The sequence below is a fragment of the Streptomyces sp. MBT53 genome (assembly GCF_016654115.1).
Taxonomy (GTDB): Bacteria; Actinomycetota; Actinomycetes; order Streptomycetales; family Streptomycetaceae; genus Streptomyces.
Genome location: NZ_JAEQAZ010000002.1, coordinates 1 through 55,931, shown reverse-complemented (window position 1 = coordinate 55,931; position 55,931 = coordinate 1). Strand labels below are relative to the sequence as shown.

Here is a 55,931-nt window from a genome sequence, read left to right as displayed (position 1 = left end):
CGATGCCCCGGGTCATGAAGCCGGGGTACGCGGGCGCCCCGCCCACCGGGTCCGGGGTGCCACCGCCGCCGCCCCACGCGCTGCCCTGACCGCGCGTGTCCATGATGAAGTGCGCGCGGCCGGTCGACGCCCACAGCAGGTTCTCGTGCGGGAGCCCCCGCCCGCCGCCGTATCCGACGAACTCCACGACCAGCGGCAGGGGTCGGTCCGCGTCGGCCGGTAGCCGCAGCCAGCCCTTCACGGGGTGACCGCCGAACCCGGCGAACGTCACGTCGTACACCCGAACCGTGGACAGCCCCGTGTCGACCTCCTCGAAGCGGGCGTCGAGATCGTGCTCGCGGGCCTCCTGGAGGGTCTTGGACCAGAAGGCGTCGAAGTCCTCAGGCTCGGCGGACTCGCTGCGGTACTCACGGAGTTCGCCGAGCGGAAGGTCGAACAGGGCCATCGATGACCACCTTTGCGAAGGGTGAGCGCGGAAGATCACACCGTACGTGTGACATCGGAGGACTCGCCAGACTCGTGCCGCGCCACGCGCCTACCATGGCGGCATGTCGTCAGCCGTGGATCTGCTGGTCAAGGACGCCCAACTGCTCGTCGTGGACGGGGATCGGGAGATCCCGGGCGGCTGGGTCGCCGTCACGGGTGGTCGGGTCACCGCCGTCGGTGCGGGAGGGGCCGAGCCCGAAGCCGCTACGACCGTCTCGGCCGCCGGGCGGCTCGTCACCCCGGGCCTGATCAACACCCATCACCACATCTACCAGAACCTCACCCGCTCCTACGCGCCCGCCGTCAACGGCACCCTCTTCGACTGGCTGACCACGCTCTACCCGCTGTGGGCGAGCCTCGACGAGGAGGCCGCGTACGTGTCGGCGTACGTCGGTATGGCGGAACTCCTCATGGGCGGCTGCACCACATCCTCCGACCACCTCTATGTGCATCCGCGCCCCTACCTGGTCGACGCCGAGATCCGCGCCGCCCGCGACATCGGCTTCCGGTTCCACGCGACCCGCGGTTCGATGACGCGGTCGGTGGAGGACGGGGGACTGCCGCCGAGAAGCGTCACCCAGAGCACGGACGAGGTGCTCGCCGACAGCGAGCGGCTCATCAAGGCTCACCACGACCCGGCACCGGGCGCGCTGATCCGGGTCGCGCTCGCGCCCTGCTCGCCGTTCTCGGTCACCAAGGACGTGATGACGGCGACCGCGGAACTCGCCGAACGGTACGACGTACGGCTGCACACCCACCTCGCCGAGGACCGGGACGAGGACACGTACTGCCTGGAGACCTACGGCTGCCGGCCCGTCGAGTACTTCGAGGACACCGGGTGGATGAGCGACCGCACCTGGGTCGCGCACTGCATCTACCCGAACGACGACGAACTGCGCCGCCTCGCCGCCGCCGGTGTCGGTGTGGCGCACTGCCCCAGCTCCAACATGCTCATCGGCGGCGGCACGGCCCGGGTGAAGGAGATGCGCGAACTCGGCCTGCCCGTCGGCATCGGCTGCGACGGCTCGGCTTCGACCGACCACGCCTCACTCTGGATGGAGACCCGGGGTGCGCTGTTGCTGGGCCGCTATCGGGGCGGACCCGGTGCGATGACCGCGCGCGACGCCCTCGACATCGCGACCCGCGGCTCGGCGCGCTGCCTGGGCCGTGCCGACGAACTGGGGCACCTGCGGCCGGGCGCGTGTGCCGACCTGGTCGTCTGGGACCTGCACGAAGTCGCCCTGGCCGGCGCGCTGAGCGACCCCGTCGAGGCGTGGCTGCGCTGCGGACCGGCGCGGGCGTGGACCACGGTCGTGGGTGGGCGGGTCCTGGTCGACCGCGGTGAACCGGCGCTGCCCGCGCTGGGAGATGTGCTGCGGGACCACGGGCGGGTCGCACGGCGGATGCAGCGGGGGGTGTAGCGGCCGTACATGTGCGGGTCCCACAGGGCAGGGGGTGTGGCGGCGGTCCATGTGCGGCGGCCACACGGCACCCCCGTTTCGTGGCTCTCGCGTCACGCCCGCCGTCGGGTCCACTGCGGTTCGGTGAGTGCCCAGTCCCGTTCCCACTCGGCCAGCCGGTGGCGCAGCGCGACCCGTCGGGTCACCGTCGACGCGAGCAGCACCAGTCCGACCACACCGCCCGTGGCCCACATGCCGACCGTCAACGTGTGCTGCCAGACGGCCACTTCACCCGGCGGCGGTGCCACACTGCGGCCCTTGGCGTCGAACCACACGCTCACCACGTCACCGCGCCTCGTCCCCGCGGGAACCGTGGCCGCGGCCGTACGCGTCCCCTTGCCCGGTTCCGTCCAGCGCACCGCCACCAGGAAGCTGTTCGGGCGGCTGCCCTCCACGGCGGGGAGTCCGGCGGGCGGGGCGCCGATCACCTCCGCGCGGACGCGGTGACGGTCGGCTCGCGCGGTCGCGGCGACGGTCCGGGCCTGGTCGTGCGCCCACAGACCCGCGGCGGCCCCGGCCAGGGGCGCGCAGACGAACAGCAGGACGGTGACGGCAACCGCCGTCCACGTCTCCACGACGTCCGACCGGCGCCGCAGCGGATTGTGCCGCCTGCGCCGACTCCGTACCCGGTTCCGCACGTCGACCTCCTCGCCGTCACCGGTGTCGAGGAGCGCGAGGATCCCGCTGTCCCGACACCGCGCACGCATGCGAGCGTCCACACAGCAGTCGTACCCCCTCCGGGGCACTTCCCTCAACCGGAGCCGAGGAGATCGGCAGGCGCGGCGGGCGGGACGGCCTCAGCCGAAGCGTTCGATCCGGATGCGGTCCACCGGCTGGCCCGCCTCGACCAGCAGCCGGGACGCATGCTCGGCGAATCCGTTGGAGCCGCACACATAGGCCTCCCACCCACCAGGAGGCTGTTCGGCCAGGAGCGGCGCCACATGTGCCGCGGCCATACGTCCCACCGGCACACCCGGTGGCGCGCTGCGCGTGAACACGGCCGTGGTCTCGGCGTCGTACTCCCGCGCGTAGATCAACTCCTCGGGACTGCGCGCCGACACCACCAGCCGCAGTGGCACGGACAGCCGCCGCGCCCGGTGCTGCCGGAGCATCGACATCAGCGGTACGACCCCGGAACCCGCGCCCAGCAGCAGCGCGGGCCGGTCGCCCGGCCAGGCGAAGAAGCCGCTCAGCGGGCCGCGCACCTCGACCTGGTCCCCGGGCGCGGCCACCGTGTGGAACCAGCCGGACACCTCGCCGCCCTCGACATGGTCGAGGGTCAGTTCCACATGCCCGGTGTCGTCCGGGTGCGAGGCGATCGAGTAGTGGCGCTGCGCCACATAGCCGTCCTCGGCGCGCAGTCGCAGCATCAGGTGCTGGCCCGCCAGATGGCCGCTCCAGCCGGGCACCGCGAACCGGAACGTGGAGGCGTGCGGGGTCTCCCGACGGATCTCGGTGAGCGTGGCGGTCTGCCACACGGCGGCGGCCCGGTTGCTCACGGCGATCCGTCCCGGCACCGCGAACTTGGTCGTGGGGGCGAAGGTGTCAGTCACCGGAGTACCGCTGTTCCTCCCAGGGGTTGCCCCGGGCGTGATAGCCGTTCTGTTCCCAGAAGCCCGGCTCGTCGTGGTCCAGGAGACGCAGGCCGGCGATCCACTTGGCGCTCTTCCAGAAGTACAGGTGCGGCACCAGCAGCCGGGCGGGGCCGCCGTGCTCGGCGGGCAGCGGCTTCCCGTCGTACTCCCAGGCGATCCAGGCCCGTCCGCCGGTGACATCGGAGAGCGGGAGGTTCGTGGTGTACCCGGTGTGCGAATAGGCGACCACATGTGTGGCGGACATATGGGGCCGCACCACATTGAGGAACGCGTCCAGGGAGACGCCCCCGAACCGCACCCCGAACTTCGACCAGCTCGTCACACAGTGGATGTCACCCTCGTAGGCCGACGCGGGCAGTTCATGGGCCTGCGTCCAGTTCCAGGTGCGCGGCGCCTCGACCAGTCCGTCGACGCGGAACGTCCAGTCGGCGGGCGCCAGGTCGGGGGTGACCTCGGCGGACAGGACGGGCCAGTCGTCGCCGGCGTCGTACTGGCCGGGCGGCAGGCCGGCGTCGGGGACGCGGGGGCGTCCGGTGAAGCCTCGGGTGACGTGCATACGGGTGGAGCCTCCAGGTCGCTGCGGCGCGGGTCCGCCGGGCGAGCGTGATCAGTGGTTTCTCGTTTCAACCGTACGCGTCCACCGGGTATGCCCAGGTCCGAGGGGTACCGCCGATCATTGCGGCCGTATGAACTCTCCGGGCTCCGGGGAATAGCCGCCCGGCGGGCGACCTTGGTCCTGAGTGTCGGCGATGTGGTGACTGCGAAGGAGAGTGAGGGAGCAGATGCCGAAGGCATACGTCTTCACGCGTTACGGGGGACCTGAAACGGAGGCGCTCGCAGAGGTCGACCGGCCGAGTCCCGGTCCCGGTGAAGTCCTTGTCGCGGTGCGCGTGGCCGGGGTGAACCCGGTCGACTGGAAGCTGCGCACCGGCTACCGGCGGCCCGGCGAGAGCGACACCCGCACGTTCCCCGCGGTCTTCGGCAACGAGGTCTCCGGCGTCGTCGAGGAGATCGGCGCGGGCGTGGACGGCATCGCCGTCGGCGACGAGGTCTTCGGCAACACGGTGGCCGGCGGCTACGCCCAGTACGCCCTGCTCCCCGCGACCATCACCGCGCACAAGCCCGCCGAACTGTCCTTCGCGGACGCCGCCACTCTCCCCGTCGCGGCCGCCACCGCCTACGACGGCGTCCGCCAGCTCGACCTGCCCGCCGGCGCGACCGTACTGGTCACCGGCGCGGGCGGCGGCGTCGGCTCCGCGGCCCTGCAGATCGCGCGGGCCCTCGGACTGCGTGCCGTGGGCGTGGCGAGCGAGGGCAAGAAGGACTTCGTGGAGTCGCTGGGCGCGGTCCACGTCGCGTCCGGACCCGACCTGGCCGTACGGGTGCGGGCGGTCGCCCCGGACGGCGTCGACGGCGTCTACGACCTCGTCGGCGGCGAGGTGCTCGCCGAGGCCGCGACCCTCCTCACCGACCGCACGAAGCTGGTCACCGCCGGGGCCCCCGCCCCCGAGGTCGAGAAGCTCGGCGGCGCCCGGGTCCAGCGGGCCCGCGGCACGGCCGTCCTCGACGCGGTCGCGCGGCTCGTGGTGGGCGGCGAGCTGGATCCGCACGTGACGCGGACCTTCCCACTGGATCGGGCGGGCGAGGCCCTGCGTACCGTCGAGGACGGTCACGCGCGCGGCAAGATCGTGATCGAGGTCACCGCATGAGCACGTCCGACGAACGCGTCCTCGACAACCCCGCCCGCGCCGCCCTCACCGGCCCGCACGCACACTTCGCCGAGCGGCGCGGCCGGGTCCTGCGCTACCCGGTCGACGTGACCCCGTGGCTGGCCCTGCCCGACGAGCCCGACGCCGACGACTGGGCGGATGTCGCCGCGCTCGCCGGGCCCGGCGCGGAGATCCCGCTGCTGGGCTTCCGGGGCCGGGTCCCGGACGACTGGGAGATCACCTTCGACATCGACGGCGTGCAGATGGTGGACGACGGGATGACCGCCGCACCGGACCCCGAGGCGATCGTCCTCGGTCCGGCCGACGTCCCCGAGATGCTCGATCTGGTGGAGCGGACAAAGCCCGGCCCCTTCCTGCCCCGAACCGTGGAACTCGGCACCTACCTGGGCATCCGCCGCGAGGGTGCCCTCGTCGCCATGGCGGGTGAGCGTCTTCACCCGCCCGGCTGGACCGAGATCAGCGCCGTCTGCACCGACCCCGCCGTCCGTGGCGAGGGACTCGCGAGCCGTCTGATCCGGGCCGTCGCCCATGGCATCCGCGAACGCGGCGAGACCCCGTTCCTGCACACCGGCGCGGGCAACGCCACCGCGATACGGCTGTACGAGTCCCTCGGCTTCCGGCTGCGCCTTCACACCGCGTTCCTCGCGGCACGGGCGCCGGAGCACCTGACCGAGACCCGGGCCGTCGGGGTGTCGTAGGACCGGCTCCTCAGTTCTCCTCGGCGGGAGCCTCGCCCGACCACGCGTTGTAGCGCTCCAGATAGCCGGCGAACCGCTGCAGATCCTCCTCCGGCCAGTCCGCCAGCCGCTCACGGAAGGCGGCCTGGCGGTTCTCGGTGACCTGGGCGAGGATCCGGCGGCCGGCGTCGGTCAGATGCAGGACCTGGACGCGATGGTCCTCGGGATCGGGACGCCGTTCGATGAGGCCGGCGCGCTCCAGGGCGGCGACCTGGCGGCTGACCGTGGACTTGTCCAGGGCGTAGTGCGCGGCCAGGTCGGTGGCCCGGCGGCCGTCGCGCTCCTCCAGATGACTGAGCAGGGTGTACGACACCAGGGACAGCTCGGGATGCAGCCGTCCCGCCGAGGCCCGGGCGCGCCGCGCGAAGGCCGTCATCTCGCGCTGGATGGTCTCCACGGCCCGGTCCGCTCGCACTGCGTCTCCTTCGCTCTCCTGGTTGCACAGTACAACTCGGTGCGGAGCCCGGCTCCTCGCAGGCCGTGTGCTTCGGGTACTGTTGCCCTCCGTCGCGGACGGCCGTGACCCTGAACTCCTGGGAGGTGAGACCCATTTCCGCTGTGTCATGCCGGGTGCTCTCACCTCAGGACAGCTCGGCTCACCGGTAGCAGGTGACCGCGAGAGCGCCCTTCGGCCACCTTCCGAAAGGCTCTCGGCTTCCATGCCTTCTCCTTCCCCCGTTTCTCCCGCCTCCGTCGTCGCCGCGCTCCGTGCCGCGGGCTGTGTCTTCGCCGAGGACGAGGCGCGGCTGATCCTCTCCGCCGCCCGGACCCCGGACGAGGTCGCCGCCATGGTGGACCGCCGCGTCGCGGGCCTCCCTCTCGAACTCGTCGTCGGCCACGCCGAGTTCAGGGGTCTGCACATCACCGTGGAACCCGGTGTGTTCGTGCCCCGCCGCCGTACCGAGTTCCTCGTCGAGCAGGCCCTCGCCCAGGCGCCGGACGCGTCCGTCGTCGTGGACCTGTGCTGCGGTTCCGGCGCGGTCGGCGCGGCCCTCGCCGCCGCCCTCGGCCGGGTCGAACTGCACGCCGCCGACATCGACCCCGCCGCCACGCGCTGCGCCCGCCGCAATGTCGCCGCCTTCGGCGGGCACGTCCACACGGGCGACCTGTTCGCCGCGCTGCCCGGCGAACTGCGCGGACGCGTCGACATCCTCGCGGCCAACGTGCCCTACGTCCCCAGCGACGAGGTCGGCTTTCTGCCCGCGGAGGCCCGTGAACATGAGCCGCTGGTCGCCCTCGACGGCGGCGCGGACGGCCTCGACATACTCCGCGAGGTCGCCGCGGGCGCACCGGACTGGCTCGCCCCCGGCGGCTGTCTGCTCGTCGAGACCAGCGAGCGTCAACTCCCGTCAGCGGTCGAGGCGTTCAGGGACGCGGGCCTTGAGACGCGGTCGGCCTACTCCGAGGAGTTGTACGCCAACGTCGTGATCGGTGTCGGGCCGGCGGGCGCGGTCAGGTCGTAGCGCCGCTGCCGGACGGGCTGGGTGAAGGCGCACCGCTCGGGCCGCCGCGTCCCCACGGGCCGTGGCCGCCCTTGAACCCGTCCGGTCCGCCCTGGCCCTTGCGGTCGAAGGCGCCCGTGAAGGCCCGGTCGGCGGTCCTGGTGCCGCTGTCGGAGCGGGTGCCGATCAGGGAGGCGGTGTCGCCCTTCTTGAGGGCGGCGGAGTTCTGGGCCGTGGCGTCGGAACTCACGGTCCAGGTCCACGACGTTCCGTCGTCGCTCTTGACGGTGACCTGGTCGCCGTCGACCTTCGTGACCGTTCCGCGCTGCCAGATCCGTACGACCCACTTGCCGGTGGAGTCGTCCTTGACCGTCGCCTCGCCGTGCACGGCCTTGCCGCCGACGCCGAACCCGAACCACATGCCGCCCCCGTGCCGGAAGCCGGGCCCGCCGGGCGACGGCGAGCCGGACGGCGCGGGGGACCCGGTCGCGGCGGGAATCGCGTCGCTGCCCGAACCTCCGGAGGTCGCCGCGTAGGCGACGCTGCCGCCCAGTGCGAGCACGCCCACGGTGACCGCGGCGATGACAGCCCGGGCCCGCTTCGAACGCTGCCGCCACAGCCGGTCCAGACCGTGCTCCCGCTCGGCCCCGCCGGGTCCGCTGAGCACCTCCCACTCGGGTGCGTGGTCCGGCATCGGCGGTATCGCCCCGGCGCTGTGGTCGTCGTGTTCAGGGTCGTGCGTCACGGCTCGCTCCCTCGGCCCGGGCGTCCGGCATCCCGCGGCACGCCTCCCTGTGATTCTCGACTCCCCCCGATAAGGAACGGGTAACGGCTCCCTGTGAATCTCCCTGTGAATCCGGTGACCGGCCCGCCCGAGCCTTTGTGCAACTAGTTGCACAAACCTCGCCCCGTCCTCTACAAAAGAGGCACGACACCGCGCACGGAGGGCCCGATGAGCCGTTACCCCCACCTGCTGAACCCCCTCGACCTGGGCTTCACCACACTGCCCAACCGGGTCCTCATGGGCTCCATGCACATAGGCCTGGAAGAGGCCGAGCGTGGTTTCGAGCGCATGGCGGAGTTCTACGCGGCCCGCGCGCGGGGCGGTGTCGGCCTGATCGTCACCGGCGGCATCGCGCCCAACGAGGCCGGTCGGCCCTACGAGGGCGGCGCCAAGCTGACCACCGACGCCGAGGCCGCGCAGCACGCCGGGATCACCGCCGCCGTGCACCGCGAGGGCGGCCGGATCGCCATGCAGATCCTGCACTTCGGGCGGTACGCCTACCACCAGGACCTCGTTGCGCCGAGTGCTGTGCAGGCGCCGATAAGCCCCTTCGCGCCCCGCGCGCTCACCGACGCCGAGGTCGAGCAGACCATCGAGGACTACGTCCGCACGGCCCGCCTCGCCCGGCAGGCCGGTTACGACGGCGTCGAGATCATGGGCTCCGAGGGCTACCTCATCAACGAGTTCATCGCCGCTCAGACCAACCACCGCGACGACCGCTGGGGCGGCTCCTACGAGAACCGCGTGCGCTTCCCCGTCGAGATCGTGCGCCGGGTGCGCGAGGCGGTCGGCGAGGACTTCATCATCGTCTACCGACTGTCCATGCTGGACCTCGTACCCGGCGGCTCCACACTCGACGAAGTCATCATCCTGGCCAAGGCAGTTGAGGCAGCCGGGGCCACCATCATCAACACCGGCATCGGCTGGCACGAGGCCCGCATCCCCACCATCGCGACCTCGGTGCCGCGCGGCGCGTACACCTGGGTCACCAAGAAGCTGATGGGTGCGGTGTCCGTCCCCCTCGTGACCACCAACCGCATCAACACCCCTGAACTGGCAGAGCAGTTGCTCGCCGACGGGTACGCCGACATGGTCTCCATGGCCCGCCCGATGCTCGCCGACCCGGACTTCGTCGCCAAGGCCGCCGCCGGCCGCTCCGACGCCATCAACACCTGCATCGGCTGCAACCAGGCCTGCCTCGACCACACCTTCAGCGGGAAGATCACCTCCTGCCTGGTCAACCCGCGCGCCTGCCACGAGACCGAACTCGTCCTGGCCCCAACGCGGTTGCGCAAACGTGTCGCGGTCGTCGGCGCGGGCCCGGCCGGACTCGCGTGCGCGGTCTCCGCCGCCGAACGCGGCCACCAGGTCACGCTGTACGACGCCGCGAGCGAGATCGGCGGCCAGCTCAACGTCGCCCGACAGGTCCCGGGCAAGCAGGAGTTCGACGAGACGCTCCGCTACTTCCGCACCCGGCTCGACGAGCACGGCGTGGACGTACGCCTCAACACCCCTGTGGAGGCAGGTGACTTGGCGGACCACGACGAGGTGGTCGTCGCCACCGGCGTCACCCCGCGCACCCCCGACATCCCCGGCGTCGACCACCCCAGCGTCGTCGGCTACCTCGACGTCCTGCGCGACCGCGTCCCCGTCGGCGAGCGCGTCGCGATCCTCGGCGCGGGCGGCATCGGCTTCGACGTCGCCGAGTTCCTCACGGACGGCGGCGACAAGGCGAGCGAGGACCCGGAGACGTACTTCCGCGCCTGGGGCGTCGACATGGACTACGCGGCACCCGGCGGCCTCGCCGCACCCGAGCGGCCCGCCCCGCCGCGCACCGTCCACCTCCTCCAGCGCAAGGAGACCAAGGTCGGCGCCGGACTCGGCAAGACCACCGGCTGGATCCACCGCGCCGAACTCAAGCACCGGGGCGTCACCATGGTCCCGGGCGTCCGCTACGACCTGATCGACGACGCCGGACTGCATGTCACCGTGGGCGAGGAGAGCACGGTCCTCGCCGTCGACACGATCGTGCTGTGCACCGGACAGGACCCGCGCCGCGACCTCTACGACCAACTGGCCGCCGCCGGACGCAGCGTGCACCTGATCGGCGGCGCCGACGTGGCCGCCGAACTGGACGCCAAACGGGCCATCAAACAGGGCACCGAGGTCGCCGCCGCACTCTGAGAGCCGTCCCTAGGATGACCCCATGTCACTCCCGCACGCGATCCTCACCGCCCTTCTGGAGAAGCCGTCCTCAGGGCTTGAGCTGACCCGGCGCTTCGACAAGTCGATCGGCTACTTCTGGTCCGCCACGCATCAGCAGATCTATCGCGAGCTGGGAAAACTGGAGGCCGAGGGCCAGATCAGGGCGCTCACGCCCGAGCAGCCGGCCCGCGGCCAGAAGAAGAGCTACGAGGTGCTGCCCGCGGGCCGTGCCGAACTGGCCCGCTGGACCGCGTCCGCCCAGGACCCCAAGCCGCTGCGCGACACGATGCTGCTGCGACTGCGCGCGGCGGCGGTGGTCGGCACGGACGGCATCGAGGCCGACCTGCGCCGCCATCTCGACCTGCACCGGCGGCAGTTGGCGGAGTACGAGGAGATCGAGAAGCACGACTTCCCGCCGGACCGGGACAGCCCCCAGGACCGGCTGCGGCATCTCGTGCTGCGCGCGGGCATCGACCTGGAGACCTTCTGGACACAGTGGCTCACGCACGCGATCGAGGAGTTCGCCGAGTTGCCGTAGGACATGGACATGGGGGAGGGGCCGCCCGATGGCCGGGCGACCCCTCGACCGTGGACGTGGGGACGGTCAGAGTCGGTAGGGCTTCGCGCGTCTGCGCAGGAACCAGGCCGTCGCGATGACGCCGGTGCCCACCAGGCCCGCGCCGACTCCCAGGGTGAGCGGGCCGTAGTCCTTCGTGGCCCCGCCGAGTCCGCCCATGACACCGCGCGAGGGCGAGGCCGTGGCGGTGACCCTGGGGGTCGCGGCGGCGGAGACGATCACGGTCTGGGTGCCTGCGGGCGTAGTGGCGTTCTGGCACATGACGATGACGGTGTAGGTGCCCGGTGTGACGTTCGTCCAGGCGGTGGACTGGCTGACGGTGGTGCCCGCCAGGGTCGCCTTCCGCCCCTCGGCGAAGCTCGCCTGACTGCTGGTGAGCAGTGAACCGGTGCCCCAGACGCCCGTGGTGCGGTTCTGGGAACACGAGCTGGTCGTGACCGAGACGGTGGTCCCGGTCGTGCTCACGGAGATCCCCGAAGCCGCACCGGCCGGGCCGGCGGTCAGGGCGAGGGGAAGAGCGGCGGCGGCTGTCACGGTCAGGCCGGAGCGGAGTAGTAGCTGAGAAGTGCGCATGGGACTGCCCTCCAACGGCACGGTTGGCGGAACATCCCTTGCGCCGCCGGGATCGGGAAACGGCCGTGCTGCCTCCAAGGAGCCAACGCGCCCCCGGCCCGTCCCGCACCCGGACGGCGACCGGGCAGGTGACGGATTCCTTCGTCCGGCTCAGGGTGTGGCTCCTACGGCGCGGTCTCGCCCGTCGTCACCGTCCGCTCCGCCGAGAACCCTCCCCACGTACCGTCGGGCAGCCGTGCCCTGAGCCGCACCCGGTGGCTGTCCCCGGCCTCCCGGCCCACGTAGAAGCTGTACGTCGCCCGGTCGCGTGGCGCGGTCCCGCCCCAGACCAGCGAGGTGGCCGGCTGTCCGTCGAGGTAGATCTGGTACTCCGTGACCACCCCGTCGGTGCTGGGCGGCACCCAGGACAGGTCGATGTAGTACGCCCCGTCGTCGCCCCGGTGTGTCGTCGCGCCGAAGTCCGTGGGGGCGGTGCCCCGCCCGTCGTCGCTGCCCGGTGCCGTGGTCAGCGGGACGGCCGTACTCGCGGGCGAGAGGTTGTCGGCGGCGTCCCGGGCCCGCACGGTGAAGGAGTAGCGCGTGCTGGGCCGCAACCCCGTGACCACGGTCGCCGTCTGTGCGCCGCCCACACTGTGGATCTTCGTCCCGCCCTGGTAGATGTCGTACGACACCACACTCCGGTCGTCCTTGGAGCCGCCCCAGGACAGCTGGACCGCCCGGCTGCCGATGACCCGGCCCTGCGGTGCGCTCGGGCGGGTGGGCGCCGAGTGGTCCGCCGCGACGGCGACCGGTGTCCGCGCCTTCACCTCGCGGCTGCGCGGTCCCAGGCGGCCGTCGGTGTCCCGGGCCCGCACGGTGAAGGCGTACACGGTCGCGGGCTTGAGCCTGGTGACGTCCACCATGTGCTCGGAACCCGGTACTTCCTTCACCTTCGTGGTGCCCCGATATATCTCGTAGGTGCCGACGGCCGGGCTCGCCGTCACCGCGTCCCACATGACGTGCACGCTGGTCGCACTCCCCGCCGCGGCCGTGACGCCGACCGGGGCACCGGGCGCGTGGCCGTCTCCGTCACCACCCGTGCCGCAGGAGGCGAGCAGCAGGAGCGCGGCACAGGTGAGGGCGGCACGGGGGAGTGTGAGGGTGGCCCGGACGCGTCGCACGATTCTGCCTCCCCGGCATTGCACGGGCATCACACGAGCTGAAAGGTCCGGACCAATATGGCGTGGGTGGGGCGATCGCATCAAGAGGGGCGCCGTTGAAGATCCGTCGCGAACGTTACGTATGCTGAGGTACTCACGGCTGAACTCGCCCCTGTGAGTGGGGAGTTCATGCCGGTGGCGCGGACCGCTGTCGTCGCTGATCCCGCGCCGGCGCGGGTGGTCGGGCGGCCGGGGCCGACATGGGCTCGGGCCCCCGGCCCCCGTCGGGAGCGACCCGGAGTCGCCGGGATTCTCGGGCGTGCACCGTCCGGCCCCCTATCAGTGGCCGCATGATCGGACCGGTACCAGGGTGGGCTGAGTGTCCGCCAGATCCCCCAGGAGAGGGTCCTCATCGTGCGTGTCCAGACGCTGACGCTGGTCGCGGCCGGCGCCGCCCTGCTCGCCCCGACCATGCTGCCCGCCTCACCCGCCGCATTCGCCCGACCCCAAGCGGGGCCGACGGCGCTGCGCGAGGGCGACGTCGCGGCGGCCGACCTGCTGGCCAAGGTGCGTGACTGCGCACCCGTCTCGCGCGGCCGGTACCGCACCGACGACGGGGAACCCGCGTCGATCCCGGTCTGCGGCACCAAGGAGGCCGTCTACTGGAAGGCCGACATGGACATCGACTGCGACGGCCAGGCCGGTACCCGCTGCAACTCTCGCACCGACCCGCTCTTCTCGGCCATGACGGCCTACCAGCAGTCCGACGGCCGCTATCTGGACGCCGAGCGGCTCCCGTACATCGTGGTCCCCACCCCCAGCACCCTCTGGAATCACCGGGACCACGGGATCGGCGGCGGTTCGGTCGCGGCCGTCGTCTACCGGGACCGGGTGCAGTACGCCGTCGTAGGAGACGTCGGCCCGCACGACATCATCGGCGAGGCGTCGTACGCCACGGCCAAGGCCCTCGGCATCCGCGCCGATCCGCGCGGCGGCGGGACGGACACCGGGGTCACCTACATCGTGTTCAAGGACTCCCGGGTGAAGCCCATCGAGGACCACGCCGCCGCCGTGGAGAAGGGGCAGCGGCTGGCCCGGCTGTTCGTAGGGCGAACCGAGGCGACAGGGGGAGGCACGGTCGAGCGCCCGGAGTCGTAGCGCGCCGCCCGTCGAGTCCTCCGGAGGGGGCGTCAGACCGCCGACCAGCCGTCGTCGACCGGCAGGATCACTCCGTTGATGTTGCTCGCCGCGTCCGAGGCGAGGAACACGATCGCGGCGGCCTGCTCCTCGGGCTGGGCCACGCGGCCGACGTTGACGAAGTGCGGGCCGAGCGCCGCCGGGCCGAGGGCGGTCCGGTCGGCGTCCACGGAGATGTTGGTCGCCGTACCGCCCGGGGCGATGGCGTTGGCGCGGATGCCCTGCTTGCGGTACATCACCGCGAGGGACTTGGTGAGGCCGACGACCCCGTGCTTGGAGGCCGTGTAGGCGGCGCCCGCCGCGCTGCCGCGGAAGCCGGCCTCCGAGGCGGTGTTCACGATCGCGCCCCGGCCCGCGGCCAGCATGTGCGGCAGTACGGCCCGGGTGAGCAGGAAGGGCGCGGTCAGATTGACCCGGATGACCCGCTCCCACTCCGCGTCGGCCACGTCCGCCAGCGCCGACATACGGTCCATGATCCCGGCGTTGTTCACCAGCACGTCGACCCCGCCGAACCGCTCCACGGTGGTCGCGGTCACCTCGTCGACGACGGCCTGCTCGCTGAGGTCGCCCGTGACGGCGACAGCCGTACCGCCCGCCTGTTCGATCTCCTTGACGACGGCCTCGGCGCCGTCGGCGTTCAGATCGGCCACCACGACCTTGGCGCCCTCCGCGGCGAAGGCGAGCGCGGCGGCGCGCCCGATGCCCGAACCCGCTCCGGTGACGATGACGCTGCGTCCGTCGAGTCCACTGGTCATGACGTGCTCCTGTTCGTCGTGCGAGGCCTCTGGGCCCGTTGTGCACTCACCATACGACTTAATGTCTGCGAGTGACATAAAGTCCGCGGGCGGGTCATGGTGCAGAATCCCGGAAGGTCACGACCGCAGCTGGAGGGGAACTGATGAGCGCATCCAGCGGACGCACGGGACGACCGCCGCTCACCGAGGCGCGCAAGGCCGAGTTCCGGCTGGAGATCGCCCGGGCGGCAGTGGAACTGTTCGTCGCCCAGGGTGTGGCGGCGACCACCGGCGAGCAGATCGGCCAGGCGGTCGGCATCTCGGCGCGGACCGTGTGGCGCTACTTCCCGAGCAAGGAGAGCTGCGTACGACCGCTGTTCTCGGCCGGTATCGACGTCATCGCCGCCCGGCTGCGGGAGTGGCCGCCCGGCCTCCCCCTCCAGGACCTGTTCGCCCCGGAACTCGCGACCGACCTGCTCGCCGCGACCGGCCCCGACGGCGCCACCGGCAGCGCCCTGGTACGCCTCACCCGCACCGAACCGGGCCTGCGCGCGATCTGGCTCCAGACCTACGACGAGGCGGAACCGGCGTTCGCCCGCGCCCTGGCGGACCGCGCCGGCCTGCCCGCCGGTGACCTGCGCCCCATGATCCAGGCGGCGATGCTCAACGCGGCACTGCGCGCGGCGGTCGAACGGTTCGCGTGGAGCCCGCCCGGAACCGCGACACACGCGGCGACGGGAGATGCCGAGGTGGCGGAGACGCTGCGCGCGGTGCTGGCCATCGCGGCGGAAGGCGTTTCGTGACCCTCGTGACGTAGGAGGGGGTTTCGGGGCGGGCCCCGCGACAGATGGGTGTCTCACACCTTCCGATAGGTGTACGCCTCCGCTGCCGCCGCCTCCACCGCGTCGAGGTCCGCTCCCGTCGACGCCGTGACGACCGCGGCCACCGCGCCCTCGACGAACGGGGCGTCCAACAGGCGCGTGCCGGGCGGGAGTTCGTCGCCCTCGGCGAGCAACGCCTTCACGGTGAGTACGGCGCTGCCCAGGTCGGTGAGGACGGCGACCCCGGCGCCGCGGTCGACGGACGCGGCAGCGGCGGCGATCAGTTCGGAACTGGTGCCGAGCCCACCGCCCTCGGTGCCGCCGGCCGGAGCGAGCGGCACGGCCGCGCCGCCGCCCGCGAGGCCCCGCGCCAACTCGGCCACGGAGGCGGCGACTTGGGCGCTGTGCGACACCAGCACGATCCCGACGAGCTTCTCGTCACTCACCGGCGGCCTCCGCGGCTTCCTGGAGCGCGGCGATCAGCAGCGCGGACGAGGTGGCGCCCGGGTCCTGGTGCCCGATGCTCCGCTCCCCGAGATAGCTCGCCCGGCCCTTGTGGGCCTGAAGGGGAGTGGTCGCCACCGCGCCCGCCTCGGCCGCGGCCCGCGCCGCGGCGAAGCCGTCCGGCAGCGCGTCGACCGCCGGGACCAGCGCGTCGATCATGGTCTTGTCGCCGGGCGCGGCACCGCCGAGGGTCATGACCGCGTCGACTCCGGTGCGCAGCGCGCCGGCGAACTCCTCCTCGGTCACCTCGGGGGCGTCCCCGAGCGCCTTGCCCGTACGGCGCAGCAGCGTGCCGTAGAGCGGCCCCGAGGCGCCGCCGACGGTCGATATGAGCTGTCGCCCGGCCAGCGTGAGGACGGCGCCGGGAGTGTCCGGCGCCTCCTTCTCCAGGGTGGCCGCCACAGCGGTGAACCCGCGCTGCAGGTTCGCGCCGTGGTCGGCGTCGCCGATGGGGGAGTCGAGGTCGGTGAGCCGTGCCGCCTCGCGGGCGACGGAGGCGGCGGTCGCCGTCATCCAACGGCGGAAGAAGTCGGCGTCGAGCACGGGATCTCCTTGCGTGGTGGGTGAGTTGGCCGAACGCGCCGACGTGTCATACGCCCCAGCGCAGTCCCGGCGTCTTCACCGGCGCGTCCCACAGCCGCAGCAGCTCCTCGTCGATCTGGCTCACGGTGACCGAGGCGCCCGCCATGTCGAGGGACGTGACGTAGTTGCCGACCAGTGTGCGGGCGACGGCGACCCCGCGCTCGGCGAGCACCCGCTGCACCTCGGCGTTGAAGCCGTACAGCTCCAGGAGCGGGGTCGCGCCCATGCCGTTGACCAGGACCAGCACCGGATTGCTCGGCGGCATGTCCTCCAGGATCGCCTGCACGGCGAAGTCCGCGATCTCGCCGGAGGTCATCATCGCCCGCCGCTCCCGGCCCGGCTCACCGTGGATGCCGACGCCCAACTCCAGCTCGCCCGGCGGCAGATCGAAGGTGGGGCTGCCCTTGGCGGGGGTGGTGCAGGCGCTGAGCGCGACGCCGAAGCTGCGCGAGTTCTCGTTGACCTGCCGGGCGATCGCCGCCACCTGGTCCAGCGGCTGCCCCTCGGCCGCGGCGGCACCCGCGATCTTCTCCACGAACAGGGTGGCGCCGGTTCCGCGCCGTCCCGCGGTGTAGAGACTGTCGGTGACGGCCACATCATCATTGACCAGCACTTTCGCGGTCCGGATGCCCTCGTCCTCGGCCAGCTCGGCCGCCATGTCGAAGTTGAGGACGTCCCCCGTGTAGTTCTTCACGATGAACAGCACCCCGGCCCCGCTGTCCACGGCCGCCGCGGCCCGCACCATCTGGTCGGGCACGGGGGAGGTGAACACCTCGCCGGGACAGGCCGCGGACAACATCCCCGGCCCCACGAACCCACCGTGCAACGGCTCGTGCCCCGACCCGCCACCGGAAACCAGCGCGACCTGCCCGGCCACGGGAGCGTCCCGCCGTACGATCACCCGGTTCTCGACGTCCACGGTCAACTCGGGATGGGCGGCAGCCATGCCCCGCAGGGCGTCCGTGACCACGGTTTCCGCGACGTTGATCAGCATCTTCATCGGTTCCTCCTGATGGCACTAGCAGATGGGGCTCTGACCTGGGGATTTGCTGGTCAGATTGCGTTGCGTCGGTTCTTGATCCTGGCGGTTCTTGGCGGTTCTTGGCGGTCGGAAACGGGTTCTGGCGGGGCGGATGCTGACTCAATGCTGACTTTGATGACGGGTCGTCAGGTGTACGGGATCGGTCGGACAAGGGACGGTGCGCGTGCCCCTGTGGCAAGTATCGACCTTGCGGCAGTGAAGGTCACGGGCTGGGATGCGCAGGCCGAAGAAGCTGGTCTTGGACGTGACCTCGGCCCGTGGCCGGCGTACACCCGGCACCGACAGAGCAGGGCTACGCGATCCGCGCAGCCGGCACGCGCCGCCGCGTCCCCATGGACTTCGACGGCCTCACCCTGATGCGCATGACCGCGACTCCGCCTGGCCCGAGCCTGGCAAATGAAGGGCAAAGCCCGCCATAACCTGCAGGTCGCGAAAGTGCTTCCCCGCCGACGCGGGGGTGAACCTCATGAAGTTTTGGTGCCCTTCCAGCTATGGAGTGTTGGGTGCAACATATATCGATCCCATGAGTCCTGCGAGGCCATCCACTTCTTTGAAGAAGCGCCTGATCATCAATGCGACATGAAGTGCAAGCATGGACAGGATGGAACCGATGGCAATCCATCTCAGTACCGCGTCCCCCGTGGACGTACCCGCTTTAGGAATCAGCAATGCGGCTGTGCCGAGCGCCAGGAGGAACACTCCCGCCTGATAGGCCCACGTGGCCACCATGCTCAGCCCGAGCCACCGCTCAAAATGCTCATTCCATATCGCCGATTCGGCTTCTGTGATCTCGCGGTCGATTTCGGTACCGGACGAGGTCCAGGTCAGGAATTCTTCACGGGAGTAGCGGAATCGCCTGGCCCTGATAGATATTTGGACGCAGGCAACAAGGGAAATAGCGGCCCATGTGAAAAGCAGCATTGACAGCGCGGGCCAGCGAAACGCCGCCGAGTCCGTGCACAGTACCCCGATGGTGGCGATTGCTGCGCCCGCCAACAGCGGCGCGGCCACGGATGTCAAGGCGTCCATGGTGGCTGGAATGCCCGGCGTCCCAGGGCGCCTCGGGCCGGCGTGCGGCAGCGGCAATGCCGGATCGTTGTCGGCCATTTTTCTCCCCTCCTGCCGACCTCGCATGCATTCGTGCGGTGCTGATAGTGCCCGCCGGGATCACATGGGGCACAGCAGCGGTTGAGGGCCGCACTCCGTGCTGGGGTGCGGCCCCCGGTGCATGTGGTTACGAGGTCCAGCCGCCGTAAGGCACGGTGATGAGTTCCATGGCGTGGCCCGCCGGGTCCATGAAGTACACGCCGCGGCCACCGTCGTTGTGGTTGATCGTGCCGGGATGCTTCCGGTAGGGGTCGGCGTAGTGCTCGATGCCGCGCCGGCTGATCTGCGCGTACGCCGCGTCGAACTCCTCCTCGGAGATCAAGAAGGCGTAGTGCTGGGGGGTGATGCTGTCCGCGGGGATCGTGGCGAAGTCCAGCGTGACGCCGTTGCTCAGGCCGACCGCGATGAACGGGCCCCACTCGGCGGTGATCTCAAGGCCCAGCAGGTTCGCGAAGAATTCTGCGGACTCCCGGTTGTCCCGGGCGTGGACGATCGTGTGGTTCAACTCGACTGACAAGGAATGCCTCCGAAGGCATGTCCCGACACCTCCATGTCTCACCCAGCCGGTGACCGACACGCGATGTCGCCGTAGATCCTAGTCGCTGTCGGCGGTAGTTGATGAGGGCTGCGGTTATACCGACGAAGGCAAGGGAGTACTCGGCCTTACGTTCGTAGCGGCGGTGCAGGCGACGGCATCCGGCGAGCCAGGAAACCGTCCTCTCGACGACCCAGCGATGCCGGCCCAGCCGGGTGGACGACTCCATGCCCTGGCCGGGTGCCGACGACGTGGGCCGCGCCGGGAGCGGACGGCCGGGATTCCGCGTGCCAGTGGCTTCAGCCCGAGAGCTCAGCAAGCTACCGAACTACTCCGCGGCAGTCCTTGCCGCCGGCGCACTCGGCGCCTTCTCGGCGGTCGCCATCGGACAGGCCCTCGACCTCGGCAGCGCAGGCCTGCGGCTCTGTCACGGCCGCCGCTGCAGGAGAACGTAGCCGTCCTGGTCCGCGACGGTCCGGTAGCGGCCGTTGTTGCGGACCTCGGACAGCAGCCTGCGGTCGTCGTCGGGTGAGATCGGCCAGCCCATCGGCTGCGCGTTGTCGTCGATGATCCACTCCGGGTCGGGACGGCTGCCCCCCAGGCCGAACACGCTGACCCGGGTGCGGTTGGTGAGCTGCGGGACCAGCCGGTTGGAGGCGGCGACGGTGGCGTTGTCCGGGATGCGGTCCATCAGCTGCCGGGCGGTCGCGAGCCGGGGGTCGGTGTGCCAGGTGGCGGGCTGCGTCAGCTGCCAGAGCGGGTACTGGGGCAGCAGGAGCACGGTGACGGCCGCGCTCGCCGCCAGCGCGTACCGCACCGGTCCGGGCCGGGTCAACGCGTCGACGAAGGCGGCGAACAGCACCGGCATCAGGACCGCGCTGTAGTGGTAACTGGTGCCCCAGTAGGCCTGGTTGTCCGACGCGAAGCGCCACAGGAGCGTCGGCAGGGCCGCCCACAGGAGCGGGGAGCGCACGGCCAGGAACCCGGTCACGGACAGCAGGGCCAGCACCGTCTGCGCCTTGGTGTCCGGGGTGACCAGCCCCACCGTGTAGTGGAGGAACAGGTCGCCGACGCCCGGTGTGGTGGACCCCGCGCCGAGCACGCTGGAGCTGTAGGCGAACGTGCCGCCGGGGTTGAACGCCGGTATCACGACCACCATCTCCAGGAAGGACCCGAGCACTCCGGCCAGGAACAGGGCACCCCCCGTCCTGCGGTCGTCGCGCTCGCCGGTGCGTGCGATCAGCAGACCTATCACCGCGACGGTCAGCCCGAGATCCTCCTTCACCAGCAGCAGCGGAAGCGCCCACAGCGCCGCGGCACGCGCCCTGCCACGGCCCACCGCCGTCAGGGAGAACGCCAGCAACGGCACCGCGAAGCACACCTCGTGGAAGTCGAACCCGACCGCCTGTGCGACACCCCAGGAGGTGCCGTAGCCGAGGCCGACCACCAGCGCCGCCCGCCGGCCGCGTACCTCCTCGGCCCACCTGGCCAGGGGTATCACCGCCACCGCGAACAGCGCGGACTGCGCCACCAGCAGGGTCACCGGCGTCGGCCAGACCCGGTACAGCGGTGCCAGCAGGGCCAGCGCGGGCGAGAAGTGGTCGCCCAGCAGCGGGAACCCCGGTCCCTTGAGCTCGGCCACCGGCAGGTGCCCGTGCGCGTAGGACCGTACCGCCTGCTCGAAGATCCCCAGGTCGTAGCCGGTGGTCAGCATGCGCTGATGCAGCCGCACGGACAGCGCCGTGTACGTCACGAAGCACACCAGGGCGAGCGACAGCGCGGTCGTCCAGCCGGGGCCGCCCCGCGCTGGCCGGGCCGTTCCGGCGACGGGCCCGTCCGCGTCGTCGCGGGACGGGGAAAGGAGCGTGGTCAGGTGGGGTGGCATGGCGTGGCCTCTCGTCCAGGGGCGGGCTCGGACACCGTGCCGGAGAGCCACTGACCGGGCCCTGACCGAACCTGACGAAGCGGTCAGGAAGCCGCCGGAAGCCTGTGTCAGGCTGGCCGGGTGAGGATTCTGGTGGTGGAGGACGAGCGCGAGCTGGCGGAGACGCTGCGCCTCGGGCTGACGGCCGAGGGCTATCGCGTGGACGTGGCCCATGACGGCCGCGAGGGCCTGTGGAAGGCCCGCACGGGTGACTACGCGGCCGTCGTGCTCGACCTGATGCTGCCGCTGCTCAACGGCTACCGGGTCTGCGCGGAGCTGCGCCGTGAGGGCATCACCACCCCCGTGCTGGTGCTCACCGCGAAGGACGGCGACTGGGACCAGGCCGAGGCCCTCGACACCGGCGCCGACGACTACGTCACCAAGCCGTTCACCTACCTGGTCCTGGTCGCACGGCTGCGCGCGCTCATGCGCCGGGCGCGGGGACCCGCCTCCCCGCTGCTGGCGGTGGGCGACCTGGTCCTGGACGTGGCGGCCAGAACCTGCCTCCGGTCGGGCGTCGTCGTACCGCTCACGCCCCGGGAGTTCGGGGTCGCCGAGGTGCTCGCGCGGCGGCCGGGCGAAGCGGTCACCAAGTCGGAGATCCTGCACCACGCGTGGCCGGACGAGGCCGAGGACCTCAACCTGGTCGAGGTCCGGGTCAGCGCCCTGCGCCGGAAGATCGACACGGCCTTCGGACGGCAGTCCCTCGTGACGGTGCGCGGGGTGGGCTACCGGTTGGTCGACGACCGCGGGGAGACGGAGGAGGACGCCGTTCCGGAACCCTCGGCCGGGCGGTGGGACGGTGCCGGACGGAACTCCGGTGACTGACGTCCCGAACGGCCGGGATCCGGATGGCCGGGATTCGAACGGGCGCCGCGCCCTGCTGCCCGCGTTCCCGTCCGGCGTGTTCCGCCGGCTGCGGCGCGCCCGCTTCTACCCCCGCTCGGTGCGGGCGCGTTCGGCGCTGGCCGCCGCCTTCGCCGCGGCCGTGCTCTTCACCTCCGGGGCCCTGCTGATGCGGCATCAGCTGTACGACGAGCGGCTGCGGGCGGCCTCGTCGGTGGCTCACCAGCAGGTCGACACTCTGCTCAGCGTCACCGCCTACGCGTCCATCGGCGGCCCCTGGGGAGCAGCGCCGTACGAAATCGTCGCCGACGACGGCGTGCTCCTGGCGTCCAGTCCCGAGCTGGAGCCGTACGAGAAGGAGGGCCGCGCGTTCCTCCCGGGCCCTGGCCGGGGCGGGAGTCTGCCCCTGTACACCAGACGTCGGTTCACGTTCCCCGCCGTGGCCGAGCCGGCGGCCCGCTCGCTGTCCGGACGGACCGTGACCACCGTCGACGGCACGGTGCCCGCCTCCTACCTGCCCGGTGAGACGCAGGGACGCGGGGTCGCCGCCGGCGCCCGGGTCGGGGTGTACGTCCTGATCGTCCCGGACGACGCCGAGCGGGCTGTCGGCCAACTCGACGGGGAACTCGTCGTGGCCGTTCCCCTCGCGACCGCGCTGGTGGCCGGGGTGGCCTGGCTGGCCACGCGGCGGGCGCTGCGGCCGGTCGAGGCGATCAGGGCACGGACCGCCTCGGTGACCGCGACGGACCCCCGCGAGCGGGTGGAGGTACCCGACACCGCCGACGAGGTGGCGGAACTGGCGCTGACCATCAACGCCACCCTGCAGCGGTTGGAGGAGGCGGCCACGGCGCAGCGTCGGTTCGTCGCGGACGCCGCGCACGAACTGCGCAGCCCGCTCGCCACCCTCCTCGCGGGGCTGGAGGTGGCCACCGCCTACCCCGACCGGGCCGACTGGACCGCCGTGGTGTCCGCGGCCGGCCGGCAGGCGCGGCGGCTGAGCGGTCTCACGGAGGAACTGCTCCTGCTGGCCCGGCTGGACGCGGGCGCCCCGCCGGCCTCCGCCGAACGGGTCGACGTGGCGGCACTGGCGGGCCGGCTCGCGGAGGAGTACGCGGAGCGCGCCGGAGGTTCCCCGAAGGTGGATCTCCTCGTCGCCGCGCCGGATACCGCGACGACAGTCTTCGCGGCACCCGGTGACCTCGAACGGATCCTCCGGAACCTGCTCGACAACGCCCTGCGCCACGCCGTCGGCCGCGTGCTGCTGACCGTGGCCCGGGACTCGGCCGCACCCGGATCGGTGCTGTGCACCGTCCGCGACGACGGGGCCGGCGTCGCGGAAGCCGACAGCGAACGGATATTCGAGCGGTTCACCCGCCTGGACGAGTCCCGCACCCGCACGGACGGCGGCACCGGCCTCGGTCTCGCCATAGCCCGCGACCTGGCGGCACGGCACGGCGGCCTGCTCGTGCTGGCGGTGCAACCGGAGGGCTCGGGGGCGTGCTTCGTCCTCCGCCTGCCCGCAGGGGACCCGATGCCGATACGTCCCCGCCCCTTCAAGGGCCGGGGACGGTCCGCCAAGTCGCAGCCACTGTGAAGGAGCGCACCGCGTAACCCCGATGCTCGACATCCCGGCCATCGGCGTCCTGCCGGAACAGCAACAGGTCGGCCATCAGCGTCCCCCTCCCGCGATCGATACAAGGGAGCAAGCGATACGGCCACAGGGGTATTCCAGATGGAGGGTGTTCCCCTCGGACCGTCTTGGTGGAGCGGAGGCGCATGCTCTGATCAGGAAGAACGTCACTGGCCAGCACGACCGAGGTGGATGGTTCCTCGACGGGTTCGACGTCGGTATCGGGCAGCGACAGGGAGCGCGAACGGGCAGGAAGCGACTTGAGGAAGCGCTGGTCACACCCCTTGGAAGCCATCGCCGATCCGGGAACAAGCCGGGGACTTTCAAGCCTGCCCCAGGGCCGGACGGCCGACGCGGCTGAGGAGCCAGTTGCCAGCCGGCTCCGGAGCTGTGTGCGTGTGCCGTCCGACTACCTTCGAAGCGATCTGTGTCCTGGCCCCGCTATGCCCGGTGCCGGGCCGTGGCCGGCTTGCGGTGGTTTGCCAGGAGGCCGCCCGCGGCGCCCAGTGAGACCAGGCCCATGCCGGCCGCGGTCGCGATGCCCTTCACGCCGTCCATGGTCAGGTAACAGGCCGCGGCAACGCCGCCGTTGAAGAGGAACAGGAACCACAACGTGGAGGACTTCGACAGGAATGCCTTGATCTTCGGCTTCTTCGCGATGCGTGATCCAGCGAGCAGCGAGACGGCGATGCCGGCGTAGGTGGCCACGTTCTTCTGGGTGCCGTCGAGGACGGTGCCGGAGGCGGTGCTCGCGACGAGGCCGCCGACGAAGAACGACCAGAGCAGCAGATCGGCGACGAGCGACTTGACGGTGGTGAGCAGCGGCTTCACGGGACTTTCCTTCGGAGTGGGGGACGCGGGAGACGCTTTCGATCTCTGGTGACTACGATTCCGTCGCCCGCTCGCCGCCACGAGGGAGTGCTCTCCCCAACCGGGGGTGGAGCCTGCTGCACCCCTACTCCGGCTGGATGATCGACACGGTCTTGTAGCGCAGGAACTCGTCGATGCCGGCCCGGCCGCCCTCCTTGCCGTAGCCGCTGAGGCCGAGGCCGCCGAAGGGGGTGTACGGGAGGTTCTGCCGGGCGCCGTTGACGTAGACGCCCCCGGCCTTCAGGCGCTCGGCGACGCGGTGGACGCGGGTGAGGTTCGTGGACTGGATGTTGGCACCGAGGCCGTACGGCGTGCTGTTGGCGAGGGCGACCGCCTCGTCCTCGGTCGCGAACTTGAACACCAGCAGGACGGGGCCGAAGACCTCCGTCTGGGCGATCTCGTGGTCGGGGTCCACGTCGACGATGATCGTGGGCTCGACGAAGTTCTTGTCGGCGAGGTCACCGCCGGCCCGGTGGCCGCCGAGGGTGATCCGCCCGGCCTTGTCCCGCCTGGCGCGGTCGAGCATTCCGCAGACCCGTTCGACGGCGGCGGCGTTGATGAGCGGACCCACCTTGACCCCGGGATCGAACGGATCGCCCATCCGGTAGGTCGCGGCGACCTCGGTGACCCGCTCGACCAACTCGTCGTAGATGTCCTCATGCGCGATCAGCCGCGTCGGCACCACACAGCCCTGCCCGGCCAGTACCCCGATGCTGTCCCGTACGGCGCGGCTCGCCACCGCGTCGAGGTCGCCGGCGTCCGGGAAAACGATGCTGCCCGTCTTGCCGCCCAACTCCAGTACGGCGGGCTTGAGTTGCTCGGCGCAGGCGTGCATGATCCGGCGGGCCGCGACGGGTCCGCCGGTGAAGCTCACCTTCTCCACCTTCGGATGGCGCACCAGGGCCTCTCCGGCCTCCGCGCCGCCGCTGAGGATGCTGCACACGCCGTCCGGTACGCCTGCCTCGCGCAGGAGTCGGGCGTACAGATGCGGTGCGAAGGGGGTGAACTCCGAGGGCTTGACCACCACGCAGTTCCCGGCCGCCAGTGCCGGGATCACCTTCATGCCCAGGGAGACGACGGGGCCGTTCCAGGTGACGATGACGCCCACGACGCCGTACGGCTCGGGTGTCGTGTAGGAGAAGTAGCCGCGGGTGTCGAGGGTCGAGAGCAGCTCGCCGGAGAGTTTGTCGCACCAACCGGCGTAGTAGCGCGTCCAGTTGATCGAGTTGTCGACGATCCGTTCGCCGAAGTGGGTCGGGGTGCCGCCGTCGAGGGCCTGGAGGTCGACGAACTCCTGGCGGTGTTCGCCCAGCAGCTCGGCGAACCGCGTCAGGACGTCGCGCCGTGCCTCCGGCGTCCAGCGACGCCAGGACTCCGCCTGCGCGGCGGCCAGTTCGACGGCCTCATTGATCTCGGTGGCGCCCGCCAGCGGGATCGACGCCTGCACCTCGCCCGTGTAGGGATTGCGATGCTCGAAGACACCGCCGGAACCGGAGTCGAGAACCTTGTCGCCGTAGCGGAGCTGAACGTGTGGAGCAGCGGTCACGGTCATGGGTGGGGTCTCCCGGAAGCTCTTGGTCTGCGGGTGCGGTGCCGCGCTGCTCAGCGGACGGCGAAGCCCGCGTCGAGGGGCAGTTGGACGCCGGTGATGTAGGCGGCCTCGTCGGACACCAGCCAGGCGACGGCGTTGGCGATGTCCTCGGCCTGGAGGATGTCGATCGGGAGGGCGTTCCGCATCTGGCTGATCGGGTTCTGCTCGCCCCTGGCGGCCTGCGCGTGGAGGGCCTCCATGGCCGGGTTCTGCGTCATGCCCGACAACACCCCTGTGGGATGAATGGTGTTGACCCGGATCCGCTCGCCCGCGTACTCGTTGGCGAGCACCTGCATCAGCCCGACCAGGCCCCGTTTCGCCGCCGTGTAGGCCTGGCCACCCGCCTTGTCGTTCGCGCCGCCTTTGAGACCGGCCACCGAACTCGTGATGACGATCGACCCGCCGCGCTGCCCGGCGCGGATCGCCGGCAGCACCACCTCGATCGTGCGCCACACGCCCGTCAGGTTCACGTCGATGATGTCGGTCCAGGTGCGGTCGCGGTCGCCGCCGGGGGAGAGCCGGATGATGCCCGCGTTCGCGAGGAGGACATCGACCCGGCCGAAGCGTTCGACGCCGTGGTCCAGGACCCGGCGCAGATCGTCGAAGCTGCGCACGTCGCCCTTCTCGGCGACGATCGACCCGCCCGCCGCCTCGACGGCCTTCACCGTCGCCCGGAGGTCGTCCTCGGTCGCGTTCGGGTAGTCCATCGACTCGATGTCCTCGCAGATGTCGAGGCCGACGATGTCCATGCCCCGGGAGGCGAGTTTCACCGCGTGCGCGCGGCCCTGACCGCGGGCGACACCGGTGATGAAGGCGACCTTCCTGCCTGACTCCATGGCAAGTCCTATCTGTAGCTGACGAGTTGAGGAGGCAGGTGGGAGTGCTCGTTGAAGGTGACGAGTGTGCGGCCCCGGCTGCCCACGACAACTTTCGTGACCCCGCTGTTGACCGCCACGCGGTTGAGCGCGGACCACTGCTGCTCGCCACCGCCGAGCAGTGTCGCCGCGACCCACCCGATCACTCCCGCGCTGGTGAAGACGACGGCGGTCTCGCCCGAGGCCGACTCGGCGGCCAGCGTGCGGAACGCGTCGTCGACCCGCTTCGTGAACGCGGGGAACGGCTCCGTGTATTCGTGGTCGTGCAGTCCCGAGGACCATCGGGGAATGGCCCGGTCGAGCGGCTCGGCATCGGGGGCGTCGACCCTGCGACGGGTCGCGACGACGTCTTCGTGGTCGAACTCGTTCCACGCCTCGTCGACCTCCACGACAGTCGACCAGTTCGACGCGAGGCGGGTGCAACGGGCGGTCTGTTGTTGGCGGTTGAGGCGGCCGGTCAGAATCCGGGTCGCGGAGACACCGCGTCTGGAGAATTCCGTCCCGAGCAGCTCGGACTGGCGTTCACCGATGTCGGAGAGCACGTCGTAGTCGGCCGCGCCCACCGATGCCTTGCCGTGTCGGACGAAGAGGATCACGCTCATCGCCGCGCCTCCGTAGTGGATGTGTGGAGTCGGGCAAGTCGCAGTCCCTCGGCCTGAGTTGCCGACTGTACGTTCCAGGTGCCGCAGGAACACCAGCACCGGTAGCGATCCCCGTCGGGGACGACGGCCTGGCCGTCGCACGAACCCCCGCTGTTCGCCACGCTCGTCAGGAACTCGAGGGGCTTCTCCTCCAGCGCGCTTTCGTAGTCGTCGCTCATGACCTACACCTCCCCGGCGGCAACGCGGAAGACGGGCAGCAGCCAGCCGTCGGTGATCGGATGGAAGTCGACGGTCAGCGCCAACCCGATGTGCACGTCCGCCGGTTCGACTCCGACCACGTTGGTGACGAGCCTGGCCCCGGGCGCGTCCGGCAGGTCGACGACGGCGGGTATCAGCGTCAGGTCCGGCAGCCCCGGGTAGCCGTGGACCACGGCGAAGCTGTAGACCGTTGCGCGGCCGGACAGTTGGGGCCAGTCGACCGCGGTGGACTGGCACTCGGGGCAGAACGGTGTGGGCGGCAGCCGGAAGGTTCCGCAGTCGCCGCACCGAGGTGCCACGAGCCGCCGTTCCTTCGCGGCCTGCCAGAACGGCTCGGTGACATGGTCCGTCGCGATCCGTACGACGTCGGACGGCAGCGCCGTCGCGAGGCGGGCCGCGCTCACCGGTCGCGTCCCAGGATCAGACCGCTGACCGGCAGACTCGCCGGACCGCCGGTGCACAGGGCGAACTCGGCGTCCTCGACCTGGTTGATCGCGGTGCCGCGCATCTGCTCGACGCCCTCGACGATCTGGGTCATCCCGATGACATACGCCTCGGAGAGCTGCCCGCCGTGCGGGTTCACCGCGATGGTCCCCGGCTTTCTGCGACGGGAGTAGCGGATCGCGCCGCTCTCGACGAAGGGGCCGCCGTCGCCCTTGGCGCAGAAGCCGTAGTCCTCCAGTTGCATGAGCACCATCGGGGTGAAGTGGTCGTAGATCAGGGCCACATCGATGTCCTGGGGTGTGATTCCGGCCTGCTTGAAGAGGTGTCCGGCGATCGGCCGGTGGCCCGAGGAGGTGAAGGTCTCGTCGGGCATGCCGTACCAGGAGAAGCCGCGGCCCCAGTCCCGGGTGCCGCCGTGGGCGACGGCCACCACGGGGACCGGTTTCTGGCGCAGGTCGCGGGCGCGGTCGGCCGAGGTGGTGAGCACGGCGACCGCTCCCTCCGTCTCCAGGCAGAAGTCGTGGACGCAGAGCGGTTCGGCGATCATCCGTCCGGCGAAGTACTCCTCGCGGGTGAGCGGGGTCCTCCTGATCGCCTTGGGGCGGTTGAGGGCGTTCTGCCGGGTGGAGATCGCGATCTCGGCGAACGCGTCCCGGGTGGTGCCGTACTCGTGCATGTGACGGCGGGCCAGGACCGACATCAGATGGCCGGGGCCCGCCAGTCCGGACGGTTGCAGGAAGGAGCTGACCGGGGTCACCGGCTTGGCCGCGATCACCGTGCCGAGACGTTGGCGCTGCTGTTGCAGGGCCATGACCGTGACGACGACCGAGGCGTCACCGGCGACGATCGCCGCGCGGGCGAGGCCGATCGCGCCCGCCGAGCCGCCGCCGCCGTTCGTGAGCGACGCGGAGAAGCGGACCTCGGGGATGCCGAGGGTCTCCATGAAGTCGACGGACTCCATCTTGTCGCCGTAGCCTGCGCCGGCGCCCGAGTAGTAGGCGAAGCCGTCGATCTCCTTGACGGAGAGACCGGCGTCGGCGCAGGCGGCGAGGATGGCCTCGCCGGCGAGATGCGTGATGCTCTTGTCGGCGGACTCGCCCCGCCGGTAGTAGGGCGTGGCGCCGACGCCGACGATCGCCACGTCCCGCAGTCCGGAATCCCGCGGCATCGGCTCAGACCCCGCTCGTGGGGACCGGCGGCACATCGGGGAAGAGTTCGAAGAACGCGCCCTGCGTGATGCGCAGTCGGGTCTCGTCCGGGACACCGTCGAACAGGGACTTCAGGGTGTCCTGCGTGTGGCCGAAGGTGCCTTCCATGTGCGGGTAGTCGGAGCCGAACATGACGTTCCGGTAGCCCATCGCCTCGAACGCGGCGACCGCCGTCTCGTCGTGCTGGAAGGAGGCGTACACCTGGGTCATCAGGGTTTCCTTCGGGTCCCGTTCGAGTGTGGGACGCACCGCCATGTGGTGCTGGCGGTAGCCCTCGCGCATACGGTCGCCCAGGAACGGGATCCAGGTGGCGCCGCCCTCGGAGATCAGCACCTTCAGATCCGGGTGCCGGTCGAGGGCGCCGGAGGCCACCAGCTTCATCGCGGCCCGCTGGCCGGAGAAGGTCGTCTCCGCGTAGTTCATGACCGCTCCGCCGGGGCCGCGGTAGACCAGGCCCGCGCCGCCGGTCGTCATGTCCACCGGGTCGGTGCCGATGTGGAAGGCCAGGACGATGCGCGCGCGTTCGGCGGCGTCCCAGAACGGCTCCCAGTCCGACCGGTGCCAGTCCGGTGCGCTGGGGTGCGGAGTGGTGGGCAGGAACACGGCCTTGAAGCCCTGTTCGGCGGCCCACTCCAGTTCGGCGACGGCGTCCTCGACCACCAGCGTCGACACCTGCGCGGTGACGACGTAACGGTCCGAGACCGCGGCGATCTCCTCCAGCGCCCACTCGTTGCTCGCCCGCATGCAGGCCTTGAGCAGCTCGGGCGTCCGGAAGGTGGAGGACCACATGCCCAGCGACGGGAAGATCACCTCGCCCCAGACACCCTCCTGGTCCAGATCGCGCAGCCGCGCCCGGGCGTCGCGGATGCCCTGCGCCTTGCGGCTCTCCTCAAGGAAGTCCCTGGCCACCGAGGTCGGCAGTTTGCGACGGAACGACTGACCGTCGACATGCACCGTCTCGTACTCCCCGTCCGGGTCCTTCTCGGACTTGGGGGTGAGGTCGGCCAGCCGCTTGGGCAGGCGCGACTCCCAGAGATCGCTCGGTTCGAGGAAGTGGGAGTCGCCGGAGTTGGTCCACATCTTCGGCATCGTGAGTAGTCCTCCGGACATGGGGAGGGATGAGACCTGCGTCGACAGGCCCTCGCGTCGAACTGTTCCATCGACCGGACCCACTGTCCATACTTTCTAATACATCTCCATTAGTTTTGACGTTGCGTGTGCCGCGCCGCATCTACCACCATGAGGACCATGGCAGTGGACGAGAAGGCCGCGGGCCGCAGACGCCGGCACACCACGGGGGAGGCGACCCGCGAGCTGTTGATGACGACCGCCGAGCGGCTCTTCGCCGTCCACGGGGTCGAAGGTGTGACCCTGCGGGAGATCCAGATGGAGGCGGGCCAGTCGAACTCGTCGGTCATCACCTACCACTTCGGCTCCAAGGCGGGCCTGGTCCGGGACCTGATCGCCTTCCGCTACCGCACCATCGACGCGCGCCGCGCCGTCCTGCTGGAGGAGGCCCGCGCCGACGGCGTCGCCGAGGACCCCCTCGCGGCGGTGTGGCTGGTGGTCCGCCCGCTGATCGAGAGCATCGAGGCCGGCGAGATGTTCGTCCCCTTCCTCGCCCGGCTGGCACCCGCCACCTCGGACGCGGAGTACTGGCCGCGACAGATCGAGGAAGCCACCGACGTACTCCAGGAGTTGGTGCCCGAACTGCTCGGCGCACTCCCCGACCGCGTACGGCGGGGCCGCGAGGTACAGCTCTACAACAGCGTGCTCAACCTCCTGGGCGACCACGCGCGCAACCGGCACCCGATCAGCGACGCCCAGCTCAACAACTACATCGACGGCTGGGTCGGCATGCTCACCGCGCCGGTCTCGGCCGTGACGTACGACCTCATGGAGGACGAGGCGCGGGCGCGGCGCGAACGGCGCTGACACCCCATCGCCTACGGCCGTTCGCCCCCAGCCGTTCCCTACGGCCGTCACGTCACCGTACGACCCCCGCGTCCCGCAGACCGGCGATCCGCGCCTCGTCGTACCCGAGCTCCCGAAGCAGCGCGTCCGTGTGCTGGCCCACGGTGCAGCCCGCCTCCGCCTTCGTCGTCGACCGGGAGAACCGGTTCAGCGGCGCCAGCCTGCGGTGCTCGTCGAAGACGGGGCTGACCGCGTCGACCGCGTAGCCCGCCGCGTAGAACTCGTCGCCCTGCATGTGCCGTTCGGCCGGTTCCTGGGTCACGGCGACACAGCCGACGTCCCATGCCGTCAGGTCGGCCTCCCACTCGGCCTTCGTCCGGGTGGCGAAGACCTTGGCGAGTACGTCCGCGAGCGCGTCGTCATGGGTGGCACGCGCCCGGCCCGTGGCGAACCGCTCGTCCACGAGATCACCGGGGAAGCCGAGGGAGGCGACCAGAGGAGCCCATTCCTTCTCCTTCGGCGCCGCGAGGAACAGCCAGCCGTCGGACGCGGGATACATCCGGTACAGGGCACCGGTCCCACGGAAGTCGGAGTCGACCCGGGAGCGCGCCGGACGGCCCGGGTAACTGGTGTTGTGCGCGATCAGCGCCTGCGTGCTGGTGCCGAGCATCGTGGCCACGATGCCGGTCAGTTCGGCCCCGCGCCGCTTCGCGTAGATCCCCAGCAGCAGGGCCGAGGCGACACCGAGGGCGGCCATCCCGTCCGACTGGACGGCCGGGACCGTCCCGCCGGCGTACAACTTGCGGGCCTGCGACAGCAGTTGGTCACGGTCCGCCGCGGGACGGCCGACCACCTGCGCGTCGGTCACGGAGACGCCGGACGCCGCGCCGATGGACGGCGCGTAGGCGGGCTTGGAGCCGTACGGGCCGTCGATCCCGTAGCCGGGCGCGTTCACATAGACCAGATCCGGGTTGACCGACTTCAGCGAGGTCTCGTCGACACCGATCCGGGCCGCGGCACCCGCCCGGTAGCACTGCAGCACCACGTCGGCCCGTCCGGCCAACTGCCGCAGGATCTCCAGACCTTCGGGGGAGCGGAGGTCGACGGCGATGCTCTCCTTGCCCTGGAGCACCTTCGCGCCGCCCGCCTCGGGGAACGCCATGATCATGCGGATCAGGTCGCCGTCGAGCGGTTCGACCTTGATGATCCGCGCACCGAGATCGGCGAGGAGGGTGGCGCCGTACGGCCCGGCGTACATGGCGCCCAGTTCGAGCACGGTCACACCGGCGAGGGGAGGGTCGCAACGGCCCTGCTGAGCCGCGGAGTTGGGGGGAGTCGCGGCGCGGGCGAAGGCGCGCAGCTCCCGGGTGTGTTCGCCGGGTCGGGGCGCGCGCCGGATTCTGGTGAGGGGACGTCCGGCCGCGTGGACCAGGGTCGAGGGCTGGCGGACCGGGCCGAGGTCGGGATCGTCCACCACCACGCTGCGGCCCTCGTGGACGAGTTGGGGGTGGTCGAGCGCCTCGTCCGGCGTACGGAACTGCTCGCCGAAGACGTCCGGATCGCGGGCGAACGCCTCCTCCCACTCCTTCAGCGTCCGCTCCCCGACCTTCGAGATCATCTTGTTCCACCACTCGAAGCGCAGCTCCGGCGTGGGCAGGAGAGGAAAGCCCTCCCACTTCGGATCGGTCAGTTCGGCGTTCAGGTCCAGCTCGTCCAGCCAGGCCCGCATCAGCCGGGGCGCCGTCTGCGCGAACTGCAGCCAAGTGCCGTCCGCCGTCGCGGCGATGAGCAGCGCGTACAGCAACTTGGCCTGGGGCCTGCCCTGTTGGTCGAAGGCGGCGCCCGCCGGTCGGAACGCGTCCGGGTAGCGGCCGAGGACCAACTCGTAGAACCAGTTGTACGGGTCGTACGCGCCGACCCCTGTCACCAGATCGGACTCCACCAGCTGCCCCAGACCGCTCTCCTCCCGTTCGAGCAGCGCCGCGAGGATGCCGTGGACCGCTGCCTGTGCCGCGGCGAACGAGGCGTAGGGAGTGGTGACATGGGCGGGGTCCGGGCCGGTGGTGAGCTGGTGCTTGGAGTGCAGGACACCGCTCTTGGCCAGGATGAGCGCCTCGTAGCCCTTGCGGTCGGCCCAGGGGCCGCGCGTTCCCCAACCGGTGATGAGTGCCGCGACCAGGCGCGGGTACCGGACCGCCAACTCCTCGGCGGTGAAGCCGAGTCGGGCCGCCGCGGCCGGGCGCATCGTGGCGACGGCGACGTCCGCCCCGGCGAGCAGGCCGTCCAGCGTCACGCGATCGGTGTCGTCGCGCAGGTCGAGGGTGATGCTCCGCTTGCCGCGCAGCAGGCCGGGCCAGCCGGGGTCCGCGCGCAACGGGCTGCCGCCGGGCGGCTCGACGAGGACGACGTCCGCGCCCGCGTCCGCGAGGAACTGAGTGGCCTGGGCGCCGGGCAGCGTCGTCGAGAGATCGATGACGACGATGCCGTGCAGCGGGCCTTCGCCGAGGTCGGCGCCGTCGTTCCGGTCGGGCATGCTCAACTCCCTTGCAGATGTGGGTCCACGGCGCGGTCAGCTGAACCGGGTGGCCGCGAGGATGCCGCCGTCGACCAGCAGATCGGTTCCGGTGATGTAGGAGGCCCGGTCGGAGGCGAGGAACTCGATGGCGTCGGCGGTCTCCGGCATCGTGCCCTCGCGACCCAGCGGCGACCGGCGCAGCATGCTCAACTTGACCTCGCGGTGCGGGCCTTCGAACTCCAGCGCACCCATCGGGGTGGCGATCGGGCCCGGCGACATCGACACGATGCGGGCCCCCTTCGTCCCCCACACCGCAGCCCGCCTCCTGCACATGCGGAGCAGCGCGAACTTGGTGAGCCGGTAGGCCTGGAGGGGCGTCCGCTCCGGCACCAGCTTCTCCAGGCGCTCGACGAAGTCCGGTGCGAGCGGCTCGTCGAGCACGGCGGTGATCTCCGGCGTGGGCGGTTCGGCGAGGTGTCCGGCGGAGGACGACACGAACACCGCGGCCGTGCCCGGTACCGCCCGCTCCAGGCTCATCCGCTCGACGAGCGTCGCCCCGACGAGATTCACCTTCAGCAGGGTGCGCCAGTCACCCATCGACGGGGACAGCGCCGCCACGTGCGCGACCGTGCGCAACCGGCCCCGGGCCGCGACGAGTTGACCGAGCTCCGCGACCGAGTCGGGCTCCGTGATGTCGCACCGGGTCACCACCGCGTCGATCCCGTCCTCGCGCAACGCCGCCTCGCGTGCCGGGTTCCTGGCGGCCGACAGACTCGCCAGCACCAGCCGGTGGGACTGGCCGAGCCGGCGGGCCGCCGACATGCCGATGCCGCCCCCGCCGATCACCAACGCGACGGGAAGATCCGGACGTTCGCTCGTCCCGGTGCGCAACTCACCGTCAGACTCCATACGTTGTCCCTTCTCGGCGCCGAGGGTTCATCACGTCAGCGCGAACTCGGCGGAACCGTCGACCACGAGCGCGCCGTCGTCCCTGCGCAGCTGGATCGCGAGTTCCAGGCGTCGTTCGCCGTCCTGCTCGAAGAGCCGTACGACCTCGGCCGACGCGGTCAGCCGGTCCCCGCGGTACACCACCTGCGTGAAGCGGGTGCGGAAGCGCCGCACGCTCTCCTCGCCGAAGTGGTCGGTGCAGTACGCGGCGAGCCAGCCCGCGCCGAGCATCCCCACGCTGAACGCGGCGGGATACCCGGCGGCGCGGGCGAGTTCGTCGTCGTGGTGCATCGGGTTCAGGTCGCCGCTCGCGCCCTGGTAGCGCACGACGTCGGTCATCGTGACCGGCCCGAACCCGCGCTCCGGGAGCCGGGTACCTGGTTCGAGGCCGGTCACGACGCCTCCTTGCGCACGTAGGCGGAGGTGTAACGGCACTCGGCGAGCAGCAGTCCCTCGGCGTCGTGGAAGGACACCAGGAAGCGGACGATCACCATCGGCCCACTTCGGCCCCGCTTGATCCGGACGTCCTGGAGGCGCTCGGAGTTGTGCAGCGTTTCCCCCGCCCGTGGCACCCGGCCGTGGAAGACGTACTCCTGCTCCAGCGAGAGCAGATTCCGTACGTCGGGCTCGATCCCGACGCTCGCGCACGCCTCGGCGACCTCGGGCGCGCGGACCGTCTCGCCGATGGTGCTCCAGTGGACCACCGTGGCCAGGAAGGTCGGCGGGATCGGGGCGTTCGGGTCGTCGAGGTATGCGGGACGGGGCGCCGCCGTCGCGGTGGCGTACTCCCGCACCTTGCCCCACTCGATGGGCATGATCGCCATGTCTGCTCCTCGCCGGAGTAGGTCCGCGTCGAACTATTTCGCCGACGGAACCGAGCGTCAATGCTTTCTAAGAAATGTTCATTACCTTTTGCTGCCCAGGGTCAGGGCTGACCGGGCTTGAGAGTGACGAACAGGCCCTCCGCCTCCGCGCAGAGCACCCCGTTGTGCCGGATCTCCGCCCGCAGGACGCGCTTGCGGCCCTCCTCGCTCACGAACCAGCCGTGCACGTCGAGTTCGGCCCCGATCGGAGTGATCGACCGGTAGTCGGTGTGCAGATAGGCGGTACGGGCCCGGCTGCGGCCGCCCGACCCCGACAGCCGGCCCAGAACCTCGTCGAACAGCAACGGGACGGCGCCGCCGTGGACCGCGCCGTTCCCGCCCAGGAAGTACCGGCCGAAGCGGACCGTGCCCCGGACGCTGAACCGGTCGGCCTCGTGGACCCGGAGGGCTGGTGCCATCGTCTGGCCCCGGCCCGGCATGTCGTCCCGGTGCCCGAAGACCTGTTCGCGCTCGGAAACGGCCAGGTCGGCGAGGCGCTCGGACCAGGCGCCGAGGTCGTCCGACAGCGCGGCCACCGTGCCGGCGTCCAGCCGTGCCGCCGCGACGTAGTCGAGGAAGCCGCGCAGGCGCGCGATCATCTCGCCGTACCCGTCGGCGCTCCGGCCGTCCTGTCCCGCCGGCCGACTCCACGACTCGACCCGCGCGACGCCCTCCGGTTCGGGGAGGCCGAGCCCGAGCGTCGGGTCGTCGTAGGGGCCGCTGCCGGGGAGCCCGGGCGCCCTCATACCGACCCGTTTTGCGTGCGGTCGTAGTTGCTCATGGTCCACCCTTCGTTCGTGGGGGTCTCCGGGTCGCGGGATCCGCGACGGTCCCTCACTACCCGATCGACCTAATGAGTATCCTCATTGTGATGATTCCAGTGCACGGTCACAGGACGGCGTCCCGAACACCGCCCCGCTGCCCCAACTTGCCGTCGGACGACACCGTGCCGGTGACCTCCTTCGCCGAGACCGTGCCCGTCAGCCCGTGCAGGGCGCGCACCAGACCGAGCACTCCCTGGTAGCCGATCGCCGCGTACCCCTGGGTCGGGGTGTCGGGGCTGTATCGCTTCATGACCTCGCGGTGGAGCTGGGCCTCGATGTCGTTGCTCGCCACGTCGCAACTGCTGAACACCTGCAGCCCGTTCATGCCCGCGCCCACCGTCTGGACGACCTCGGGAGCCATGTACGACTGGACGCTCATCCGGGCGATCCCCGCCCCGAGCGTGCTCATCGCCTGGAGCACGGAGGTGCACACCGTCGACTCGCCTACGACGGCGACGGCGTCGGGCTTGTTCCGCAGCGCGGCGCTCACCTGCGGCGAGGCGTCCGGGGTGCCCGCGGCCACCGTCACGATCTGCAGGCCGACACCGGCCCTGGCGAAGACCGGCTTGCCGATGGCCTCGATCCCGCTCACTGCGGCCGGTGCGTCGATCACGAACGCGGCGACCTTCTTGTATCCCTTCTCCTTGGCGTACGCGGCCATCGACGTCATGGTCGTCGGGAAACCGCCCGTCCAGGAGAAGGCGTTGGCGGTGGTGCCCTCGGAGTTGCCGGCCGCGATGGCGGTCGCCCAGGGGATACCGGTCTTCGTCACGATCGGCACCATGGAGTCGCCCAGACCGCTGCTGGTCAGGACCACCGCGTCGACCTTCTGCTCGACCATCTGGTTCGCGCAGTCCCGCGCCGTCGCGGGTTCCTCCTTCGTCTTGCAGACCGTGAGCCGGATCCGCCGACACCAGCGCGAGCGAGGCTCGCGACCCTGGTGAGGAGATGGCTCGTCCGATCGACTCGATCATGTCTGCGTCCCAATGTGTCGGCGAGTGCCCGGCACTCGCTGCGATCGGCGGACGGCAGCACCGCGCGGCGACCCCGCCGTCCGAGAAAGTGAAGAGAGAGCCGTGAGTGGAGATCGCGCGGCACGAGGGCCGGGCATCGCGGCAGACCATGCCGGCCGGCGTGCCGAGGACTCCATGACCGGCGACCGGACGGACCTGTTCCGATGAGGGCAGGGGCAGTTGATGCCTCGGGAGTAGCGGCCCGCAGGCCGGAAGGCTATACGTAATCGAGTCAGGCTGGAATGGGTAGCGCGGGACGTTCTCCATGTCGTCCGCCCGTCACGCGAGGCCTTGCTTGAAATGAGGGGTCGCAGTGTGTACGTGGGTTGGTCGTGGGGCGTCGCGAGCGGGCCCTTGGTTGTGACCCTGGCCGTCAGGGTGTCGTCAGGTTGCGCGCGCCTCGTACGGCGATGGGTGGGAATGTCGTAGTCCGCCCCACTTGACGATCGAGGCGGGTGCGGGTTTAGATTAGAACGACCGGTCGGTACATATTCCGATCTTCCGAATTCGGCAGAGGGATCCCACTGCGCGGTAGTGGTCGATGGATTCGAGAGTGTTCCGTGCCGGAACACCGATTCTCCGCCGTCGGAATCCGATCCGGTCGGTGTACGTGCTCTCCATCATCCAGGCGTGGGTTTTGGAACGAACAACGTGGTTCGGCGAAAGGTACGTCCGTGTTCAAGGAATTTGTTGTGTCCGGCGATTCGCACATCATCGAGCCGGTCGATCTGTTCAAGACCCGTCTGCCCAAGGCGCTGCGTGAACGCGCCTTGTGGGAGGAGGAGTTCACCCTGGACGAGCCGATCGTTCCGGGTGGGCACACGGAGTTCAAGAAGCTCCACACGATCGGGTTCGACGGCTGGACGATCTCGAAGTACCGCCAGACCGGCGGGGAGACTCCGGACGGCGATCCCGATCACATCATCCGGGACATGAACTTCGACGGCGTGGACGCCTCGGTGATGTTCCCGAACCTCTCGTTGTTCGTCCTGTTCACTGACGACCACGAGCTGTCGATGGCCCACGCGCGCGTGTGGAACGACTACCTCGTCGAGCGGTACCTCCCCTACAAGGATCGGCTGCGCCCCACGGCCGCGATCCCGCTGACGAACGTCCCGGAGGCGGTCGCGGAGATCGAGCGGTGCGCGAGGCTGGGACTCGGCGCGATCCTGCTCCCGGAGATTCCGCCGTTGCCGTACTACGCGCGGGAGTACGACCCGGTGTGGGCGGCGGCGCAGGCCCACGGCCTGCCGGTCTTCATCCATGTCGCCACCGGCGGGGTGAAGGTCAAGGAGGAGGTCTCGGAGACGGCGGTGACCGTGCGCGGTCTGATGACGGCCATGAACATGGGCAAGGGCAACCTGACCGACGACATGGTCACGGGCCGCACGATGGGCGCCGCAGTCGGTTCCGCCGTTGCGGGTCCGCAGGGCATCATCGCCAGCCTGGTCGGCGGCGGGGTGTGCGAGCGTTTCCCGGACCTGCACTTCAACCTGATCGAGTACACCGCCGGCTGGCTGGTCTCCTTCATGGGCTACATGGACAAGGCGTGGAAGACGGGCACCGGCCAGGACCCCGACTGGTGGCTCGGCTTCTGGGACGACAATCGTCCGGCGAACGAACAGCCCTCGATGGGGCGGCTGTTCGCGATCAACGACAAGTGGCCCTACCCGCTCAAGCCCACCGAGTACGTCCAGCGCCAGATCCATGTGCAGTTCGCCGACGACCCCACGGCCGTCAAGGCGCGTCACATCACCGGGCTGTCGACGGTCATGTGGGGCAACGACTACCCGCACGCGGAGGGCACCTTCCGCAGCAGCGCGGAGTGCATCGCCGAGAACTTCGAGGGCGTCAACGACGAGGACCGCGCCGCGATCCTGGGCGGCACGCTCGCCGACGTCGTGCACTTCGACAAGAGCCGGAAACTCGCCCCGGTCACCGAGAGCGCCTGATCGCACCGAGTCGTAGATCGATCGTCGACCGGCCCTTGCGAAGGGGCCGGGAGCGACGTAGCCGGTCGCAGTCGCCTTGCCCCAAGCGGCTCGACAAGGGAGTTGGGGACCGTCATGGCCCATGACCTGGGCATGCTGGTGATCCGCCTGGCCCTCGGGCTGATGCTGATCGCCCACGGTGCGAACAAGGCTTTCGGCTCGGGCGGACTGCGCGGTACGACCGCCTGGTCGCTTCGCCCGGGCTGCGCCCGGCATGGCTGCACGCACGGCTCGCGGCCGGCATCGAGATCGTCGCGGGAGCGCTGCTTGCCCTCGGCCTCCTGGCGGGCGCGGCCTGAACCGCGTACGTGGGCCTGACGCTCGTGGCCGCCCTCACCGACCACCGCGGCAAGGGGTACCTCGTCTTCGAGGGCGGGTTCGCATACGGCCGTCCGCCGAGTCGGAGGCGCAGACCGACTGAACGCCACCTGCGTATGAGGCCGATCCGGACCGGTACCCCGTGCGAGAAATCCTCAACCTGCTTGTTCCAAAGGAGAATTCGATGCCCAAGGGATACGTCATCGTCACGGAAGCCATCAGGGACGACGAGGGGATGGCCGCGTACAGCCGGGCGGCCGCACCCTCCATGGCACAGGGCGGGGCCAAGCCGCTGGTTGTCGACGGGCAACCCCGGGTACTGGAAGGCGAATGGCACGGAAACCGTACGGTCATTCTCGAATTCGAGTCGGTCGAAGCGGCCCAGGTCTGGTACGACTCCGATTCCTACGCCGCAGCACGGCCCTTGCGGCAGGCCGCGGCCGAGTCGCACGCGGTGCTGCTGAGCGGTTTCGAGATGTCACGTGGCTGAGTTCGAGCTGTCGTGCGGACTGCCACCGGGACCCGACTTCGCCGAACTCGCGGTACTGGCCGAACAGCTCGGATACGCGCGGGTGTGGATCTACGACTCGGCACCTCTGTGGGAAGACCCGTTCGTCCACCTGGCACTCGCCGCCCGACGCACCAGCCGGATCGGGCTGGCCACCGCCGTGCTGATCCCGGCGCAACGCGAGGTCATGGCGACGGCCTCGGCCATCGCCACCGTCGCGCGCCTGTCCGGCGGGCGGCTGCGGCCCTGCTTCGGCACCGGCTTCACCGCCCGCCTGACGGTCGGACAACCACCCATGAAACTCGACGAGTTGGGTGACTACATACGGGTGCTGCGCCGACTCCTGGCAGGGGAGACGGCGTTGGTGAACGGCAAGCCCGTACGAATGCTCCACGCGGACGGACTCGCACAGTCGCGCCCGATTCAAGTCCCCCTGTGGCTCAGCGCGTTCGGACCGCGAGGCGCCGCACTGGCGGCCGAGATCGCCGACGGGATCATCGGACCCGTACACCCCGACCTCCCCACGGCGACCCTGGTGTCCGGCACCGTCCTGGAACCGGGCGAGGACCCCGGCAGCGACCGAGTGCGCCGGGCGATCGGACCGTGGCGGGTCCTGGACTGGCACAACGCCTACGCGTACGGCGGCGCCGAGGCCGTGGACGCCCTGCCGGGCGGCCGACAGTGGCGGGACGCCGTCGAGGCGCTCGAACCACCGCAGGCACGCCACCTGTTGACCTTCGAGGGCCACGTCACCCACCTGCCCGACCGCGACCGCGCGCTCCTGGAGCACATCGATCACACCACCATGGTCGGCGACATCCACCGCATCCGGCAGAGCGTCGAACGCCTCGTCGAAGACGGCTTCAGCGAGGTCATCTACACACCGAGCGGCCCGGACATCGCCCGTGAGCTGTCGAGCTTCGCCCTCGCCCACGTGCATCCTCATGGCCGGGAGGCAGTTCCGGCCACTCGTTCTTGAACGGGGCGCGTCGAAGTCCGAACCGATCTCGGTGAACGAGGCGGTCACGCCGTGCAGGGCACGTGAACGGGGTTGCCTCGACCGCCTCGGACAGTCGCTCAGGCGTCGCCGGTGACGGGGGTCGCCCGCTGCTGATCGTGGGTGGCTGTCCAGGTGGCGAGCAGGCGCAGGCCGTCCTCGGAGGGGGTGCCGGGTTCAGCGCCGTAGACGAAGAGGGTCAGATCGGTGTCCGCTACGAGTGTCATCGCCTCGAAGGTGAGGCGCAGCGGGCCGATCGCGGGGTGGCGCAGGCTTTTGAGTCCGGTGGTGTGGCGGCGTACGTCGTGGCGGGCCCAGCGGATGCGGAAGTCCTCGCTGCGGGTGGAGAGTTCGCCCACCAGGGCGGTCAGGTCCTGGTCGAAGGGGGCCCGGCCGGCCTGGGCGTGCAGGAGGGCCACCGCGTCGTCCGCGGCGTGGTCCCAGTCGTCCCAGAAGGTGTGGGAGCGGGGGTCGAGGAAGATGAACCGGGCGTGGTTGGGCGGCTGGGCCGCGCCGGTGTGGAGCGGTGCGAAGAGGGCGCGGCCAAGACTGTTGGCGGCCAGGACGTCCGTGCGGCCGTTGACGACGAACGCGGGGGAGTCGGTCATCGAGTCGAGGAGCCGCTGGACGTTGGGCCGCACTCCCCGCTGAGAGGCCGGGGTGCGGCGTCGCCGCGGACTCGGTGCGGCCGCGCGGGCCAGGTCGTAGAGGTGGGCGCGCTCGGCGTCGTCGAGTCGCAGGGCGCGGGCGAGCGCGTCCAGGACCGCGTCGGAGACTCCGGTGAGGTTGCCCCGCTCCATGCGGGCGTAGTACTCGACGCTGACGTCGGCGAGCTGTGCGGCCTCGGCGCGACGCAGGCCGGGGACCCGACGGATCCCGTGGCTGGGCAGTCCGGCCTGGTCGGGGGTGATCCTGGCCCGGCGGGAGGTCAGGAACTCGCGGATCTCGTTGCGGTGGTCCATGCCTTCCAGGCTAGGCAGCGGCACGGTCTGGTGGGATGCCCTGCCTTTACACCTTTCGACGGTGACTCCCTCACGCGCCGATCCACCGGTTGCATGGTTGTCGGCCCGAGCGGCGAACGGCTGCCGACCGGTTCCGCGGTCCGCGGGCCTGACCCGACCGGAGAGAGACCCCCTTCTCCCTCCGCTGAACAGGCAACAAAGGAAAGCGCCATGCAGAGCATCACCTTCGACAACGCCGGCATCACCATGGCCGGGAACCTCCACCTCCCCGACGACTTCGCCGAGGACGGGTCGTACCCGGCGATCGTGTCCGTCCACCCCGGTGGCGGCGTCAAGGAACAGACCGCCGGCCTCTACGCCGCCGAGCTGGCCCGCGAGGGCTTCGTCGTCCTCGCCTTCGACGCCTCCCACCAGGGAGAGAGCGGCGGAGAGCCCCGCCACCTCGAAGACCCCGCCTCCCGCGTCGCGGACATCCGGTCCGCCGTGGACCACCTGTCCACGCTCGGCTACGTCGACGCCGACCGCATCGGCGTGCTGGGCATCTGCGCCGGAGCGGGCTACGCCGTCGACGCCACGATGACCGACCGCCGTATCAAGGCCGTCGGCACCGTCAGCCCGATCGACATCGGGGCCGCCTACCGGCTGGGCTGGGACGGCACCGAGCCCGTCGCCACCCAGCTCGCGACCCTCGACGCGGTGGCGCGGCAGCGGACCGCCGAGGCCAAGGGCGCCGACGCCGCGATCGTGCCCTACGTGCCCGAGACCGTCGACGAGACCTCCGTCCCCGACATGGCCGAGGCCCACGACTACTACCGCACCCCCCGCGCCCAGCACGCCCGCTCCGACAACCGCATGCTGTTCACCAGCATCGCGAGCATCTACGCCTACGACGCCTTCCACCAGGTCGAGACCCTGCTCACCCAGCCGCTCCTCATGGTCGCCGGCAGCAAGGCGGGTTCCCTGTGGCAGGCCGAGCGGCTCCTGCCGAGGGTCAGCAGCCCGAAGGAACTGGCCGTCGTCGACGGCGCCGGACACGTCTCGCTCTACGACGTCCCCGAGTACGTCGACCAGGTGACCGCTCACCTCACGCCGTTCTTCACCAGGTACCTGGGACGCTAAGGCCCTAGGTGCTGGCATGATGGTGGTCATGTCCATGTACCGAAAGGTCCATGCCGCGTAAGCGGCCCGGCGCGTTGCGCGCCGAACAGTCTCTCCGTGTCGCTCGGGGCCTGCCTCCGCAGCGAATCCACGGGCTCTCTGCCCGAACCAGCGCCGCCATAGATCGGGTGGAGATGCTCGCGGGCGACTACTACGTCTGCCCGGGTGCCACCGACGGTGCGCTGCGGCGGTATCGGGCGTTTCTGCAGGCCCCCGGACGACGCCCCCTGTATCCGCAGGACGCGGAGTGTTCGTGCCGCGGCTGCTCCTTGGACGACGTACGGCACGCCCGCGACGTGCTCGAGGAGGTCATGCAGCAGTTGCCTCCCTGGCCCCGAGCCCAGCTGGAGCGCCAGGTGCGCGAGCTGGATGCCAGGTACGTCGAGCGGACGCTGCCCGATCCGTTCGCCGCTGAGCGGCAGTGGCGTTCCGACCTCTGGTGGCGGTGCCGTCTGTCCGGCGGACGGGAAGGCGGATGAGGTCAGACTCGCTGCAACTCGAACAGGGGGATCACCCGGCTGGTCACACCTGCGCGCCGTCATCCCGTACGCGCTGCAGACCACGGCGATCGAACTCCCCGTCATGGGCACACTCCTGGCCAGGATGCGCAACTCGATGGGCCTCGGCCCGCGCAAGAGCAGGCGGGCCGCCCGCGCGGCCAAGCTCTTCCTGCCGGTCGCCTGACTCATGCAGCAGGGTCCCTACGAACGCTACGTCCTGCGCCGCGTGTGGGGACCGGACAGCATCCGTCTGCTGGAGTCCGCCCGCCGCCTGCACGAGCAGACGCTCGCGCAGCGGGCCATGAACCACCTTGCAGGCGGCCCGAAGGGCGGGTCCACGCCTGCCGCATGAAGGAGCGGAAAGGACCCGTGTCCTCCTCGTGGACGCCGACCCCGGCGGCGCTCAGTCCGTCACGCCTGCGACTTGGCTTCGGGCCATGTCGTGTCGAACCAGTCCATGAACGGCAGGACACCGCCGACCAGCTTGACCCGCTGGTGAATGGCGATCTGGTCGTGCCCGGGCAGGAAGTCGCGTCCGGACGGGACCTCTTCGCCGCACCCGCACGCGCAGTCGGTGCGATCGAACGGCGAGTCGAAGTACTGCACCGGGTTCTGACTCTTCTCGACCGGGGACTCGTTGCCCACGTACTTGTCGTACACCGGATCGCCGGGCTTGAGGATCGTCCCGTGGATCGTGCGACGACCGTCCGGGGCCGGGGCGGAGATGTGGTCGATCTCCACGGCCAGGACGACGATGCCCATCGCGCTGAACACCACGTACCGTTCCCGGTCCGCCCGCGTCCCCAGCTTCCAGCGGCCGTTCCCCGCCGCGTACACCTCCTCGTCGGAGAGCCCCGGACGCCATCCGGCCGACGACTTCCCGTGCTCGTCCTCCGGCCACGTCCGGTAGGCACCCAGTCCGATGTTGAGCATGCCGAACCCCCAATCCCCTGCCCCACAGTCCTTCACCCCGGGGCGATGAAAAGAAGGTAGACCCCCTATCCATCTCAGCGCAAGGCTTGGATGAAGTGCGTACGGATTGAGGGTTCTGATCGATACTTGCAATCCAAGGATTAAAAGTATGGAGGAGGGGGGTGATGCCGTCACTGTGGCATGGCTTAGGCGCTGGTCGTTGACCGTCCATCCCTCGTCCGGGTGGTGCGGGTACCGACGCCACCCGCACGGAACGGGTTGAGCGATATGAATCGTGGCGGCGGTGCCCAGGTGGCGGGCAGCGGGAACGGGGACGGGCGCAGACAATGGAGCCAGTGGTATTCACCATCGGTGTGGGCGAGTCCGGTGGGGCGGGTGCGGTGCCGGAACTCTGGCGGCGGTTGGCGGAGGGCGCTGCGGCCGGGTGCCATTTCGAGTTCAGGAGCGGACGCGCGGTGCCCGGCACGCTCGGTGGCCTGCCGGAGGTCCTGGCGACGGTCGCCGCGGGAGCGGTCAGCGGATGCGCCGCGGTCATCGTCACCTGGCTGCGCGAGCGGACGTCGAACGTCGAGATCACCATCACGCGCGAGGACGGCACGGTGACCACCGTCAAGGCCGATCGGTGCGAGCGGATGGACGCCGTACGGCTGGCCGAGTTCGTCCGCGAACGTACTGCTGTCACCGAATCCACCGAGGGATGACCGCATGTCCCTGGCCGACCGGTACGGTCCCGAAGACGTTCCCGACCAGGTTCTCATCGTATCGACGGGCAGACACACGGCCGGTTCGGGGCTGCCGGACGTCCCGGCCGCGACGGCGTCCGGACGGGCCTTGGCCAAGGCGCTCGGTGCGGGTGAGTGCGGGGCGCAGCGGCACGTACGGCTGCTGACCGATCCGGCGGACGTCAACGAACTCGGCGAGGCGATCGCCGACGCCGCCGAACGCGCGACGGGCCTGCTGCTGGTGTACTTCATCGGCCACGGTGTCCTCGGACCCGGCGGCGACCTCTATCTGGCCACATGCGCGACCGACAGCACCAAGGCCGTACGGCTCGCCCACACCGCGCTGCCGTGCGCCATGCTCGCGAACTACCTGCTGTCGTCCCGGGCCACCGCACGAGCCGTGGTCCTGGACTGCTGTTTCTCGGCGCACTCCTTCAACAGGCTGGGTGGCACACGGACTTACGTGATGGCGTCCGCGTCCGAGGACGTACTGGCGCCGTCCGGGACGGTCGTCACTCCGTTCACCGCGGCGGTCATCGACGTGCTGTCCGCCACCGCCTCGGGGGCCCGACCGCAGGTGACCCTCGACGACCTCTATCGCGAGGTCGTCGGCCGCCTCCCGCACCAGGCCGGCCGACCGCGCCGCCTGGGCGCCGACGCCGTGGGGGACACCGTCCTGGCGGTACGGCCGCAGCGCGGCGTGCCGGGTACCCGCATCGCGGACGGCGCGCATCCCTACCCCGGCCTGGCCGTGTTCGAGACGGTCCAGGCGCCGTTCTTCCACGGCCGCGAACGTGAACTCACCGAACTGACAGTGCTGTTGGCGGATCGCGTGCGCCACCCGGGCCCCTTGGCGGTCACCGCTCCGTCCGGCACCGGGAAGTCGTCACTCCTGCGGGCCGGGATGCTCGCGGCCGTCCGGACCGACCACGTACCCGTTCCCGGTATGAGCGACTGGCCGGTCGCCCTCTTCCAGCCCGGCCGTCGCCCGATCGCCTCCCTCGCCCGCGCCCTGGCCGCCGCTCTGCCCACAACCGACGACTCACGGTTCCACGACCTGATCACGGCCGGCGGCCCCGCCCTCGCCGACGAGGTACGACGGGCACTGCGACAGCACCACCAACTGGGCGCGGAACGGCGTCTGTTGATGGTCGTCGACCAGTTCGAGCAGGTGTTCACGGCCGAACCGACGGAACGGGAAGCGTTCCTCACGGCCCTACAGATCCTGTGGCGTCCGAACGGCTCCCAACCGCCGCCGGCCGTCCTGGTGTACGCGGCCAAGCTCGACTTCTACGGCTCCTGCATGGCAGCCGAGCAACTGACCGACGAAACCGCGGCGGCCCCCTTCCTGCTGGGCCCGCTGCACGACCGGCAGATCGAGCGGATGATCACAGGCCCGGCACTGCGGGCGGGCCTGGAACTGGACGGCGGACTGCCTGCCCTCGTCCACCAGGATCTCGCCGAACTGTCCGGCGGGCGGCCGGTCGTCGATCCCCAGAACCTGCCGCTCATGGCGCATGCCCTGCGGTCCGCATACGAACACGGTGACGGACTCCGCATGACCGTGGCCGACTACCTCGCCGTCGGCGGGGCGTCCAAGGCGCTGGCCCGTACGGCTTCGACCGTCTTCGCCACCCTCGACCCGGCCGCTCAGAAAGCCCTGCGGGCCCTGCTCCCCCTCCTGGTGTGCGTCGGTGACGACGCACCGGACACCGCTCGCCAGGCCACGGAGGCGGAACTGCTGGAACGGGCGGCCGAACGCGAAGCGGCCCGCCGGGCCCTCGACGCCTTCACCGCGGCGGGCCTGATGCGGGAGGTGGCCGGCCCGGTACCGACGTACGAACTCGCCCATGAGACCTTGCTGCGGCACTGGCCGGAGATGCAGGAAGCCGTGGCGGAGAGTCACGAGAGCCAGGCGGCCGACCGGCGCATCCGGATGGACGCGGAGGCGTGGGAGGCGGCCGGACGCGACTCCGCCCTGCTGTACCGGGGCGGACGGCTCGACCTGGCCGTCGAGCGCACGGGGATTCGGGACGCGACCGTAGCGCCCATTACGGCGGCGTTCGTCGACGAGAGTGTGCGGGAACAGCTCGCCGAGAGACGGCATACGGCCTTGCAGCGCGGACAGAGACTCGCGCTTGTCGCGTTGATCGTGGCCGTGTCCGTTCTCACGCCGCTGTTCGCCATGCTGAGGAGCACGAACAAGGAACTCGGTGTAGCTCGGCAGAGTCAGAATCTCACCGAGGCCGCGAACCGCCTGCGAGTCCGTCAGCAAGCCGCGTCCATGCAGGTGAGCCTGGCCGCCTGGAAACAGTCACCGAACCTGGCGGGCCGCAGCGCGCTCCTGAACACCCTCGGAACCTCGCCGGAGGTTCCACTTTCCAAACACGACGGTGCCGTCTACGCCACCGCGGTCAACAAACAGGATCTCGTGGCGACGTCGGGCCAGGGCCGGGACCGGAGCGTGCGCCTCACGGACCTGAGCGATCCGTTCCAACCCCGTCCGGTCGGAACACCGCTGAAGGATCCCACCGCCAAGGTCAACGACCTCGCCTTCTCTCCCGACGATCACACCCTGTGGGCGGCGGACGCGGGAGGCATCGTGTGGCGTTGGGACATCACGCGGCCCGAGTCGCCCAGACGACTGCCCTCCATCCCGTCTCCTCGACGCGATGGCGAGGATCCGGACATGGCTCATGCCATGGCCTTCGACCGCCACGGCACGCGCCTCGCGGTCGGCTATGAGAGCGGCCGGGTCCTGGTGTACGACACCCGGACACTCAAGCAGGTGGCACAGCTCCTGAGTGAACCGCGTTCCTGGGCGAGCGCGATCTCCTGGAGCCACGACGACAAGCTCCTTGCCACGGCCTCCGCCCACAAGGTCCAGTTCTGGGCGGTGGGCGAAGGCGGGAAATTCGTCAAGGACGGTCCGGCGCACGGTGGCCCGCTCTCCGACATCGGCTCGCTCGCCTTCAGCGACGACGACAAGCAACTGTTCGGTACGACGTACGACGGTTTCCTCGCCACCAAGGTCTGGAGCCTTGAGGAACGTCGAACCGTCTCCTCGTCGGCGTCCGTACTGCTGGGGCCCGACGGAGCCCAGGCCGATGTAGTGAACGTACCGACACGCAAGCTCATCGCGGTCGGAGGCGTGGACCGCTCGATCGTCCTGCTCACCTCGGACACGCTCCGACCGGTTCTGACCTTGGCGGGACCCGCCCCTGTGGCATCGATCGCGCCCACTCACGACGGGAGCGCCCTCGTCGCGGGGTACTACGACGGCAGCCTCCGCGTGTGGCCACTCTCCGGCCCCCGCGTTCTGGGGTCCGGTAGACCGGCTCAGACGGTGGCCACGGCGCCGAACGGCAGGGTCGCCGCGCTCAGCGACAACGAACCCCGCACGACGCTCTGGGACCTCACGGATCCGCGTGAACCGACCTTCCTGGCGCCACTGCCTCTACCGCGTTTGCCGTCCTCGGTAGTGCAGTCCCTGGCCTTCTCCAGCAATGGACGCATCCTCGCCGGAGCCCTCGGAGCGGGATATGTCGTCCTCTGGGATGTCTCCGACGCCAGGGCGCCGAAGCTCTTGGGGCAGCCGCTGCGGGTCACGGACGACGGCGTATTCGCCCTCTCCGTGGCTCTCAGCCCGGACGGCAGGCTCATGGCCGCGGGCACCGCAGACCACATGGTCCACGTCTGGAACGTCGAGAACCCAAGTGATCCCGTTGCGCTCGGCGCCCCTCTGGAGGCATCGGCCCAGGTCGAGGATCTGGCCTTCGGCCCGCACAGCGACACCCTGGCGACCGCCGCGCTCGACGGGCAGGTCACGCTGTGGCGCACCAGCCGGGGGAAGCGGCCCACCCGACTGACCCACCCGTTGGCCTCGTCGGCCGCCGGCGCCAACACACTTGCCTACTCCCCAGACGGGACGACACTGGCCGTCGGCTGCGGAGAGGGCATCGTCCGGCTGTGGGACACAACCGATCCCGAAAAGCCGAGAGCCCTGCCTTCGTTGAAAGCCGCAGTCGGGTCCGTGTACTCAGTCGCCTTCAGACCTGGCGGGCCCGAAAGGCAGAGCGCACCCGTGCTGGCGGCCGGTTACGGCGACGGCAGTATCAGTTTCTGGGACCTTCAGCGCCGCCCGGCGGCCGACGACCGACTGATCGCGGTCGTCAGCGCCGGCACGAGTCAGGTCAAGGGCGTCGCGTTCACCTCAGACGGGAAGGAACTGTTCAGCGTGGACTCGTCGGGTACGGGTGTCGCGTGGTTCGTGGAACCGAAGCAGGCGGCGGCGTACGTCTGCGCCGTCTCGGGGCCACCGCTCAGCAAACAAGAGTGGGGCGCCGACGTACCCCTGGCCGCCTACGCGCGGCCGTGCGGCAAGGGCGGCTGACGGCATGTCGGCAGCGTCAGGCGCCCGGAGCTTGGAGATGGCCGGTACTCGATCTTCATCTTGGGCGCCGCGCCGGGTTCGACACCGGCCGTTGGTAGCGTCGGCTCCGTGCGCCTGCCGACAGGCACATGACGCTCGACCGGAGAGAGACGTGATGTCCCCGACGATTCGCAGGGCCGTGATTCCCGCCGCAGGGCTCGGCTCCCGGCTGCTGCCGCTGACGAAGGCGACACCGAAGGAGATGCTGCCGGTCGGCGACAAGCCGGTCATCGAGCACACCGTCCGCGAGCTGGTGGACTCCGGCATCACCGACATCACCATCGTCGTCTCGGGCGGAAAGTCCCTGATCCAGGAGCACTTCCGCCCCAACCCCGCCCTCGTCGACCAACTCCGCGAAGACGGCAAGACGGCCTACGCGGACGCGGTGGAGGAGGTCGCGGAGCTGGCCCGGCAGGGCCACATCACTTACCTCGACCAGTACGGCCCCTACGGCAACGGCACCCCCGTGCTGAACGCCGCCCGGGCCTTCGGCAACGAGCCCGTGCTGGTGCTGTGGCCCGACGACGTCTTCGTGGCCGAGGTCCCCCGTGCCCAGCAATTGGTCCGCGCGTACGAGCAGACCGGCTGCCCGGTACTGGCCCTCATGCCGATGGACCCCGTCGACTCCCAGCGCTACGGGGTGCCCATCGTCAAGGAAGATCTCGGGGACGGTCAACTGCGCATCACCGGCTTGGTCGAGAAGCCCGAGCCCGCTGCCGCGCCGTCGTCGTACGCGGCCATCGGCGGTTATGTCGTCACCCCCGGGATCATCGACGAACTGCGCGAGCAGACCCGCCGCTGGTACGAGCGCAGGACCGGCGAGGTCTACCTGACCGACGCCATCAACGCCTACGCGGCCACCCGCGCGGTGTACGGACAGGTCATCCAGGGCCGCTGGTACGACACCGGCAATCCGGCTGCCTACATGGTCGCCCAGATGGCGTTCGCGCTCGCCCACCCCGAGTACGGCCCCGTCCTGCGCGGCATGGTCGCCGAGCTCGACGGCGACCGTGCCGCCGTCGGCCGGGCGAAGACGAGCAGCTGACCTGCGCGGCGGTCGCGCCGTCGCGGAACCCGCCGAGCGCGATCGGCGGGGGAGGGCCGCCGTACGATGAGCGGGCGTTTGCGCGAAACGGGTCGGAACTGAAGGCGGCACGCATGGGTATCGGGGACGACACGGGCTCCCTCGACGAGGCGGCGAACGTGTTCATGGCGGCCCGTCCCCAGCTCTTCGGCATCGCCTACCGCGTGCTCGGCAGCGCCACGGAGGCCGAGGACGTACTGCAGGAGGCGTGGCTGCGGTGGCAGAACACCGACCGTGACGTCGTCCGCGAGCCGAAGGCGTTCCTCGCCACCGTCACCGCCCGGCTGGCGCTCAATGTCGCCCAGTCCGCGCGGGTGCGGCGAGAGTCGTACGTCGGCCCCTGGCTGCCGGAGCCTGTCGACACGCGCGCGGATCCGCAGTTGGGCGCCGAGCGCGCCGAGGCGCTCGACACGGCGGTGCTCTTCCTGCTGGAGCGGCTCAACCCCGTGGAACGGGCCGCCTATGTGCTGCGCGAAGCCTTCGACTACCCGTACCAGCAGATCGCGGACATGCTGGAGACCAGCGAGACCAACACGCGTCAGCTGGTGAGCCGCGCGCGCAAGCACATCGCGTCGGAGCGCCGCAAGCCCGTCGACGCCACCGAGCACCGACGGCTGATGGAGGTCTTCCTCGCCGCGGCACAGACCGGCGATCTGGCCGTGCTGGAGAACATCCTCGCCAAGGACGTCGTCAGCTACACCGACGGGAACGGACTGCGCGGGGCGTCCAAGTTCCCGGTCGTCGGCCTGGTGCACGTCTCCAGGTACCTCGCCGCCTTCGCGCCGCGCTTCTGGCCGGAGAAGGAGACCCACTGGGTCGAGGCCAACGGCGGCCCGGCCGTCCTCGTCACGGCCGAGGGGACGGCGGTCGTTCTGCTGACCCTCGACATCTCGGAACGCGGCATCGAGCGGGCCATGTGGGTCATGAACCCGGAGAAGCTCGCACCCTACGCGGCCTCGCTGGGCGGCGACATCACGTCCTGAGCTGTCACAGATCGCGGGGCTGCCCGGTCGTACGGGATGAAGACCCCAGTGATCGGAGTGGACCGTGGCTGTCACCGAACAACGTCTCGCGACCATGGTGCTGGTGATCGGCACCGGAGGAGCCGGCCTGCGGGCGGCGATCGAACTGGCCGAGGCCGGCATCGACGTCCTCGCCGTCGGCAAACGCCCCAAGGACGACGCCCATACGGCACTCGCGGCCGGCGGCATCAACGCGGCGCTGGCCACCATGGACCCCGAGGACAGCTGGCAGCAGCACGCCGCCGACACCCTCAAGGAGAGCTACCTCCTCGCCGACCCCCGCACCGTGGAGATCGTCACCCAGGGGGCCGCCCGCGGCATCGAGGACCTGGAGCGCTACGGCATGGACTTCGCGCGGGAGGAGGACGGGCGGATCTCGCAGCGCTTCTTCGGCGCGCACACGTTCCGCAGGACCGCCTTCGCCGGCGACTACACCGGCCTGGAGATCCAGCGCACCCTCATCCGGCGCGCCGAGCAACTGGACATCCCGGTGCTGGAAGGCGTGTACATCACCCGGCTGCTGGTCCACGAGGGTGCCGTGTTCGGCGCCTACGGCTTCGACCTCACGAGCGGACGACGCTACGTCATCCACGCCGACGCGGTGATCCTGGCCGCGGGCGGCCACACCCGCATCTGGCGGCGCACCTCCTCGCGGCGCGACGAGAACACCGGGGACTCCTTCCGCCTCGCCGTGGAGGCCGGGGCCCGGCTGCGCGACGCCGAACTGGTGCAGTTCCACCCCTCCGGCATCATCGAACCGGAGAACGCCGCCGGCACCCTGGTCAGCGAGGCCGCCCGCGGCGAGGGAGGCATCCTGCGCAACGCGCTCGGGGAACGCTTCATGGCCCGCTACGACCCCGAACGCATGGAACTCTCCACCCGTGACCGGGTGGCCCTGGCCGCGTACACGGAGATCAAGGAAGGGCGCGGCACGCCCAACGGCGGTGTCTGGCTCGACGTCTCGCACCTGCCCCGGCAGACGATCATGACGCGGCTTCCCCGCGTCTACCAGACCCTGCTGGACCTGCAGATGCTGGACATCACCCGCGATCCGATCGAGATCGCGCCCACCGCGCACTACTCGATGGGCGGGGTGTGGGTGCGCCCGGACGATCACAGCACCGACGTTCGCGGTCTTTACGCCATCGGCGAGGCGTCGAGCGGACTGCACGGCGCCAACCGCCTCGGCGGCAACAGCCTCATCGAACTGCTGGTGTTCGGCCGCCTCACCGGCCGGGCCGCCGCCGCGTACTCGCAGTCCCTCACGGCGCAGCCGCGCTCGGCGTCGGCCGTCGCCCAGGCCCGCGCCGAGATCGACGGACTCCTCGCCGCCGACGGACCGGAGAACGTACGTGCCCTGCAACGCGCCATCCGCGACACCATGACCGAGCACGCCGGCGTCGTACGCGACGAGGACGGCCTGCGTGCCGGACTCGCGGAACTCGCGGTGATCGAGAAGCGTATCGAGGCCGTCGGTATCCACCCGGACATCGCGGGCTATCAGGATCTGGCGCACGCCTTCGATCTCAAGTCGGCCGCGCTCGCGGCCCGGGCCACCCTCGAATCGGCGCTGGAGCGCCGCGAGACGCGTGGCTGCCACAACCGCAGCGACTATCCCGCCCTGGATTCCGCGCTGCGGGTGAATCTCGTGTGGTCCCCGACGACAGGTGTGACGCGCGAATCCATTCCGGCCGTGCCCGACGAGATTTCCGCCCTGATGCAGGAAGTGTCGACCGCGGGGAAACTCGTCGAATAGGTCGAGTCGGCGGTGTCACAGACAGAGCCGGTGCCCGGTCTCTACTGATGCAGGCATCAGACAAACCCGAAAGGAATTCCGTCATGAAGGTCGTAGTGATCGGTGGAACCGGACTCATCGGCTCGAAGGTGGTCGCCGGGCTCGGCGAGCACGGACACGAGGTGGTCGTCGCGGCGCCCAGCACCGGTGTCAACACGCTGACGGGCGAGGGCTTGGCCGAGGTCCTGAAGGGCGCGGCGGTGGTCGTCGACGTGTCCAACTCGCCCTCGTTCGAGGACCAGGCGGTCATGGACTTCTTCCGCACCTCGACGACGAATCTGCTGAAGGCCGAGACCGAGGCGGGCGTCGCGCATCATGTGGCGCTGTCCGTCGTCGGCACCGACCGCCTCCAGGGGAGCGGGTACTTCCGAGCCAAGCAGGTCCAGGAAGACCTGATCAAGGCGTCCGGCAACCCCTACACCATCGTCCACGCCACCCAGTTCTTCGAGTTCGCGAAGGGACTCGCCGACGGGGTCACCGAGGGCGACACCGTGCACCTGCCCGACGCCAGGATCCAGCCCATCGTCTCCGACGACGTGGCCGAGGCCGTCGCCCGCGCCGCGGTCGGGGACCCGGTGGGCGGCGTGGTGGAGGTCGCCGGTCCCGAGGCGTTCCAGCTGGAGGAGTTCATCCGCATGGGGCTCTCGGCCCAGGACGACCCCCGCAAGATCGTCACAGACCCCCAAGCGACGTACTGGGGCGCCGAGTTGGAGGAGAACACGCTCCTGCCGGGGCCTGACGCACACATCGCCGGGACGCGGTTCGCCGACTGGCTCACGCGCCAGAAGTAGAGTCCGTTCGCTCCGGGTGGCCCTTTCCTCCGAAAGGGCCACCCGGATTCCTTTTGAGGCGTGCGCCGTAGCGCTGCTCACCGAAGGCGGACTGCTTTGGCCGGCCGGTGCTGGTCCTCGTATTCCTGTGCCGTCGGTTTGGTGATCTGTGCGCCCTCGCCGTAGAGGCTCTTGCTGAGACGGGCCCGCAGGAACCGGGCGAGGCGGAGGGCGGCACGCGGATTCGCGGTGCCGGGACCGAGGGGACGGTACTGCTCGTGCTGGGTGAGAAGGTGGAGTTGTGCCTGGCCGAGCGGCTCGTGCAGTTCGACGAACTCGCCGTCGGGCAGGCGTTTGACGATGCCGGTCTCGCGTCCGTGCAGTACCTTTTCGCGGTCGCTGCGCTGAAGTCCGAGCGCCCATCGCTTCGTTACGGAATAGGCGGTGACGGGCACGAGGAAGAGGCCGATGCGGACAGCCCAGGTCACCGATTCGACCGCGACATGCAGACGGACGGCGATGATGTCGTTGCCCGCGCCGATCAGGGCCACCGCGTAGAAACTGAGCCACGCGACGCCAAGTGCCGTTCGTACGGGGCGGTTACGCGGTCGGTCCAGCAGGTTCTGGTCGCGCACATCGCGGGTCACCCAGGATTCGATGAACGGATACACGCCCAGGGCGAGGAAGAAACCGACACCCGCGGTCAGCGGAATCAGGTTGTCGAGCGCCAGGGTGTGACCCCGGAAATTGATCTCCCAGCCGGGCATCACCCGCAGGAGTCCGTCCGCCACGCCCATGTACCAGTCGGGCTGCGAGCCGGCCGAGACCTGGTCGGCGCGGTAAGGGCCGTACTGCCAGACGGGGTTGATCTGTGCGACCGCGGAGATGACGAAGACGGCACCGGTCACCAGCAGGAAATACCCGCCCGATTTGACGGCACGGACCTTGGCCGGAATGCCCACGACATTGCTGTTGGTGCGTCCGCGGCCGGGGTACTGGGTGTGCCCGTGGTAGAGCATCAGGGCCAGATGGGCGGTCAGGAGTCCCACCATGAGGGCGGGGATGATCAGCACGTGGATGGTGTTGAAGCGGGCGACGAGTTCGTGGCCGGGGAACTCGCCTCCGAAGAGGAACATCGACAGGTACGTTCCGACGATCGGGATG

The 55,931-nt window shown here is 70.4% G+C and carries 56 protein-coding genes and 2 pseudogenes (1 of these 58 running past the window's edge); 25 read left to right on the top strand and 33 right to left on the bottom strand.

All coding sequences use genetic code 11. The features are described 5' to 3' along the window. Positions 1–445, bottom strand: partial view of an acetylxylan esterase gene (locus tag JHN45_RS01320; protein WP_201047644.1) — the beginning only. 524 nt of this gene lie to the left of the window's left edge; 445 of the gene's 969 nt are visible here — the first part of the coding sequence; the start codon lies at positions 443–445; the stop codon falls past the left edge of the window. 103 nt (positions 446–548) lie between these two features. On the opposite strand from JHN45_RS01320, the gene JHN45_RS01315 reads away from it, so the two are divergent. After that, positions 549–1,907, top strand: a complete 1,359-nt coding sequence (locus JHN45_RS01315; RefSeq protein ID WP_201047643.1) for an 8-oxoguanine deaminase — start codon at positions 549–551, stop codon at positions 1,905–1,907. Positions 1,908–1,999: 92 nt separating this feature from the next. Here JHN45_RS01315 and JHN45_RS01310 read toward each other — a convergent pair whose 3' ends face one another. The 3 genes from JHN45_RS01310 to JHN45_RS01300 all read right to left on the bottom strand — a co-directional run bounded on the left by JHN45_RS01310 (position 2,000) and on the right by JHN45_RS01300 (position 4,097). Then, the gene (locus JHN45_RS01310) at positions 2,000–2,653 is read right to left on the bottom strand and encodes a hypothetical protein (RefSeq protein WP_236583059.1); all 654 of its coding nucleotides are present in this window, start codon (positions 2,651–2,653) and stop codon (positions 2,000–2,002) included. Between the two features lie 90 nt (positions 2,654–2,743). Beyond that, positions 2,744–3,499: a ferredoxin reductase gene (locus tag JHN45_RS01305; RefSeq protein WP_201047642.1), complete on the bottom strand. Its 756-nt coding sequence runs from the start codon at positions 3,497–3,499 to the stop codon at positions 2,744–2,746. Next, entirely contained in the window at positions 3,492–4,097 is a 606-nt protein-coding gene (locus JHN45_RS01300; RefSeq protein ID WP_201047641.1) for a sulfite oxidase-like oxidoreductase, read from the bottom strand. Before JHN45_RS01300 ends, JHN45_RS01305 begins: the two co-directional genes overlap by 8 nt. A 226-nt stretch (positions 4,098–4,323) precedes the next feature. On the opposite strand from JHN45_RS01300, the gene JHN45_RS01295 reads away from it, so the two are divergent. Together JHN45_RS01295 and JHN45_RS01290 are read left to right on the top strand one after the other, a co-directional pair. Further along, the gene (locus JHN45_RS01295) at positions 4,324–5,250 is read left to right on the top strand and encodes an NADP-dependent oxidoreductase (protein WP_201047640.1); all 927 of its coding nucleotides are present in this window, start codon (positions 4,324–4,326) and stop codon (positions 5,248–5,250) included. Then, on the top strand, positions 5,247–5,969 hold the full coding sequence (locus JHN45_RS01290; protein WP_201047639.1) for a GNAT family N-acetyltransferase: 723 nt from the start codon (positions 5,247–5,249) through the stop codon (positions 5,967–5,969). Before JHN45_RS01295 ends, JHN45_RS01290 begins: the two co-directional genes overlap by 4 nt. A gap of 10 nt (positions 5,970–5,979) precedes the next feature. On the opposite strand, the gene JHN45_RS01285 is transcribed toward JHN45_RS01290, so the two are convergent. After that, the gene (locus JHN45_RS01285; protein WP_234467481.1) at positions 5,980–6,384 is read right to left on the bottom strand and encodes a MarR family winged helix-turn-helix transcriptional regulator; all 405 of its coding nucleotides are present in this window, start codon (positions 6,382–6,384) and stop codon (positions 5,980–5,982) included. Between the two features lie 283 nt (positions 6,385–6,667). Here JHN45_RS01285 and JHN45_RS01280 point away from each other — a divergent pair, with 283 nt between their 5' ends. Next, positions 6,668–7,471, top strand: coding sequence for a putative protein N(5)-glutamine methyltransferase (locus JHN45_RS01280; protein WP_201047638.1), 804 nt, complete (start codon positions 6,668–6,670; stop codon positions 7,469–7,471). On the opposite strand, the gene JHN45_RS01275 is transcribed toward JHN45_RS01280, so the two are convergent. Further along, positions 7,461–8,195 (bottom strand): hypothetical protein, encoded by a 735-nt coding sequence (locus tag JHN45_RS01275; RefSeq protein WP_201047637.1) that lies wholly within the window; start codon positions 8,193–8,195, stop codon positions 7,461–7,463. The genes JHN45_RS01280 and JHN45_RS01275 overlap by 11 nt on opposite strands. 207 nt (positions 8,196–8,402) lie before the next feature. Here JHN45_RS01275 and JHN45_RS01270 point away from each other — a divergent pair, with 207 nt between their 5' ends. Both JHN45_RS01270 and JHN45_RS01265 read left to right on the top strand, forming a co-directional pair. Further along, positions 8,403–10,418, top strand: a complete 2,016-nt coding sequence (locus JHN45_RS01270; protein ID WP_201047636.1) for an NADPH-dependent 2,4-dienoyl-CoA reductase — start codon at positions 8,403–8,405, stop codon at positions 10,416–10,418. A 22-nt stretch (positions 10,419–10,440) separates the two neighbouring features. Continuing rightward, complete coding sequence (locus JHN45_RS01265; protein ID WP_201047635.1) at positions 10,441–10,977, top strand: PadR family transcriptional regulator; 537 nt, start codon at positions 10,441–10,443, stop codon at positions 10,975–10,977. A gap of 66 nt (positions 10,978–11,043) precedes the next feature. Here JHN45_RS01265 and JHN45_RS01260 read toward each other — a convergent pair whose 3' ends face one another. Both JHN45_RS01260 and JHN45_RS01255 read right to left on the bottom strand, forming a co-directional pair. After that, entirely contained in the window at positions 11,044–11,589 is a 546-nt protein-coding gene (locus tag JHN45_RS01260; RefSeq protein WP_200708722.1) for a hypothetical protein, read from the bottom strand. Positions 11,590–11,753: 164 nt separating this feature from the next. After that, complete coding sequence (locus tag JHN45_RS01255; protein WP_201047634.1) at positions 11,754–12,749, bottom strand: fibronectin type III domain-containing protein; 996 nt, start codon at positions 12,747–12,749, stop codon at positions 11,754–11,756. Between the two features lie 393 nt (positions 12,750–13,142). Here JHN45_RS01255 and JHN45_RS01250 point away from each other — a divergent pair, with 393 nt between their 5' ends. Continuing rightward, the gene (locus tag JHN45_RS01250) at positions 13,143–13,886 is read left to right on the top strand and encodes a glycoside hydrolase family 75 protein (protein WP_201047633.1); all 744 of its coding nucleotides are present in this window, start codon (positions 13,143–13,145) and stop codon (positions 13,884–13,886) included. Between the two features lie 32 nt (positions 13,887–13,918). Here JHN45_RS01250 and JHN45_RS01245 read toward each other — a convergent pair whose 3' ends face one another. Further along, a complete protein-coding gene (locus tag JHN45_RS01245) occupies positions 13,919–14,680 on the bottom strand; it encodes an SDR family NAD(P)-dependent oxidoreductase (RefSeq protein WP_200708719.1) in 762 nt (253 codons plus the stop codon). 143 nt (positions 14,681–14,823) lie between these two features. Between JHN45_RS01245 and JHN45_RS01240 the strand changes: the two genes are divergently transcribed. Further along, positions 14,824–15,462, top strand: coding sequence for a TetR/AcrR family transcriptional regulator (locus JHN45_RS01240; protein WP_201047632.1), 639 nt, complete (start codon positions 14,824–14,826; stop codon positions 15,460–15,462). Positions 15,463–15,515: 53 nt separating this feature from the next. Here JHN45_RS01240 and JHN45_RS01235 read toward each other — a convergent pair whose 3' ends face one another. Genes JHN45_RS01235 through dhaK form a run of 3 tightly spaced genes read right to left on the bottom strand, consistent with a single transcriptional unit; the run spans position 15,516 to position 17,566 of the window. Further along, positions 15,516–15,926 (bottom strand): PTS-dependent dihydroxyacetone kinase phosphotransferase subunit DhaM, encoded by a 411-nt coding sequence (locus JHN45_RS01235; RefSeq protein WP_200708717.1) that lies wholly within the window; start codon positions 15,924–15,926, stop codon positions 15,516–15,518. After that, entirely contained in the window at positions 15,919–16,527 is a 609-nt protein-coding gene (dhaL, locus tag JHN45_RS01230; protein ID WP_200708716.1) for a dihydroxyacetone kinase subunit DhaL, read from the bottom strand. The genes JHN45_RS01235 and dhaL overlap by 8 nt, the downstream gene beginning before the upstream one ends. Positions 16,528–16,573: 46 nt before the next feature. Next, positions 16,574–17,566: a dihydroxyacetone kinase subunit DhaK gene (gene dhaK / locus JHN45_RS01225; RefSeq protein WP_201047631.1), complete on the bottom strand. Its 993-nt coding sequence runs from the start codon at positions 17,564–17,566 to the stop codon at positions 16,574–16,576. 299 nt (positions 17,567–17,865) lie between these two features. Between dhaK and JHN45_RS52695 the strand changes: the two genes are divergently transcribed. Next, positions 17,866–18,027: a type I-E CRISPR-associated endoribonuclease Cas2 gene (locus JHN45_RS52695; protein WP_374195584.1), complete on the top strand. Its 162-nt coding sequence runs from the start codon at positions 17,866–17,868 to the stop codon at positions 18,025–18,027. A gap of 70 nt (positions 18,028–18,097) precedes the next feature. On the opposite strand, the gene JHN45_RS01220 is transcribed toward JHN45_RS52695, so the two are convergent. From JHN45_RS01220 to JHN45_RS01205, 4 genes and pseudogenes are all read right to left on the bottom strand, one after another. Next, positions 18,098–18,715 carry a hypothetical protein gene (locus JHN45_RS01220; RefSeq protein WP_201047630.1) on the bottom strand — a complete coding sequence of 206 codons (618 nt, stop codon included), beginning with the start codon at positions 18,713–18,715 and terminating at the stop codon, positions 18,098–18,100. 127 nt (positions 18,716–18,842) lie between these two features. Next, on the bottom strand, positions 18,843–19,232 hold the full coding sequence (locus tag JHN45_RS01215; RefSeq protein WP_200708713.1) for a VOC family protein: 390 nt from the start codon (positions 19,230–19,232) through the stop codon (positions 18,843–18,845). Between the two features lie 88 nt (positions 19,233–19,320). Further along, a pseudogene (locus JHN45_RS01210) lies at positions 19,321–19,553 on the bottom strand (transposase); the annotation flags it as partial. Between the two features lie 124 nt (positions 19,554–19,677). Then, positions 19,678–21,135, bottom strand: coding sequence for a DUF2079 domain-containing protein (locus JHN45_RS01205; protein WP_236583057.1), 1,458 nt, complete (start codon positions 21,133–21,135; stop codon positions 19,678–19,680). A gap of 120 nt (positions 21,136–21,255) precedes the next feature. On the opposite strand from JHN45_RS01205, the gene JHN45_RS01200 reads away from it, so the two are divergent. Both JHN45_RS01200 and JHN45_RS01195 read left to right on the top strand, forming a co-directional pair. Next, a complete protein-coding gene (locus tag JHN45_RS01200) occupies positions 21,256–22,002 on the top strand; it encodes a response regulator transcription factor (RefSeq protein WP_201047628.1) in 747 nt (248 codons plus the stop codon). Next, positions 21,995–23,614, top strand: a complete 1,620-nt coding sequence (locus JHN45_RS01195; protein ID WP_307783015.1) for a HAMP domain-containing sensor histidine kinase — start codon at positions 21,995–21,997, stop codon at positions 23,612–23,614. The genes JHN45_RS01200 and JHN45_RS01195 overlap by 8 nt, the downstream gene beginning before the upstream one ends. Positions 23,615–24,091: 477 nt before the next feature. Here JHN45_RS01195 and JHN45_RS01190 read toward each other — a convergent pair whose 3' ends face one another. The 8 genes from JHN45_RS01190 to JHN45_RS01155 all read right to left on the bottom strand — a co-directional run bounded on the left by JHN45_RS01190 (position 24,092) and on the right by JHN45_RS01155 (position 30,587). Next, positions 24,092–24,481: a hypothetical protein gene (locus tag JHN45_RS01190; RefSeq protein ID WP_200708710.1), complete on the bottom strand. Its 390-nt coding sequence runs from the start codon at positions 24,479–24,481 to the stop codon at positions 24,092–24,094. A 124-nt stretch (positions 24,482–24,605) separates the two neighbouring features. Further along, positions 24,606–26,072 carry an aldehyde dehydrogenase gene (locus tag JHN45_RS01185; RefSeq protein ID WP_201047627.1) on the bottom strand — a complete coding sequence of 489 codons (1,467 nt, stop codon included), beginning with the start codon at positions 26,070–26,072 and terminating at the stop codon, positions 24,606–24,608. A 50-nt stretch (positions 26,073–26,122) separates the two neighbouring features. After that, positions 26,123–26,947: a mycofactocin-coupled SDR family oxidoreductase gene (locus tag JHN45_RS01180; RefSeq protein WP_201047626.1), complete on the bottom strand. Its 825-nt coding sequence runs from the start codon at positions 26,945–26,947 to the stop codon at positions 26,123–26,125. An 8-nt stretch (positions 26,948–26,955) separates the two neighbouring features. After that, positions 26,956–27,588, bottom strand: coding sequence for a histidine phosphatase family protein (locus JHN45_RS01175; RefSeq protein ID WP_201047625.1), 633 nt, complete (start codon positions 27,586–27,588; stop codon positions 26,956–26,958). Then, on the bottom strand, positions 27,585–27,806 hold the full coding sequence (locus tag JHN45_RS01170; RefSeq protein WP_201047624.1) for a hypothetical protein: 222 nt from the start codon (positions 27,804–27,806) through the stop codon (positions 27,585–27,587). Before JHN45_RS01170 ends, JHN45_RS01175 begins: the two co-directional genes overlap by 4 nt. Positions 27,807–27,809: 3 nt before the next feature. After that, positions 27,810–28,250, bottom strand: a complete 441-nt coding sequence (locus JHN45_RS01165) for a Zn-ribbon domain-containing OB-fold protein (protein WP_200708705.1) — start codon at positions 28,248–28,250, stop codon at positions 27,810–27,812. Then, complete coding sequence (locus tag JHN45_RS01160) at positions 28,247–29,458, bottom strand: lipid-transfer protein (RefSeq protein WP_200708704.1); 1,212 nt, start codon at positions 29,456–29,458, stop codon at positions 28,247–28,249. The genes JHN45_RS01165 and JHN45_RS01160 overlap by 4 nt, the downstream gene beginning before the upstream one ends. A gap of 4 nt (positions 29,459–29,462) precedes the next feature. Next, positions 29,463–30,587 (bottom strand): amidohydrolase family protein, encoded by a 1,125-nt coding sequence (locus JHN45_RS01155; protein ID WP_201047623.1) that lies wholly within the window; start codon positions 30,585–30,587, stop codon positions 29,463–29,465. A gap of 159 nt (positions 30,588–30,746) precedes the next feature. Between JHN45_RS01155 and JHN45_RS01150 the strand changes: the two genes are divergently transcribed. Continuing rightward, positions 30,747–31,433 (top strand): TetR/AcrR family transcriptional regulator, encoded by a 687-nt coding sequence (locus tag JHN45_RS01150; protein WP_200708702.1) that lies wholly within the window; start codon positions 30,747–30,749, stop codon positions 31,431–31,433. Positions 31,434–31,485: 52 nt separating this feature from the next. Here the strand turns inward: JHN45_RS01150 and JHN45_RS01145 are convergent, their stop codons facing one another. From JHN45_RS01145 to JHN45_RS01120, 6 genes are all read right to left on the bottom strand, one after another. Continuing rightward, positions 31,486–33,945, bottom strand: a complete 2,460-nt coding sequence (locus JHN45_RS01145) for a CoA transferase (protein ID WP_201047622.1) — start codon at positions 33,943–33,945, stop codon at positions 31,486–31,488. A 36-nt stretch (positions 33,946–33,981) separates the two neighbouring features. After that, positions 33,982–34,836 (bottom strand): SDR family oxidoreductase, encoded by an 855-nt coding sequence (locus JHN45_RS01140; RefSeq protein WP_200708700.1) that lies wholly within the window; start codon positions 34,834–34,836, stop codon positions 33,982–33,984. A 30-nt stretch (positions 34,837–34,866) separates the two neighbouring features. Further along, entirely contained in the window at positions 34,867–35,271 is a 405-nt protein-coding gene (locus JHN45_RS01135) for a MaoC/PaaZ C-terminal domain-containing protein (protein ID WP_201047621.1), read from the bottom strand. Further along, the gene (locus JHN45_RS01130) at positions 35,268–35,699 is read right to left on the bottom strand and encodes a MaoC family dehydratase N-terminal domain-containing protein (RefSeq protein WP_200708698.1); all 432 of its coding nucleotides are present in this window, start codon (positions 35,697–35,699) and stop codon (positions 35,268–35,270) included. The genes JHN45_RS01135 and JHN45_RS01130 overlap by 4 nt, the downstream gene beginning before the upstream one ends. 101 nt (positions 35,700–35,800) lie before the next feature. Next, positions 35,801–36,484, bottom strand: coding sequence for a PaaI family thioesterase (locus JHN45_RS01125; protein WP_201047620.1), 684 nt, complete (start codon positions 36,482–36,484; stop codon positions 35,801–35,803). Between the two features lie 142 nt (positions 36,485–36,626). Then, positions 36,627–37,466, bottom strand: coding sequence for an ABC transporter substrate-binding protein (locus JHN45_RS01120; RefSeq protein WP_307783016.1), 840 nt, complete (start codon positions 37,464–37,466; stop codon positions 36,627–36,629). Between the two features lie 801 nt (positions 37,467–38,267). On the opposite strand from JHN45_RS01120, the gene JHN45_RS01115 reads away from it, so the two are divergent. From JHN45_RS01115 to JHN45_RS01100, 4 genes and pseudogenes are all read left to right on the top strand, one after another. After that, positions 38,268–39,527 carry an amidohydrolase family protein gene (locus JHN45_RS01115; RefSeq protein WP_201047619.1) on the top strand — a complete coding sequence of 420 codons (1,260 nt, stop codon included), beginning with the start codon at positions 38,268–38,270 and terminating at the stop codon, positions 39,525–39,527. Between the two features lie 114 nt (positions 39,528–39,641). Further along, positions 39,642–39,865, top strand: a pseudogene (locus JHN45_RS52690) (DoxX family protein). A 203-nt stretch (positions 39,866–40,068) separates the two neighbouring features. Next, positions 40,069–40,374: a DUF1330 domain-containing protein gene (locus JHN45_RS01105; protein ID WP_201047618.1), complete on the top strand. Its 306-nt coding sequence runs from the start codon at positions 40,069–40,071 to the stop codon at positions 40,372–40,374. Further along, positions 40,367–41,371 (top strand): LLM class flavin-dependent oxidoreductase, encoded by a 1,005-nt coding sequence (locus JHN45_RS01100; RefSeq protein WP_201047617.1) that lies wholly within the window; start codon positions 40,367–40,369, stop codon positions 41,369–41,371. Before JHN45_RS01105 ends, JHN45_RS01100 begins: the two co-directional genes overlap by 8 nt. A gap of 98 nt (positions 41,372–41,469) precedes the next feature. On the opposite strand, the gene JHN45_RS01095 is transcribed toward JHN45_RS01100, so the two are convergent. Further along, positions 41,470–42,351 carry a helix-turn-helix transcriptional regulator gene (locus tag JHN45_RS01095; RefSeq protein ID WP_201047616.1) on the bottom strand — a complete coding sequence of 294 codons (882 nt, stop codon included), beginning with the start codon at positions 42,349–42,351 and terminating at the stop codon, positions 41,470–41,472. Positions 42,352–42,561: 210 nt separating this feature from the next. Here JHN45_RS01095 and JHN45_RS01090 point away from each other — a divergent pair, with 210 nt between their 5' ends. The 3 genes from JHN45_RS01090 to JHN45_RS01080 all read left to right on the top strand — a co-directional run bounded on the left by JHN45_RS01090 (position 42,562) and on the right by JHN45_RS01080 (position 44,361). Then, entirely contained in the window at positions 42,562–43,470 is a 909-nt protein-coding gene (locus tag JHN45_RS01090) for an alpha/beta hydrolase (protein WP_201047615.1), read from the top strand. A gap of 173 nt (positions 43,471–43,643) precedes the next feature. Then, positions 43,644–43,988 (top strand): hypothetical protein, encoded by a 345-nt coding sequence (locus tag JHN45_RS01085; protein ID WP_236583068.1) that lies wholly within the window; start codon positions 43,644–43,646, stop codon positions 43,986–43,988. A gap of 208 nt (positions 43,989–44,196) precedes the next feature. Next, positions 44,197–44,361, top strand: a complete 165-nt coding sequence (locus JHN45_RS01080; RefSeq protein WP_201047613.1) for a hypothetical protein — start codon at positions 44,197–44,199, stop codon at positions 44,359–44,361. A gap of 59 nt (positions 44,362–44,420) precedes the next feature. Here the strand turns inward: JHN45_RS01080 and JHN45_RS01075 are convergent, their stop codons facing one another. Then, the gene (locus JHN45_RS01075) at positions 44,421–44,942 is read right to left on the bottom strand and encodes a hypothetical protein (protein ID WP_201047612.1); all 522 of its coding nucleotides are present in this window, start codon (positions 44,940–44,942) and stop codon (positions 44,421–44,423) included. Between the two features lie 335 nt (positions 44,943–45,277). On the opposite strand from JHN45_RS01075, the gene JHN45_RS01070 reads away from it, so the two are divergent. The 6 genes from JHN45_RS01070 to JHN45_RS01045 all read left to right on the top strand — a co-directional run bounded on the left by JHN45_RS01070 (position 45,278) and on the right by JHN45_RS01045 (position 54,788). Then, positions 45,278–45,643: a hypothetical protein gene (locus tag JHN45_RS01070; RefSeq protein ID WP_201047611.1), complete on the top strand. Its 366-nt coding sequence runs from the start codon at positions 45,278–45,280 to the stop codon at positions 45,641–45,643. A 4-nt stretch (positions 45,644–45,647) separates the two neighbouring features. Beyond that, a complete protein-coding gene (locus JHN45_RS01065) occupies positions 45,648–50,057 on the top strand; it encodes an AAA family ATPase (protein ID WP_201047610.1) in 4,410 nt (1,469 codons plus the stop codon). 154 nt (positions 50,058–50,211) lie between these two features. After that, positions 50,212–51,141 carry a UTP--glucose-1-phosphate uridylyltransferase gene (locus JHN45_RS01060; protein WP_200714715.1) on the top strand — a complete coding sequence of 310 codons (930 nt, stop codon included), beginning with the start codon at positions 50,212–50,214 and terminating at the stop codon, positions 51,139–51,141. A gap of 113 nt (positions 51,142–51,254) precedes the next feature. Beyond that, positions 51,255–52,163 (top strand): RNA polymerase sigma-70 factor, encoded by a 909-nt coding sequence (locus JHN45_RS01055; protein WP_201047609.1) that lies wholly within the window; start codon positions 51,255–51,257, stop codon positions 52,161–52,163. 94 nt (positions 52,164–52,257) lie between these two features. Next, positions 52,258–53,958, top strand: a complete 1,701-nt coding sequence (locus tag JHN45_RS01050) for an L-aspartate oxidase (protein ID WP_201047709.1) — start codon at positions 52,258–52,260, stop codon at positions 53,956–53,958. An 83-nt stretch (positions 53,959–54,041) separates the two neighbouring features. Further along, positions 54,042–54,788 carry an SDR family oxidoreductase gene (locus tag JHN45_RS01045; RefSeq protein ID WP_201047608.1) on the top strand — a complete coding sequence of 249 codons (747 nt, stop codon included), beginning with the start codon at positions 54,042–54,044 and terminating at the stop codon, positions 54,786–54,788. A 77-nt stretch (positions 54,789–54,865) separates the two neighbouring features. Here the strand turns inward: JHN45_RS01045 and JHN45_RS01040 are convergent. Continuing rightward, positions 54,866–55,931: cytochrome b N-terminal domain-containing protein (locus tag JHN45_RS01040; RefSeq protein WP_201047607.1), on the bottom strand; the 1,066-nt coding region annotated here is incomplete at its 5' end.

Coding starts and splice junctions, on each gene's coding strand:
- JHN45_RS01300 (WP_201047641.1), bottom strand. CDS start 4,097: ATGCACGTCACCCGAGGCTTCACCGGACGCCCCCGCGTCCCCGACGCC.
- dhaK (WP_201047631.1), bottom strand. CDS start 17,566: ATGAAGATGCTGATCAACGTCGCGGAAACCGTGGTCACGGACGCCCTG.
- JHN45_RS01125 (WP_201047620.1), bottom strand. CDS start 36,484: ATGAGGGCGCCCGGGCTCCCCGGCAGCGGCCCCTACGACGACCCGACG.
- JHN45_RS01150 (WP_200708702.1), top strand. CDS start 30,747: ATGGCAGTGGACGAGAAGGCCGCGGGCCGCAGACGCCGGCACACCACG.
- JHN45_RS01050 (WP_201047709.1), top strand. CDS start 52,258: ATGGTGCTGGTGATCGGCACCGGAGGAGCCGGCCTGCGGGCGGCGATC.
- JHN45_RS01290 (WP_201047639.1), top strand. CDS start 5,247: ATGAGCACGTCCGACGAACGCGTCCTCGACAACCCCGCCCGCGCCGCC.
- JHN45_RS01265 (WP_201047635.1), top strand. CDS start 10,441: ATGTCACTCCCGCACGCGATCCTCACCGCCCTTCTGGAGAAGCCGTCC.
- JHN45_RS01045 (WP_201047608.1), top strand. CDS start 54,042: ATGAAGGTCGTAGTGATCGGTGGAACCGGACTCATCGGCTCGAAGGTG.
- JHN45_RS01295 (WP_201047640.1), top strand. CDS start 4,324: ATGCCGAAGGCATACGTCTTCACGCGTTACGGGGGACCTGAAACGGAG.
- JHN45_RS01240 (WP_201047632.1), top strand. CDS start 14,824: ATGAGCGCATCCAGCGGACGCACGGGACGACCGCCGCTCACCGAGGCG.
- JHN45_RS01175 (WP_201047625.1), bottom strand. CDS start 27,588: ATGAGCGTGATCCTCTTCGTCCGACACGGCAAGGCATCGGTGGGCGCG.
- JHN45_RS01205 (WP_236583057.1), bottom strand. CDS start 21,135: ATGCCACCCCACCTGACCACGCTCCTTTCCCCGTCCCGCGACGACGCG.
- JHN45_RS01130 (WP_200708698.1), bottom strand. CDS start 35,699: ATGGCGATCATGCCCATCGAGTGGGGCAAGGTGCGGGAGTACGCCACC.
- JHN45_RS01145 (WP_201047622.1), bottom strand. CDS start 33,945: ATGCCCGACCGGAACGACGGCGCCGACCTCGGCGAAGGCCCGCTGCAC.
- JHN45_RS01155 (WP_201047623.1), bottom strand. CDS start 30,587: ATGCCGAAGATGTGGACCAACTCCGGCGACTCCCACTTCCTCGAACCG.
- JHN45_RS01090 (WP_201047615.1), top strand. CDS start 42,562: ATGCAGAGCATCACCTTCGACAACGCCGGCATCACCATGGCCGGGAAC.
- JHN45_RS01160 (WP_200708704.1), bottom strand. CDS start 29,458: ATGCCGCGGGATTCCGGACTGCGGGACGTGGCGATCGTCGGCGTCGGC.
- JHN45_RS01140 (WP_200708700.1), bottom strand. CDS start 34,836: ATGGAGTCTGACGGTGAGTTGCGCACCGGGACGAGCGAACGTCCGGAT.
- JHN45_RS01315 (WP_201047643.1), top strand. CDS start 549: ATGTCGTCAGCCGTGGATCTGCTGGTCAAGGACGCCCAACTGCTCGTC.
- JHN45_RS01180 (WP_201047626.1), bottom strand. CDS start 26,947: ATGGAGTCAGGCAGGAAGGTCGCCTTCATCACCGGTGTCGCCCGCGGT.
- JHN45_RS01270 (WP_201047636.1), top strand. CDS start 8,403: ATGAGCCGTTACCCCCACCTGCTGAACCCCCTCGACCTGGGCTTCACC.
- JHN45_RS01055 (WP_201047609.1), top strand. CDS start 51,255: ATGGGTATCGGGGACGACACGGGCTCCCTCGACGAGGCGGCGAACGTG.
- JHN45_RS01260 (WP_200708722.1), bottom strand. CDS start 11,589: ATGCGCACTTCTCAGCTACTACTCCGCTCCGGCCTGACCGTGACAGCC.
- JHN45_RS01310 (WP_236583059.1), bottom strand. CDS start 2,653: ATGCGTGCGCGGTGTCGGGACAGCGGGATCCTCGCGCTCCTCGACACC.
- JHN45_RS01080 (WP_201047613.1), top strand. CDS start 44,197: ATGCAGCAGGGTCCCTACGAACGCTACGTCCTGCGCCGCGTGTGGGGA.
- JHN45_RS01285 (WP_234467481.1), bottom strand. CDS start 6,384: ATGACGGCCTTCGCGCGGCGCGCCCGGGCCTCGGCGGGACGGCTGCAT.
- JHN45_RS01085 (WP_236583068.1), top strand. CDS start 43,644: ATGCTCGCGGGCGACTACTACGTCTGCCCGGGTGCCACCGACGGTGCG.
- JHN45_RS01220 (WP_201047630.1), bottom strand. CDS start 18,715: ATGGCCGACAACGATCCGGCATTGCCGCTGCCGCACGCCGGCCCGAGG.
- JHN45_RS01075 (WP_201047612.1), bottom strand. CDS start 44,942: ATGCTCAACATCGGACTGGGTGCCTACCGGACGTGGCCGGAGGACGAG.
- JHN45_RS01280 (WP_201047638.1), top strand. CDS start 6,668: ATGCCTTCTCCTTCCCCCGTTTCTCCCGCCTCCGTCGTCGCCGCGCTC.
- JHN45_RS01245 (WP_200708719.1), bottom strand. CDS start 14,680: ATGACCAGTGGACTCGACGGACGCAGCGTCATCGTCACCGGAGCGGGT.
- JHN45_RS01060 (WP_200714715.1), top strand. CDS start 50,212: ATGTCCCCGACGATTCGCAGGGCCGTGATTCCCGCCGCAGGGCTCGGC.
- JHN45_RS01095 (WP_201047616.1), bottom strand. CDS start 42,351: ATGGACCACCGCAACGAGATCCGCGAGTTCCTGACCTCCCGCCGGGCC.
- JHN45_RS01170 (WP_201047624.1), bottom strand. CDS start 27,806: ATGAGCGACGACTACGAAAGCGCGCTGGAGGAGAAGCCCCTCGAGTTC.
- JHN45_RS01105 (WP_201047618.1), top strand. CDS start 40,069: ATGCCCAAGGGATACGTCATCGTCACGGAAGCCATCAGGGACGACGAG.
- JHN45_RS01185 (WP_201047627.1), bottom strand. CDS start 26,072: ATGACCGTGACCGCTGCTCCACACGTTCAGCTCCGCTACGGCGACAAG.
- JHN45_RS01065 (WP_201047610.1), top strand. CDS start 45,648: ATGTCCCTGGCCGACCGGTACGGTCCCGAAGACGTTCCCGACCAGGTT.